This is a genomic window from Streptomyces sp. NPDC002835 (assembly GCF_053591995.1).
Window position 1 is genome coordinate 1 of sequence record NZ_JBSFUW010000010.1, and the last position, 56,718, is coordinate 56,718.

General features: G+C 71.8%; 48 protein-coding genes, 1 tRNA gene and 1 riboswitch (1 of these 50 only partly in view). Of the genes, 17 read left to right on the forward strand and 32 right to left on the reverse strand.

The window, feature by feature from the left end; translation table 11 throughout:
• The first annotated feature begins 298 nt into the window (after nucleotides 1–298).
• Both ACWD01_RS13250 and ACWD01_RS13255 read left to right on the forward strand, forming a co-directional pair.
• Nucleotides 299–1,519, forward strand: a complete 1,221-nt coding sequence (locus tag ACWD01_RS13250) for an acetyl-CoA C-acetyltransferase (protein ID WP_451161130.1) — start codon at nucleotides 299–301, stop codon at nucleotides 1,517–1,519.
• A 382-nt stretch (nucleotides 1,520–1,901) separates the two neighbouring features.
• Nucleotides 1,902–2,756 (forward strand): hypothetical protein, encoded by an 855-nt coding sequence (locus tag ACWD01_RS13255; protein WP_451161512.1) that lies wholly within the window; start codon nucleotides 1,902–1,904, stop codon nucleotides 2,754–2,756.
• Between the two features lie 74 nt (nucleotides 2,757–2,830).
• On the opposite strand, the gene ACWD01_RS13260 is transcribed toward ACWD01_RS13255, so the two are convergent.
• On the reverse strand, nucleotides 2,831–3,154 hold the full coding sequence (locus ACWD01_RS13260; RefSeq protein ID WP_451161132.1) for a hypothetical protein: 324 nt from the start codon (nucleotides 3,152–3,154) through the stop codon (nucleotides 2,831–2,833).
• Between the two features lie 98 nt (nucleotides 3,155–3,252).
• Here ACWD01_RS13260 and ACWD01_RS13265 point away from each other — a divergent pair, with 98 nt between their 5' ends.
• Nucleotides 3,253–3,483: a DUF4287 domain-containing protein gene (locus tag ACWD01_RS13265; protein WP_356894250.1), complete on the forward strand. Its 231-nt coding sequence runs from the start codon at nucleotides 3,253–3,255 to the stop codon at nucleotides 3,481–3,483.
• Nucleotides 3,484–3,603: 120 nt separating this feature from the next.
• Here the strand turns inward: ACWD01_RS13265 and ACWD01_RS13270 are convergent, their stop codons facing one another.
• Entirely contained in the window at nucleotides 3,604–4,476 is an 873-nt protein-coding gene (locus ACWD01_RS13270) for a Bax inhibitor-1/YccA family protein (RefSeq protein WP_451161135.1), read from the reverse strand.
• A gap of 152 nt (nucleotides 4,477–4,628) precedes the next feature.
• Nucleotides 4,629–4,710: transfer RNA gene (locus ACWD01_RS13275), tRNA-Leu, on the reverse strand.
• A gap of 364 nt (nucleotides 4,711–5,074) precedes the next feature.
• On the opposite strand from ACWD01_RS13275, the gene ACWD01_RS13280 reads away from it, so the two are divergent.
• On the forward strand, nucleotides 5,075–5,845 hold the full coding sequence (locus tag ACWD01_RS13280) for an ABC transporter ATP-binding protein (protein ID WP_356894254.1): 771 nt from the start codon (nucleotides 5,075–5,077) through the stop codon (nucleotides 5,843–5,845).
• A 311-nt stretch (nucleotides 5,846–6,156) separates the two neighbouring features.
• Nucleotides 6,157–8,694 (forward strand): ABC transporter permease, encoded by a 2,538-nt coding sequence (locus ACWD01_RS13285; protein WP_451161137.1) that lies wholly within the window; start codon nucleotides 6,157–6,159, stop codon nucleotides 8,692–8,694.
• A gap of 74 nt (nucleotides 8,695–8,768) precedes the next feature.
• On the opposite strand, the gene ACWD01_RS13290 is transcribed toward ACWD01_RS13285, so the two are convergent.
• Both ACWD01_RS13290 and ACWD01_RS13295 read right to left on the reverse strand, forming a co-directional pair.
• Nucleotides 8,769–10,058, reverse strand: coding sequence for a class I SAM-dependent methyltransferase (locus ACWD01_RS13290; protein ID WP_451161139.1), 1,290 nt, complete (start codon nucleotides 10,056–10,058; stop codon nucleotides 8,769–8,771).
• A gap of 603 nt (nucleotides 10,059–10,661) precedes the next feature.
• Nucleotides 10,662–12,041, reverse strand: a complete 1,380-nt coding sequence (locus ACWD01_RS13295) for an NAD(P)/FAD-dependent oxidoreductase (RefSeq protein ID WP_451161141.1) — start codon at nucleotides 12,039–12,041, stop codon at nucleotides 10,662–10,664.
• Between the two features lie 496 nt (nucleotides 12,042–12,537).
• Between ACWD01_RS13295 and ACWD01_RS13300 the strand changes: the two genes are divergently transcribed.
• Nucleotides 12,538–13,338: a VOC family protein gene (locus ACWD01_RS13300; RefSeq protein WP_451161143.1), complete on the forward strand. Its 801-nt coding sequence runs from the start codon at nucleotides 12,538–12,540 to the stop codon at nucleotides 13,336–13,338.
• A 36-nt stretch (nucleotides 13,339–13,374) separates the two neighbouring features.
• Here ACWD01_RS13300 and ACWD01_RS13305 read toward each other — a convergent pair whose 3' ends face one another.
• From ACWD01_RS13305 to ACWD01_RS13350, 10 genes are all read right to left on the reverse strand, one after another.
• Nucleotides 13,375–14,316 (reverse strand): Ppx/GppA phosphatase family protein, encoded by a 942-nt coding sequence (locus ACWD01_RS13305; protein WP_451161145.1) that lies wholly within the window; start codon nucleotides 14,314–14,316, stop codon nucleotides 13,375–13,377.
• Entirely contained in the window at nucleotides 14,313–14,864 is a 552-nt protein-coding gene (locus tag ACWD01_RS13310; protein ID WP_451161147.1) for a DUF501 domain-containing protein, read from the reverse strand. Before ACWD01_RS13310 ends, ACWD01_RS13305 begins: the two co-directional genes overlap by 4 nt.
• A 40-nt stretch (nucleotides 14,865–14,904) precedes the next feature.
• On the reverse strand, nucleotides 14,905–15,384 hold the full coding sequence (locus ACWD01_RS13315) for an FtsB family cell division protein (RefSeq protein ID WP_451161149.1): 480 nt from the start codon (nucleotides 15,382–15,384) through the stop codon (nucleotides 14,905–14,907).
• A 144-nt stretch (nucleotides 15,385–15,528) separates the two neighbouring features.
• The gene (eno, locus tag ACWD01_RS13320) at nucleotides 15,529–16,821 is read right to left on the reverse strand and encodes a phosphopyruvate hydratase (protein ID WP_451161151.1); all 1,293 of its coding nucleotides are present in this window, start codon (nucleotides 16,819–16,821) and stop codon (nucleotides 15,529–15,531) included.
• A 316-nt stretch (nucleotides 16,822–17,137) separates the two neighbouring features.
• Nucleotides 17,138–17,824, reverse strand: a complete 687-nt coding sequence (locus tag ACWD01_RS13325) for a transglycosylase family protein (RefSeq protein WP_451161514.1) — start codon at nucleotides 17,822–17,824, stop codon at nucleotides 17,138–17,140.
• A gap of 6 nt (nucleotides 17,825–17,830) precedes the next feature.
• A riboswitch (cyclic di-AMP (ydaO/yuaA leader) is annotated at nucleotides 17,831–18,017 on the reverse strand.
• 270 nt (nucleotides 18,018–18,287) lie between these two features.
• A complete protein-coding gene (locus ACWD01_RS13330; protein WP_451161153.1) occupies nucleotides 18,288–19,277 on the reverse strand; it encodes a transglycosylase family protein in 990 nt (329 codons plus the stop codon).
• 149 nt (nucleotides 19,278–19,426) lie between these two features.
• Complete coding sequence (locus ACWD01_RS13335; protein ID WP_451161155.1) at nucleotides 19,427–20,680, reverse strand: cytochrome P450 family protein; 1,254 nt, start codon at nucleotides 20,678–20,680, stop codon at nucleotides 19,427–19,429.
• Complete coding sequence (locus ACWD01_RS13340; protein ID WP_451161157.1) at nucleotides 20,677–21,663, reverse strand: nucleoside triphosphate pyrophosphohydrolase; 987 nt, start codon at nucleotides 21,661–21,663, stop codon at nucleotides 20,677–20,679. Before ACWD01_RS13340 ends, ACWD01_RS13335 begins: the two co-directional genes overlap by 4 nt.
• A 23-nt stretch (nucleotides 21,664–21,686) precedes the next feature.
• Complete coding sequence (locus ACWD01_RS13345) at nucleotides 21,687–22,337, reverse strand: SurA N-terminal domain-containing protein (protein ID WP_451161159.1); 651 nt, start codon at nucleotides 22,335–22,337, stop codon at nucleotides 21,687–21,689.
• Nucleotides 22,338–22,531: 194 nt separating this feature from the next.
• Entirely contained in the window at nucleotides 22,532–22,960 is a 429-nt protein-coding gene (locus ACWD01_RS13350; RefSeq protein ID WP_451161161.1) for a GtrA family protein, read from the reverse strand.
• 228 nt (nucleotides 22,961–23,188) lie between these two features.
• On the opposite strand from ACWD01_RS13350, the gene ACWD01_RS13355 reads away from it, so the two are divergent.
• On the forward strand, nucleotides 23,189–24,088 hold the full coding sequence (locus tag ACWD01_RS13355; RefSeq protein ID WP_451161163.1) for a class I SAM-dependent methyltransferase: 900 nt from the start codon (nucleotides 23,189–23,191) through the stop codon (nucleotides 24,086–24,088).
• Between the two features lie 22 nt (nucleotides 24,089–24,110).
• Here the strand turns inward: ACWD01_RS13355 and ACWD01_RS13360 are convergent, their stop codons facing one another.
• From ACWD01_RS13360 to ACWD01_RS13370, 3 genes are all read right to left on the reverse strand, one after another.
• On the reverse strand, nucleotides 24,111–25,622 hold the full coding sequence (locus tag ACWD01_RS13360; protein WP_451161165.1) for a protein kinase domain-containing protein: 1,512 nt from the start codon (nucleotides 25,620–25,622) through the stop codon (nucleotides 24,111–24,113).
• On the reverse strand, nucleotides 25,619–26,332 hold the full coding sequence (locus tag ACWD01_RS13365) for a hypothetical protein (RefSeq protein WP_451161167.1): 714 nt from the start codon (nucleotides 26,330–26,332) through the stop codon (nucleotides 25,619–25,621). Before ACWD01_RS13365 ends, ACWD01_RS13360 begins: the two co-directional genes overlap by 4 nt.
• A gap of 164 nt (nucleotides 26,333–26,496) precedes the next feature.
• Nucleotides 26,497–28,548, reverse strand: coding sequence for an N-6 DNA methylase (locus ACWD01_RS13370; RefSeq protein WP_451161169.1), 2,052 nt, complete (start codon nucleotides 28,546–28,548; stop codon nucleotides 26,497–26,499).
• 192 nt (nucleotides 28,549–28,740) lie between these two features.
• On the opposite strand from ACWD01_RS13370, the gene ACWD01_RS13375 reads away from it, so the two are divergent.
• Nucleotides 28,741–29,568, forward strand: a complete 828-nt coding sequence (locus tag ACWD01_RS13375; RefSeq protein WP_451161171.1) for a DUF4190 domain-containing protein — start codon at nucleotides 28,741–28,743, stop codon at nucleotides 29,566–29,568.
• Nucleotides 29,569–29,659: 91 nt separating this feature from the next.
• Here ACWD01_RS13375 and ACWD01_RS13380 read toward each other — a convergent pair whose 3' ends face one another.
• From ACWD01_RS13380 to ACWD01_RS13395, 4 genes are all read right to left on the reverse strand, one after another.
• Nucleotides 29,660–30,406, reverse strand: a complete 747-nt coding sequence (locus tag ACWD01_RS13380; RefSeq protein WP_451161173.1) for an N-acetyltransferase — start codon at nucleotides 30,404–30,406, stop codon at nucleotides 29,660–29,662.
• Nucleotides 30,407–30,534: 128 nt separating this feature from the next.
• A complete protein-coding gene (locus ACWD01_RS13385; protein WP_451161174.1) occupies nucleotides 30,535–31,719 on the reverse strand; it encodes an acyltransferase family protein in 1,185 nt (394 codons plus the stop codon).
• A gap of 206 nt (nucleotides 31,720–31,925) precedes the next feature.
• Nucleotides 31,926–32,693 carry an HNH endonuclease family protein gene (locus tag ACWD01_RS13390; RefSeq protein ID WP_451161176.1) on the reverse strand — a complete coding sequence of 256 codons (768 nt, stop codon included), beginning with the start codon at nucleotides 32,691–32,693 and terminating at the stop codon, nucleotides 31,926–31,928.
• A 22-nt stretch (nucleotides 32,694–32,715) separates the two neighbouring features.
• The gene (locus ACWD01_RS13395; protein WP_451161178.1) at nucleotides 32,716–33,582 is read right to left on the reverse strand and encodes an SCO6745 family protein; all 867 of its coding nucleotides are present in this window, start codon (nucleotides 33,580–33,582) and stop codon (nucleotides 32,716–32,718) included.
• A gap of 89 nt (nucleotides 33,583–33,671) precedes the next feature.
• Between ACWD01_RS13395 and ACWD01_RS13400 the strand changes: the two genes are divergently transcribed.
• Nucleotides 33,672–34,250, forward strand: coding sequence for a TetR/AcrR family transcriptional regulator (locus ACWD01_RS13400; RefSeq protein ID WP_451161180.1), 579 nt, complete (start codon nucleotides 33,672–33,674; stop codon nucleotides 34,248–34,250).
• 23 nt (nucleotides 34,251–34,273) lie between these two features.
• On the opposite strand, the gene mfd is transcribed toward ACWD01_RS13400, so the two are convergent.
• The 3 genes from mfd to ACWD01_RS13415 form a co-directional block, all read right to left on the reverse strand.
• The gene (gene mfd, locus ACWD01_RS13405; RefSeq protein ID WP_451161182.1) at nucleotides 34,274–37,807 is read right to left on the reverse strand and encodes a transcription-repair coupling factor; all 3,534 of its coding nucleotides are present in this window, start codon (nucleotides 37,805–37,807) and stop codon (nucleotides 34,274–34,276) included.
• Between the two features lie 325 nt (nucleotides 37,808–38,132).
• Complete coding sequence (locus ACWD01_RS13410; RefSeq protein WP_451161184.1) at nucleotides 38,133–40,709, reverse strand: ABC transporter permease; 2,577 nt, start codon at nucleotides 40,707–40,709, stop codon at nucleotides 38,133–38,135.
• Nucleotides 40,706–41,494 carry an ABC transporter ATP-binding protein gene (locus ACWD01_RS13415; RefSeq protein WP_451161186.1) on the reverse strand — a complete coding sequence of 263 codons (789 nt, stop codon included), beginning with the start codon at nucleotides 41,492–41,494 and terminating at the stop codon, nucleotides 40,706–40,708. The genes ACWD01_RS13410 and ACWD01_RS13415 overlap by 4 nt, the downstream gene beginning before the upstream one ends.
• Before the next feature lie 477 nt (nucleotides 41,495–41,971).
• Here ACWD01_RS13415 and ACWD01_RS13420 point away from each other — a divergent pair, with 477 nt between their 5' ends.
• The gene (locus tag ACWD01_RS13420) at nucleotides 41,972–43,498 is read left to right on the forward strand and encodes an MFS transporter (RefSeq protein ID WP_451161188.1); all 1,527 of its coding nucleotides are present in this window, start codon (nucleotides 41,972–41,974) and stop codon (nucleotides 43,496–43,498) included.
• A gap of 58 nt (nucleotides 43,499–43,556) precedes the next feature.
• Here the strand turns inward: ACWD01_RS13420 and ACWD01_RS13425 are convergent, their stop codons facing one another.
• Nucleotides 43,557–44,045, reverse strand: a complete 489-nt coding sequence (locus ACWD01_RS13425; protein ID WP_451161190.1) for a hypothetical protein — start codon at nucleotides 44,043–44,045, stop codon at nucleotides 43,557–43,559.
• Between the two features lie 341 nt (nucleotides 44,046–44,386).
• Here ACWD01_RS13425 and ACWD01_RS13430 point away from each other — a divergent pair, with 341 nt between their 5' ends.
• Nucleotides 44,387–44,932, forward strand: coding sequence for a peptidoglycan-binding domain-containing protein (locus ACWD01_RS13430; protein WP_451161192.1), 546 nt, complete (start codon nucleotides 44,387–44,389; stop codon nucleotides 44,930–44,932).
• Nucleotides 44,933–45,057: 125 nt separating this feature from the next.
• Here the strand turns inward: ACWD01_RS13430 and ACWD01_RS13435 are convergent, their stop codons facing one another.
• Both ACWD01_RS13435 and ACWD01_RS13440 read right to left on the reverse strand, forming a co-directional pair.
• Nucleotides 45,058–45,249: a DUF397 domain-containing protein gene (locus ACWD01_RS13435; RefSeq protein ID WP_451161194.1), complete on the reverse strand. Its 192-nt coding sequence runs from the start codon at nucleotides 45,247–45,249 to the stop codon at nucleotides 45,058–45,060.
• A 13-nt stretch (nucleotides 45,250–45,262) separates the two neighbouring features.
• Complete coding sequence (locus ACWD01_RS13440) at nucleotides 45,263–46,114, reverse strand: helix-turn-helix domain-containing protein (protein WP_451161196.1); 852 nt, start codon at nucleotides 46,112–46,114, stop codon at nucleotides 45,263–45,265.
• A 226-nt stretch (nucleotides 46,115–46,340) separates the two neighbouring features.
• On the opposite strand from ACWD01_RS13440, the gene ACWD01_RS13445 reads away from it, so the two are divergent.
• Nucleotides 46,341–46,919 carry an ATP-binding protein gene (locus tag ACWD01_RS13445; RefSeq protein ID WP_451161198.1) on the forward strand — a complete coding sequence of 193 codons (579 nt, stop codon included), beginning with the start codon at nucleotides 46,341–46,343 and terminating at the stop codon, nucleotides 46,917–46,919.
• Here ACWD01_RS13445 and ACWD01_RS13450 read toward each other — a convergent pair.
• Complete coding sequence (locus tag ACWD01_RS13450) at nucleotides 46,809–47,219, reverse strand: RidA family protein (protein WP_451161200.1); 411 nt, start codon at nucleotides 47,217–47,219, stop codon at nucleotides 46,809–46,811. The genes ACWD01_RS13445 and ACWD01_RS13450 overlap by 111 nt on opposite strands.
• A 269-nt stretch (nucleotides 47,220–47,488) precedes the next feature.
• Here ACWD01_RS13450 and ACWD01_RS13455 point away from each other — a divergent pair, with 269 nt between their 5' ends.
• Complete coding sequence (locus ACWD01_RS13455) at nucleotides 47,489–47,962, forward strand: DUF485 domain-containing protein (RefSeq protein ID WP_451161202.1); 474 nt, start codon at nucleotides 47,489–47,491, stop codon at nucleotides 47,960–47,962.
• Nucleotides 47,959–49,560: a sodium/solute symporter gene (locus ACWD01_RS13460; protein WP_451161204.1), complete on the forward strand. Its 1,602-nt coding sequence runs from the start codon at nucleotides 47,959–47,961 to the stop codon at nucleotides 49,558–49,560. Before ACWD01_RS13455 ends, ACWD01_RS13460 begins: the two co-directional genes overlap by 4 nt.
• A 64-nt stretch (nucleotides 49,561–49,624) precedes the next feature.
• Here ACWD01_RS13460 and ACWD01_RS13465 read toward each other — a convergent pair whose 3' ends face one another.
• Complete coding sequence (locus ACWD01_RS13465; protein ID WP_451161206.1) at nucleotides 49,625–52,315, reverse strand: SUKH-4 family immunity protein; 2,691 nt, start codon at nucleotides 52,313–52,315, stop codon at nucleotides 49,625–49,627.
• Between the two features lie 7 nt (nucleotides 52,316–52,322).
• On the reverse strand, nucleotides 52,323–53,336 hold the full coding sequence (locus ACWD01_RS13470) for an SMI1/KNR4 family protein (protein WP_451161208.1): 1,014 nt from the start codon (nucleotides 53,334–53,336) through the stop codon (nucleotides 52,323–52,325).
• Between the two features lie 230 nt (nucleotides 53,337–53,566).
• On the opposite strand from ACWD01_RS13470, the gene ACWD01_RS13475 reads away from it, so the two are divergent.
• Both ACWD01_RS13475 and ACWD01_RS13480 read left to right on the forward strand, forming a co-directional pair.
• Entirely contained in the window at nucleotides 53,567–54,067 is a 501-nt protein-coding gene (locus ACWD01_RS13475; RefSeq protein WP_451161210.1) for a YwqJ-related putative deaminase, read from the forward strand.
• 10 nt (nucleotides 54,068–54,077) lie between these two features.
• Nucleotides 54,078–54,572, forward strand: coding sequence for an SUKH-3 domain-containing protein (locus tag ACWD01_RS13480; protein ID WP_451161212.1), 495 nt, complete (start codon nucleotides 54,078–54,080; stop codon nucleotides 54,570–54,572).
• Here the strand turns inward: ACWD01_RS13480 and ACWD01_RS13485 are convergent.
• Entirely contained in the window at nucleotides 54,559–55,881 is a 1,323-nt protein-coding gene (locus ACWD01_RS13485) for a sensor histidine kinase (RefSeq protein ID WP_451161214.1), read from the reverse strand. The genes ACWD01_RS13480 and ACWD01_RS13485 overlap by 14 nt on opposite strands.
• A 156-nt stretch (nucleotides 55,882–56,037) precedes the next feature.
• Between ACWD01_RS13485 and ACWD01_RS13490 the strand changes: the two genes are divergently transcribed.
• Nucleotides 56,038–56,718, forward strand: partial view of a hypothetical protein gene (locus ACWD01_RS13490; RefSeq protein WP_451161216.1) — the 5' portion only. 168 nt of this gene lie beyond the right edge of the window; only the first 681 of its 849 coding nucleotides appear in the window; its start codon is at nucleotides 56,038–56,040; its stop codon lies off the right edge, out of view.

The window sequence follows — 56,718 nt, forward strand, 5'->3', positions numbered from 1 at the left end:
CGGCGTGGGAGGTGCCCCCACCCACGGCCGCCAGGCCGTAGGGGGAGATTGAGGCCACCGCGCGAAGCGCGGTACCGGGCCCGGGCGGAGCCCGGGCCGCCGCCCGGAGGGCGGTGCGGGGTCCGGGGCCTGCCCCGGTTCGGGAAGGGGCGGGGTGGGGAAAAAGCCCCAGGGCAAAGGAATAAGCAAGCGCCCGCTTAGAAAAGAGGCCCGCATCACACCTCGCGCACAGTGACCCACGCCGTACGTCCGGGTAACTTCCCAACCAGCCCTTCCGTCTTACCCTCATGGAGCCGTGATGCCTGAAGCCGTGATCGTCTCAGCAGCCCGTTCCCCGATCGGCCGGGCCTTCAAGGGCTCGCTCAAGGACGTTCGTCCCGACGACCTGACCGCCGAGATCATCCAGGCCGCGCTCGCCAAGGTGCCCGAGCTGGACCCGCGCGACATCGACGACCTGATGCTCGGCTGCGGCCTGCCCGGCGGTGAGCAGGGCAACAACCTGGGCCGCATCGTGGCCGTGCAGATGGGGATGGACCACCTCCCCGGCTGCACCGTCACCCGCTACTGCTCCTCCTCGGTCCAGACGTCCCGCATGGCGCTGCACGCCATCAAGGCCGGCGAGGGCGACGTCTTCATCTCCGCCGGTGTGGAGACGGTGTCCCGGTTCGTGAAGGGCAACTCCGACAGCCTGCCGGACACGCGCAACCCGTTCTTCGCCGACGCGGAGGCCCGCACCGCCGCCGTCGCCGAGTCCGAGGGCTCGACCTGGAGCGACCCTCGCGAGGACGGCCTCGTCCCGGACGCGTACATCGCCATGGGGCAGACCGCGGAGAACCTGGCACGCAGCAAGGGCATCACCCGCCAGGACATGGACGAGTTCGGCGTCCGGTCGCAGAACCTCGCAGAGGAAGCCATCAAGAACGGCTTCTGGGAGCGCGAGATCACCCCGGTCACGACGCCCGACGGCACTGTCGTCAGCAAGGACGACGGCCCGCGCGCCGGCGTCACCCTCGAGGGCGTGCAGGGCCTCAAGCCCGTGTTCCGCCCCGACGGGCTCGTCACGGCCGCCAACTGCTGCCCGCTGAACGACGGCGCCGCCGCGCTCGTCATCATGAGCGACACGAAGGCCCGGGAGCTGGGCCTGACGCCGCTCGCCCGGATCGTGTCGACCGGTGTCTCCGGCCTCTCCCCCGAGATCATGGGCCTCGGCCCGGTCGAGGCGTCCAAGCAGGCCCTGCAGCGTGCCGGCCTGACCACCTCGGACATCGACCTGGTCGAGATCAACGAGGCGTTCGCCGCGCAGGTCATCCCGTCCTACCGCGACCTCGGCTTCGACCTGGACAAGGTCAACGTCAACGGCGGCGCCATCGCGGTCGGCCACCCCTTCGGCATGACGGGCGCGCGGATCACCACCACGCTCATCAACAGCCTCCAGTTCCACGACAAGCAGTTCGGTCTGGAGACCATGTGCGTGGGCGGCGGCCAGGGCATGGCCATGGTGATCGAGCGGCTGAGCTGAGCCGGAGCGGAGGGTAGGGGGCACCCGACCCACTCGACATGCGTCTCCGCCGCGCGGCGAGGGTGGCACCTGCCCACAGCGGTGGCGAAGCGAACGCGACCGACAGATCGAGCGCCTCAGCTGAACCGCCCCCGGGCAAAGCCGAGGCCGAACCGGACCCCCGGGCCCGGATCTCAGTTCGTGACTGAATCTCCCCCAGGATGTGACCTATCTCCTGGGGGAGACCCTTTTCCCAGGTCACAGGGGTCACACCAGTCAACCCCGGACACAAAGACCTGTCCAATTCGTGACGTAATGCACTGACAGGGGGCGCGGGTCCATCGCAAGCTGATGTAGAAGTCGAGGGGATCCGATTGAAACCGGGAGTAAGTCAGTGAGCGCCATGTCTCTTGCCCTGCTGCTGACCACGGCCGCCGCCACGGCCGTGGGCGCCGCTGCCCTGCACGCCGCCCACGGGCTCCGTAAGCAGGTAGCCGCCCTGAGGTCAGAGTTCGCCGCGTCGTCCGTGCCCGCCCCGATCGCCGCCGTGCCCCAGGCCCGCACCAGTGAGGCCGCCGAGATACGCGCGGCCGTCGCCGAGGCGCTCGCCGAGGAGCGGGAGCGTGAGCTCGCCGAGGCGCGGGCCTTCTGGGCCGCGCAGGAGGCCCGCGACGCCGCGGACGCCTCCGCGCGCTACTCGGGCGAGGGCTCCACGTCCGCGCTCGGCGGCCTGTCCGGCATCGGCGACGAGATCCCGCCGTTCTACGTCCCGCGCCAGGCCGACTTCGTGGGCCTGGAGTCGATGGACCTGGACGCGGCCGAGGGCTTCGACGCGCTCGACGACATGGCGGACCTGCCCGAGGTGACCGAGTTCGCCGAGGACTCCCCCGAGCTGGCCGCGGCCCGCCGCCGCCACCCCTCGCACCCCGACTTCGTGCCGGTGCAGACGCCGGTCGTCACCGACCACGAGCGCACCGTGTCCAAGCTCGAGGAGCTGGCCGACACGGGCACCGAGCTGGCGGACGTCCGCCCCGGCCCGCTGGGCACGCTGGACGTGTACGTGTTCGCCGACGGCACGACCCTGTGCATGACGCCGGGCCACCGCGAGACCGCGGAGCGCCTCGCCGACTCGCTGCGCGCGGGCGACGCCCCGGTGCTGCTGGGCGGGTCCGGAGTGTCCGGCGCGTACGCGCTGACCTTCTCCTGCGGCGAGGAGAGCGTGTACATCCTCGCGGACCGCGTGATCGCGTCCCACTGACCGCCCCGGGCCGACGGACCACGTCCCACCGACCGCCCCCGGCCCCACCGCCCCGAGCCGCCGCGGCGGCAGGTCTACAGGCCCGACCGCCGCGCCGCCGACCGCACCAGCTCGGCGGCCTCGTCAACCGCGGCTGACCCCGCCGGGACCGAACGAAGCGCCTCGGCCAAATCGTTCGCGGCCACCAGCACCTGGTCCGCGACCGCGAAGACCCCGGCGTCCGGCATGGTCCTCGGCTCCCGCCCCGGCTCCTCGATCCGCTGGGCCCGCACGGACAGTTCCCTGGCCAGAGCCAGTGCCTCCGCCGCCGCGCCCCGCTGCAGCCGGCTCTGCGGCGCGGCCCGCAGACGGTCCGCGAAGCGCTCCGCCACACCGGTCAGTTCCGTCGTATCAAGCACGCCGCGACCCTACGCGCCCGCGCGGGACTGTTGCCAATACGCGGCCACTCAGGCACGGTGGCGTGAAGAGCACACGCGCAATGCGTCCGGAGGCGCCGATGTCCCAAGTCTTCTCCGAAGAGACCCACCGTAATCTGCTCTCCAGAATCCCCGAGTGCACCGGTCGTGCCGTCTCCGACTGGCTCCGCACCGTCGAGGAAGGACCGTCTCTCTTCAACTTCGAGGAGAAGGTCAGCTGGCTCCGGGGCGAACACAACCTCGCCTACGGCCACGCCAAAGCGATCATCCACGAGTACGACCTGAGGCGCGCCGCGCGCAAGCTGCTCTGACGCTTCAGGTGCCGCACACGACGGAAGGGCCCGCAGGCAGTGCCTGCGGGCCCTTCGTGCGGCTGTCACCCGGCGAAGAAGCCGGACGGCCGCCCGGCGCGGAGCCGGGCGGCCGGCCGACTAGTCGTCGCCGCTGAAGATCGCCACCAGGCGCAGCATCTCCAGGTAGATCCAGACCAGCGTCACCGTGAGGCCGAAGGCCGCGAGCCAGGACTCCTGACGCGGGGCGCCGTAGGCGATGCCGTCCTCGACCTCCTTGAAGTTCAGGGTCAGGAAGAAGCAGCCGATCAGGATGGCCAGGATGCTCACGATCGCGCCGAGCGGGCCGAAGTCGCGCAGGCCGCCGTTCTCGGCGACGCCGAAGACCACGAGCAGCAGGTTGACCGCCAGCACGGCGATGAAGGCCAGTGCGATGGTCATACCGATCCGGGCGTACCGTGCGGTGACCCGGATCCAGCGCTGCTTGTAGACGAACAGCATCGCGCCGGTGACGGCCATGGTGCCGACCACCGCCTGGAACGGGGCGCCGTCCCAGCGGCTGTTGAACATCTCGCTGATCACGCCGAGGAAGATGCCCTCGAAGGCCGCGTAGGTCAGGATCAGCGCGGGCGACGGCGTCCGCTTGAAGGACTGGACGATCGCGAGGACGAAGGCCACGAGGGCCGAGCCGATGGCGATCCCGTAACTCGTGGGCGACACCGGCAGCAGGGCCCATGCGAGGACCGCGCCGAGAACCACGGTGCCCAGCGTCATGCCCGTGCGCGTGACGACGTCGTCCATCGTCATGGCGTCCGTACGGACCGGTGCGGGGGCGCCGGGCTGCGTGCCCGCCGGGGCGTAGGGGTTGGTCGCGTACGGGGTGCCGGCGCCCTGGGCGTAGGGATTCGTTCCTACGGCGGGGCCCCCGGCCTGCGGCTGCTGCGCGTTGAAGCCGGCGTAGCCGCTGTCACGGCTGAACCCCCGTCGCGAGAAGACCGGGTTGCTGCTCCTCATCTCACTCCTCCTTGGCCACCGTGCGCGGCCTAGAAGTCAAGAGTAATGGGCGAGCAAAGAGAACGCCCTAGTGCTCGGGGAGGATCTTTCCGAGATCGTGACACAGAGCGCCCCGAAAGGGGGCGGCGCGGCGGGGGCGGTGGGGCGTCGGGTGCCCGGAGCCGGACTTGAACCGGCACGCCCCGAGGGGCAGCGAGGTTTAAGCTCGCCGTGTCTGCATTCCACCACCCGGGCATGGCGCGAGGGCTCCGCGTCTGATCACGAGCCTATCGGTGCGGACCGCTCCGACTTATGGCCGTTGGCCCGATCTTGACTGGTTCCAGGGGCTCCTGAGGGAGCGTCAGGCCAGGTAAGAGGGTATTCGAGCCCCCCTCGCGACGCCCGGAAGCAGGGCCTGGGACACCCGGGATTGACGGAAAAGCGCCGTCCGCTCCCCGACGGCCCCTCAGGGAGCCCGTCATCCCAAAGGAGGAGGAACGTGCCGCCCGGTCCGACCCAAGGCGGCCACGGGAACGGGTACCGGGACTGACGATTCGCGGCGCCGGCGCGGACAGGATGGTGATGTCCCCGACAGTCCGCCCCGACAGGAGCTCCTCTCGTGACCACCACCCCCATCGCTCAGCGCGCCACCGCAGTGGCGGCCCGCGCCACGGACCTGTCCAAGGTGTACGGACAGGGCGAGACTCAGGTGGTCGCGCTGGACCATGTGAGCGTCGACTTCCGGCAGGCCGAGTTCACCGCGATCATGGGCCCGTCCGGCTCCGGCAAGTCGACGCTGATGCACTGCGTCGCCGGCCTGGACTCCTTCAGCTCCGGTTCCGTGCGCATCGGCGAGACCGAGCTCGGCAGCCTGAAGGACAAGCAGCTGACCCAGCTGCGCCGCGACAAGATCGGCTTCATCTTCCAGGCGTTCAACCTGCTGCCGACGCTGACCGCGCGGGAGAACATCACGCTCCCCATGGACATCGCGGGCCGCAAGCCCGACCAGGAGTGGCTGCAGCGGGTCATCGACATGGTGGGCCTGCGGGACCGGCTCGGTCACCGGCCCACCCAGCTCTCCGGCGGCCAGCAGCAGCGCGTCGCCGTCGCCCGCGCCCTGGCGTCCCGGCCGGAGATCATCTTCGGTGACGAGCCGACCGGCAACCTCGACTCACGCTCCGGCGCGGAGGTGCTCGGCTTCCTGCGCAACTCGGTGCGCGAACTCGGCCAAACCGTGGTCATGGTGACGCACGACCCGGTGGCCGCCTCCTACGCCGACCGGGTGATCTTCCTGGCGGACGGCGCGATCGTCGACGAGATGCACGGCCCCACCGCCGACGGCGTCCTCGACCGGATGAAGGCGTTCGACGCCAAGGGCCGCACGAGCTGACGCCCGCCGGGGCCGTAGCGCCCCGCCCCCCGGGCCTCTCGTTCGGATCTTGCCGGGCTCGCGTGCCCTGGCACCGCACCTCGCTGCGTTGTCGTCAGTCGCCGACTCGCCCGTAGCCCTTCGGGCACGGGAGGTGCCCCCACCGCGTGGACTCCTTCCTCCGCCTTGCGACGTACGGCACCAGACCCCGCTCACTGATCCGGCCTGATCCAAACGAAAGACCCCAGACCTCCCTCTCGTCACTGTCCGGCCCCGCGGCCGGCCCGCCGGGCCGGCCGTCGTGCCCCGACGCCCACTTCCAGGACACCCACATGTTCCGTACCGCCTTGCGCAATGTGCTTGCGCACAAGGCCAGGCTGCTGATGACCGTGCTCGCCGTGATGCTCGGCGTGGCCTTCGTCTCCGGCACCCTGGTCTTCACCGACACCCTCGGCAACGCCTACCGCAACCAGTCCGCCAAGAGCTACGACAACGTCGCGGTCGCCGTGACGACCTACGTCGACCCGAGCGACGCCGAGAAGGACTCCGGCGTCGACGAGAAGACCCTGGAGAAGATCCGGGGCATCGACGGCGTCGCCTCGGCCACCGGCCGGGTCTCCGGTTTCGCCGGCGTCGCCGACCAGGACGGCAAGCTCATCGGCAACGGCTGGTCCAACACCGGGGCCAACTACTCCCCCGGCAAGGACGGCAAGGACCCCGCGTACACCTTCACCGACGGCACCGGGCCGGCTGAGGCGGACGAGATCGCCCTCGACAAGGACTCCGCCGCCAAGGGCGGGTACCAGGTCGGCGACGCCGTACGGGTGGCCACCAACGGGCCGGTGAAGGAGTACGCCCTCGCCGGTGTCTTCACCACCGACGACGGCGCGGTCAACGCGGGCGGCAGCCTGGTCCTCTTCGACACCGCCGTGGCGCAGCAGCTGTATCTGCAGCCCGGGTACTTCGCGGACGTCACCGTGACCGCGGAGCCCGGCGCCTCCGACGCGTCGATCCTCACCGCCGTGAAGCCGCTGCTGCCCAAGGACTCCGATGTGCAGACCGGCAAGGAGCTGGCCGACGAGCAGGCGAAGCAGATCGAGAGCGGCCTGTCGAACCTGAACACGATGCTGCTCGCCTTCGCGGCCATCGCCCTCTTCGTCGGCGTCTTCCTGATCGCCAACACCTTCACCATGCTGGTCGCCCAGCGCACCAAGGAGCTGGCGCTGCTGCGCGCCGTCGGCGCCTCCCGCCGGCAGGTCAAGCGCTCCGTGATCCTGGAGGCGCTGGTCGTCGGGGCGATCGCGTCCGTGGTCGGCTTCCTGCTGGGCCTCGGTCTCGCGACGGGGCTGCGGTCGGCGATGAGCACCTTCGGCGCGAAGGTGCCCGCGGGACCGCTGATCGTCTCGCCCACCGCGGTGGCCGCCGCCCTGGCCGTCGGTGTGCTGATCACGGTGCTCGCGGCATGGCTGCCCGCCCGCCGGGCCGCCAAGATCCCGCCGGTGGCGGCGATGAGCAGCGTGCACGGCGTGGCCACCACCAAGTCGCTGGTGCTGCGGAACACCATCGGCGGCGTCCTCACCCTGCTCGGCGCCGCCGCGATCGTCGCCGGTGCGGCGGCCGGCTCCGACGGGCGCATGATCATCGCCGGCGGCGCGTTCCTGGCGCTGGTCGGCATCATCGTCCTGATCCCGCTGCTGTCCCGCCCGGTGATCGCACTGGTGCGGCCGCTGCTCAAGGGCGTCTTCGGAGTCTCGGGCAAGCTCGCCGGGCAGAACGCGGTGCGCAACCCGCGCCGCACCGGCGCCACCGCCTCCGCGCTGGCCATCGGTCTCACCCTGGTCACCGGGATCTCGGTGCTCGGGGCCACGCTGGGCCAGGCCGTGGACAAGATGACCACGGACAACATCAGGGCCGACTACATGGTCACGATGGCGAGCGGCGGCGCGCTGGACAAGTCGGCGCTCGACGCGATCGAGAAGGCGAAGGGCGTCAGCGCCGTCTCGCCGCAGCAGGCGTCCTCGATGGAGATCAAGGGCGAGTGGCACTCGGCGTCCGCGGTCACCCCCGGCGACGTGGAGAAGGTCTTCGACCTGGAGACCGTCTCCGGCTCGCTCGCCACACTGGCCAAGGGCCAGATCGCGGTCGCCGAGGACACCGCCAAGTCGAACGGCTGGAAGACCGGCGACACCCTGCCCGCCGAGTTCGGCGAGGAGGGCAAGAAGGAGACGAAGAACCTGACGGTCGGCGCCGTCTACAAGGGCAACGAGTTCCTCTCCCCGGTCCTGGTCGCCACCGACGTCGTCGCGCCGTACGAGACCAGGCCGTACATCCCCGAGATCTGGGTGGCGATGGACGGCGGCGCGAGTGCGGCGAACGAGCAGGCGCTGGTCGACGCGCTGGGCGACAACCCGGCGATGAGCGTCATGGACCAGCAGGACATCCGCAACATGTTCGGCGGCTTCATCAACACGGCGCTGAACATCATGTACGGGCTGCTGGCGATGGCGCTGATCATCGCCGTGCTCGGTGTCATCAACACCCTGGCGATGTCCGTCTTCGAACGTCAGCAGGAGATCGGCATGCTGCGGGCGATCGGGCTCGACCGCGGCAAGGTGAAGCGGATGATCCGGCTGGAGGCCGTGGTGATCTCGGTCTTCGGCGCGGTCGTCGGCATCGGCCTCGGCTCCTTCCTCGCCTGGGCGATCGGCGAGACGATCCGCAAGGAGATCCCCGGCTATGTGCTCGTCATGCCGTGGGACCGGATCGGGATCTTCCTGCTGCTGGCCGGAGTGGTCGGTGTGCTGGCCGCGATGTGGCCGGCGCGCAGCGCGGCGAAGCTGAACATGCTCACCGCGATCAAGACGGAGTAGCGGCTCCCGCTGACGGGCCGAAGGCCCCGTGGTGTGTGCTGGACGCACACCACGGGGCCTTCGGCATTGTGAGGTCAGCGCCAGTCGCCGGTCCGCAGCGGCACTCCCGAGCTGCCGCTGTCGGGGGTGCGCACGGCGAGGATCTGGTTGACGCCGATCCTGTTGCGTTCGAACGACACCGCGGAGGCGGCCATGTAGAGCCGCCACACCCGGGCACGGCCGGGCGAGGTGAGCTCGGCCGCCTGCGGCCAGGCGCTCTCCAGGTTCGTGACCCAGGCGCGCAGGGTGCGGGCGTAGTGCTCGCGGATGGACTGCACGTCGCGGACCTCGAAGCCCGCGTCCTCCAGTGTGGCGACGGTACGGCCCAGGGGCGCGAGTTCGCCGTCGGGGAAGACGTACCGGTCGATGAACTCGTCGATGCGGTACGCCGCTTCGTCCTTCTCGGGGCGGCGGGCGATCTGGTGGTTGAGCAGCCGGCCGCCGGGCACGAGCAGCGAGAACAACTGGTCGGCGTACTCGCGGTAGCGGACCCGGCCGACGTGCTCGGCCATCCCGATGGACGAAATCGCGTCGTACGGCCCGTCCCTGACGTCCCGGTAGTCCTGTACCCGGATCTCGACGCGGTCGGTGAGCCCCTCGTCCGCGATGCGCTTGCGGGCGTGGACGGCCTGCTCGCGGGAGAGCGTCACGCCGGTGACATGGGTGCCGTACTCGCGGGCCGCGTGGACGGCCATCGAGCCCCAGCCGCAGCCCACGTCGAGCAGCCGGTCGTCCTCCTTCAGCCCGAGCTTGCGGCAGACCAGGTCCAGCTTGTCGCGCTGGGCGTCCTCGAGGGTGCCCGCGTCGTCCCAGTAGGCGCACGAGTAGACCATGGACGGCCCGAGCACCAGCCGGTAGAAGTCGTTGCCGACGTCGTAGTGGTGGCTGATGGCCTCCTTGTCCCGCCGCCTGGTGTGCAGCGGACCGGTACGGCGCCGGACCTCCTCCGGCGGCGGGGGCGGGGGCGGCAGGACGCCGCCGAGTTTCAGCAGGGCGCGGGCGCCGGCCCGCAGCCGCGGGTCGCGCACCGGGTGGACCGCGGTCTTCTGGTCGGCCCCGCGGTCCCACAGGAGGCCTGCGAGCACGTCCAGCGCCTCGTACAGATCGCCCTCGATGTCGATCTCCCCGGCGACCCAGGCCCGCGCGAGCCCCAGCTCGCCCGGCCGCCACAACAGCCGCCGCAGGGCGCGCCGATGGCGCACGACCAGGGTGGGCGCGCCCGGCGGCCCGGATTCACTGCCGTCCCAGGCGCGGATGCGGACGGGGAGCGGGGCGCCCGACAGCTCCTCGGCAAGAGTGGTCAGCCGCAGCGCGGCATCGGCCATGGCACACACCTCCGTGACGGTGGTTCCCACGAACGCCCGGCAGACTCGCGGCGGGCGGGCCTGCACGGTGCACTTCCCTCAACAATGCGACCACCGTGTGTGCTTCCCCACCCTACGCGCCGCGACGCCCGCCACGGCGGACGTGTTCCCCTAGCCGCCCCCTGCGGCCTGGCGGCCGCGGGGGCCCCGCCTTCCCGAACCGGGACAGGCCCCGGATCCCGATGCGCCCTGCGGGCGGCGGGCGGGCCGGGCTCCGCCCGGACCCGGTACCGCGCTTCGCGCGATGGCCTCAATCTCCCCCACGGCCTGGCGGCCGTGGGTGGGGGCACCTGCCACGCCGCCAGGCGTAGGGGGAGCACCCCCAGGCCGGGCTGGACATGCCGCTGCGCGGCAACCCTGCCCGGCCGGGCAGGCCTGATTTCGCTGCGCGAAACAGGGACGCCCACGGGGCGACTCAAGCCCCGTCGGCGTTTGAGGCGCGGGGCTCGGGGCGGCGCCCCGACAAGACCGGCACACCCGGCCGGGGCGGCGCCCCCGGGAACGCGAAAGGGCCGCCCGCACCACGGATGGCGGGCGGCCCCTTCACAAGGGCAAGCGGTACCGCTAGGACGCCTTGGCCTTCTCGGACTCCGGCTTCGCCGCAACCGGCGCCGGCTTGGCCGCCTCGTAGAACTCCTCGCGCGGCGTCTCCATCGCACCGAGGGAGACGACCTCGCGCTTGAGGAACATCGCCAGCGTCCAGTCGGCGAACACACGGATCTTGCGGTTCCAGGTCGGCATCGCCATGCCGTGGTAGCCACGGTGCATGTACCAGGCCAGCCGGCCCTTGAGCTTGATCTTGACCTTGCCCATGACGATCATCGCGACGCCCTTGTGCAGGCCGAGACCGGCGACCGCACCCTTGTTCGCGTGCTCGTAGGACTTCTGCGGGAAGCCGCGCATCCCGGAGATGACGTTGTCGCCGAGGACCTTCGCCTGGCGCAGCGCGTGCTGGGCGTTCGGCGGGCACCAGGCGTTCTCGACGCCGGCCTTGCGGGCGGCCATGTCGGGGATCTGGGCGTTGTCGCCGGCGGCCCAGATGTAGTCGGTGCCGTTGACCTGGAGGGTCTCGTTGCAGTCGACGTGGCCGCGGGGGCCGAGCGGCAGACCGTAGCGGGCCAGCGCCGGGTTCGGCTTCACGCCGGCCGTCCACACGATGGTGTTGGAGTCGACCTCGAGGCCGTTCTTCAGCACCACGTGGCCGTCGACGCAGGAGTCCATGGAGGTGGAGAGGTAGACCTCGACCCCACGGCCCTCGAGGTGCTCCTTGCCGTACTTGCCGAGCTTCGGGCCGACCTCGGGAAGGATCTTGTCCGCGGCGTCGACCAGGATGAAGCGCATGTCCTCACGCTTCACGTTGTTGTAGTACTTGGCCGCGTCCCGGGCCAGGTCCTCGACCTCGCCTATGGTCTCGGCGCCGGCGAAGCCACCGCCGACGAAGACGAAGGTGAGCGCCTTGCGGCGGACGTCCTCGTCGGTCGTCGAGTCGGCCTTGTCGAGCTGCTCGAGGACGTGGTTGCGCAGGCCGATGGCCTCTTCGATGCCCTTCATGCCGATGCCCTGCTCGGCGAGGCCGGGGATCGGGAAGGTGCGCGAGATCGCGCCGAGCGCGACGACCAGGTAGTCGAAGGGCAGCTCGTACGCCTCGCCGACGAGCGGCGAGATCGTGGCGACCTTGCGGTCCTGATCGATGGTCGTGACCCGGCCGGTGAGAACCTCTGCCTTGGGCAGCACGCGTCGCAGCGGGACGACGACATGCCGAGGCGAGATGCTGCCTGCGGCAGCTTCGGGGAGGAAGGGCTGGTACGTCATGTACGACCGCGGGTCGACGACCGTGACGGTCGCCTCGCCGTAGCGCATCTTCTTGAGAATGCGCCGAGCTGCGTACAGGCCTACGTACCCACCGCCTACAACGAGGATCCTGGGACGCTCCGTGGTGCTCATGCCATCGAGTATCCACCCCCCTCGGAGGGGGTGCTCGTGAGCCCCTTCACAAGCTCTTCCCCCCACTCTGCTACACTGCCCCGCCCACGTGACCGAGGTCATGACCTCCACGGGGAACCGGGGTGCTGCCGGAAACGTTGACCACCCCTCTGAGCTGGCCCCCAGGGCGTGCGGGCGAGTAGACCAGCGCCCCTTGCACGCTGGGGGCGCAAGCATCCATGCACCTTCGAATGTGCTGTCTGGATCCCAACAGGCGGGCACCGGAGGGCTTTCGGGCCTCCGACGGGCCCATCGGCGCGGTTTTCCTTGTGAAGAAGTTCACGAACTTTCTCGCGAGGGCCGCCGGGGCGGCCGGAAAAGCGGCCGCGAACCCCCTCCGCGGGTCAACGGGCGAGGGTCCGGACGCGGTGCCAGGCTGACTCCAGGATGTGGCCAGGATGCGGCACATCCACAGAACCCGGTCAGTACCGGCTGAATCACGGAGAAAGGGAATCGAGTGATCACCACTGACTTCGTCCCCGGCTCGCCCGCCTGGCTCGACCTGGGCGCGCCCGACATCGACGCGGCCGCCGCCTTCTACGGCGCCGTGTTCGGCTGGCAGGCCCAGGCCTTCGACGAGGAGATGACCAGCTACAAGGCGTTCCGCCTCGACGGCAAGGCGGTGGGCGCGGTCGGGCAGCTCACCGAGGAGGGCGCCCGGTCGGCCTGGATGGTCTACTTCCACACGCCGGACATCGAAGCCACCGTCAAGGCGGTCGAGGAGGCCGGGGGCGCCGTCCGCACCCCGCCGTCCGAGGTGGCGGACGAGGGCCGGTTCGCTCAGGTCACCGACCCGCAGGGCGCCCAGTTCGCAGTCTGGCAGCCCGGCAGCTACCCCGGCATCGAGGCCGTGGACGGCCCCGGCAGTCTCGGCTGGATCGAGCTCTACACCACCGACTCGAAGGCCGCGCAGGACTTCTACGGCCGCGTCTTCGGCTGGACCGGCCAGGACATGGAACTCCCCGGCGGCGGCGGGACGTACACGATGGTGACGCCCAAGGACTGCCCCCCGGAACGGATGTTCGGCGGCATCATGGCGGTCCCGGACATGTTCGCGTCCGGGGACGCGCGGCCGTACTGGCACCCCGTCTTCGGCACCGCCGACTGCGACGCCACGGTCGCCCTCGTACGCGAGAAGGGCGGCTCGGTCTCGATGGGCCCCGAGGACGCGGAGGGCGTCGGCCGGCTGGCGGTGTGCAGCGACCCGGCGGGGGCCGAGTTCGTGGTCCTCACCCCGGAGCCGGCCCCCGCGACCTGAGGTCTCACTGATCCGGCCTGATCCGAACGGCAGACCCTAACCGCGGTCCTCGTTCGCGACGCTGTAGGCGATGCCGTCGAGGATGTCGTGTTCGCTCACGACCACCTCGCGGGCGCCGATGCGCCGCATGACCGTGCGCAGCACCAGCGCCCCGGCCGCGATGACGTCGACGCGGCCGGGGTGCATCACGCCGATCGCCGCGCGCTCGTCGTGCGTGGAGTTCAGCAGCATGGTGGTGACCTCCTCGACCTGCTCGCAGGAGATCCGCGAGTGATGGATGGCCGCGGAGTCGTACGCGTCGAGGCCGAGCGCGATCCCGGCGACCGTGGTCACCGAGCCGGCGAGCCCGACGAGCGTGTGGGCCTCGCGGATGGGCACGGTCTTCTCGACCTCGTCGAGCGCCGCCTCGATGTCCGCGGTGATCGCGGCGACCTGCTCCGGCGTCGCCGGGCTGTCCGGCGCGTGCCGCTCGGTCATCCGTACGCAGCCGATGTCGACGGACCGGGCGGCGCCGGCGTGCTCCTCGCCGACGACGAACTCGGTGGAGCCGCCGCCGATGTCGACCACCAGATAGGGCTTGGCGATGTCGGAGCGGCCGTCGAGGGACTTCGTGGCACCGGTGAAGGAGAACTCGGCCTCCTGGTCGCCGCTGATCACCTCCGGCTCCACACCGAGGATGCCGAGCACACCGGCGACGAACTCGTCCCGGTTCTCGGCGTCCCGGGACGCGGACGTGGCGACGAAGCGCAGGCGCCGCGCGCCGTGCTCCTTGATCACGGCGGCGTACTCGCGGCAGGCGGCGAAGGTGCGCTCCAGCGCCTCGGGAGCGAGCCGGCCGGTGCGGTCGACGTCCTGGCCGAGGCGGACGATCGTCATCCGGCGGTCGAGGTCGACGAGAGCGCCGGTGGCGGTGTCGACGTCCGCGACGAGCAGGCGGATGGAGTTGGTGCCGCAGTCGACGGCGGCGACGCGGGTCATTCGGCGGCGTCCTCTCCCTGTCCGCCCGACGTCCCGCACGGGGTCACGCAGGGGCCCTTCGCCCACCACTCGGGCAGCATCGCGATCGCCTCGTCGCCCAGCGGGTTCACCCCGGGGCCGGCCGCCAGCGAGTGGCCGACCAGGACGTGCAGGCACTTCACCCGGTCCGGCATGCCGCCCGCGCTGGGGAAGCCCTCCAGGACCTCGATGGCATCACGGCGGGCGATGTAGTCCTCGTGGGCGGCCCGGTACGCGGCGGCCAGTTCCGGGTCGGCCGCCAGGCGTTCGGTCATCTCCTTCATGACGCCGTTCGCCTCGAGCGTGCCGATCGCGGAGGCGGCCCGCGGACACGTCAGGTAGTACAGCGTCGGGAAGGGGGTGCCGTCGGGAAGCCGCGGCGCGGTCTCGACGACGTCGGGCTGCCCGCAGGGGCAGCGGTGCGCGATCGAGCGCAGACCTCGCGGCGGCCGGCCGAGCTGCTCCTTGAACGCGGCGACGTCCGCGTCCGTGGGCTCGGTGGGTTCGGTGGTGGGAGGAGGGGTTTCCATGCCTGCCTTGTTCGGTGACTGCTACTGCTGCCGGGTGCTGCTACTGCTGCGGACCGTCGGCGCTGTCCACGCCGTTCCATACGTTCGAGTACCACGGCCGGTCGGCCGCGCCGCTCTCTTCGCGCTCCCGCTCCGCGGCCTCGGGGTCGATCATGGTGAATCCGGTCTCCCCCGGGAGCACGTAGTGCAGATGCTCGCGGGCTAGCCGCCGGATGTACATGTCGTCCTGGAGGCGCGCCTTCTCGTCCTTGAGCTGCTCGACCTGTGCGCGCGCCTCGTCCATGAGGCGTTCCTGCTCGGCGATGTCCGCCCGCTGGGAGACGTACTGGCGCATCGGGTAGGCGAGCGCCACGACGAGCGAGCAGACGACGAGGGCGAGGAAGGCCGCGCGGCCGGTGAGCCGGGAGCGGCGGGCCTGGCGGCGGTTCTGGGAGCGGTAGACGCGGGCGGCGGTCTGCTCGCCGAGCAGCCGCAGCCTGGTCGCGGTGGAGAACCTGTCCGCTTCCGGCCTGCGCGCCATCCCACTCGCCTCCCCTTCACACGCCGACGTCCCCGGACACGGTACGGGACCGCGGCCGGGGACGTACGTACGACAGGGCGTCAGCCGGTGATCAGCCGGTGATCACCGGTGGCCCGGCGACGCTCGGCGTCGCTCGTGCGGTGCTCAGTCCTCGTACTTGAACCGCGGGAACGCGCTGCGGCCCGCGTACACCGCCGCGTCGTCGAGGATCTCCTCGATGCGCAGCAGCTGGTTGTACTTGGCGACGCGCTCGGAGCGGGCCGGGGCGCCGGTCTTGATCTGGCCGCAGTTGGTGGCGACGGCCAGGTCGGCGATGGTGACGTCCTCGGTCTCGCCGGAGCGGTGGGACATCATGCACTTGAAGCCGCTGCGCTGGGCGAGCTCGACGGCGTCGAGGGTCTCGGTCAGCGAGCCGATCTGGTTGACCTTGACGAGCAGCGCGTTCGCGGCGTTCTCGTCGATGCCGCGGGCCAGGCGCTCCGGGTTGGTGACGAAGAGGTCGTCGCCGACGATCTGGACCTTGGTGCCCAGCTTCTCGGTGAGGACCTTCCAGCCGTCCCAGTCGTCCTCGAACAGCGGGTCCTCGATGGAGACCAGCGGGTACGAGGCGGCGAGCTCCTCGTAGTACTCGGTCATCTCGGCGGCCGAGCGGGACTTGCCCTCGAACTCGTACGAGCCGTCCTTGTAGAACTCGGACGCGGCGACGTCGAGCGCGAGCGCGATGTCCTTGCCCGGGGTGTAGCCGGCCTCCTTGATGGCCTCGAGGATGAGGTCGAGGGCGGCGCGGTTGGAGTCGAGGTTCGGCGCGAAGCCGCCCTCGTCGCCGAGGCCGGTGGACAGGCCCTTCTGCTTCAGGACCTTCTTGAGGGTGTGGTAGACCTCGGTGCCCCAGCGCAGCGCCTCGGAGAACGACTCGGCGCCGATCGGCGCGATCATGAACTCCTGGATGTCCACGTTGGAGTCGGCGTGCGAGCCGCCGTTCAGGATGTTCATCATCGGAACGGGCAGCAGGTGCGCGTTCGGGCCGCCCAGGTAGCGGAAGAGCGGCAGGTCGGAGGCCTCAGAGGCGGCGTGCGCGACGGCGAGGGAGACGCCGAGGATGGCGTTGGCGCCGAGCGAGGACTTGTCCGGGGTGGCGTCCAGGTCGAACATCGCCTGGTCGATCAGGCGCTGCTCGGTGGCGTCGTAGCCGACGAGCTCCGGGCCGATCTGCTCGATGACGGCGAGGACGGCCTTCTCGACGCCCTTGCCCTGGTAGCGGTTCTGGTCACCGTCGCGGAGCTCGAGAGCCTCGAACGCACCGGTGGAGGCGCCGGACGGAACTGCAGCACGACCCGTGCTGCCGTCGTCGAGGCCAACCTCGACCTCGACCGTGGGGTTGCCTCGGGAGTCCAGGATTTCCCGGGCTACGACGACGTCGATGGACGGCACGAGCATCTCCTTCTGGGATGTGACGCGAGAAAAGTGCAGAGGTCTGCTTGGCCTTGCGGCAAGAGCCTAACCGCCCCGGCGGCAAAGGCCCGGCCGATGCCCGCCCCCTGGGACGAAAAAGGGCATCAAGCCCCTTGCGACCGGACAAACGGGACGGTTCCTACCTGCGGGTAACCGGCGCCCCGGGGCGGACTCGCCCCAGCAACGGACCGAGCCCCGGCCCGGCGCGTACGGGGGAAGGCGCGCCGGACCGGGGTGCTCGGGTCCCGTCCGACGGACGGGTGCCTCCCACGACCGCCGGACCGTGGGAGGCAGGTGCGGGTCAGCGCAGGTGGAGCTGCTGGCCCGGGTGGATCACGTCGGCGTCCTCGACGATGTCCTTGTTCAGCTCGAACAGCTTCTCCCAGCCGCCCTCGACCTTCTCGGCCTGCGCGATCTTGCTGAGGGTGTCGCCGGCCTCGACCTTGTACTCGCCGTCGCCCTTCTTGAAGCCCTTGGCCTGCGGAGCGGCGGCGGGCTTCTCGGCCTTCGGGGCCGGGGCGGGGGCCTCGGTGCGCTCGGAGCGCGTGGTGGGCGCCTCGGAGCGCTCCTGGGACGGCTGCGCGGGCGCGGCCTCGGCGGAGCCGCCGCCGTAGGAGGCACCGGACAGGCCGACGCCGCAGCTCGGCCAGGCGCCCTTGCCCTGGCCGGCCAGGACCTTCTCGGCTATCTCGATCTGCTGGGCCTTGGACGCCTGGTCGGCGGTCGAGGCGTACGCGGTGCCGCCGTACGCGGCCCAGGTGGAGGCGGAGAACTGCAGGCCGCCGTAGTAGCCGTTGCCCGTGTTGATGGACCAGTTGCCGCCGGACTCGCACTGGGCGACGGCGTCCCACTCGGAGGCGGTGGCGGCGGAGGCGGAGGTCGCGCCGAGAACCGGGGCGGCGATGGCGGCGCCGGCGACACCGGCGAGCGCGACGAGACGGGTGACCTTCGACGGGCGGCGGTGCTTGGCCTTGTCGGAAGAACGCAGCATGGAACTTCTCCTCACCGACGCCTACGAGGTGAGCTGTCGGGTTCGGGCCTGTGAGTTGCCCGGCCGCACGTCCGTGGGACGTGCGGGCTTCACCCCCAGCCGGCTCCGGTCCGCCGGATCTCTCGATCCGGGCGAACGGCCCCGGCGCTTACCTTGGGTCCCCCGCTCCTGCCTTCGGCGCTCTGAGCGACGACTGTTCCCCTCGACCGACGGCAGGATTCGGCGTATCGGTCGACGGGGCCCGCGGTGGCGAGCGGTTCAGACCGTAGACACAGGACTCCCCGATGTTCAAAGTCGAACATCGGGGAGAAAACGCCCGAACCGACCACCCGAAGATGTCCGTTTTCGCAGGTGAGGGGCGGAGTGGCCGAGTTCATGGGGCGTTGCGCCCTAGTTGGGACAAAGAGACCCTTGTCTCACCGGAACGAAGCGGACAGAAGCCCATGAACCGTCGTGTGAACTAGCGCTGACCCAGGCTCAGGTCGAGGCTCTGACCGGGCAGGATGAGGTCCGGGTCGGACCCGACCGTCTCCTCGTTCGCCTCGTAGAGGGCCGGCCACCCGCCGGGCACCTCCTCCGCGGCGGCGATGTCGCACAGATTGTCGCCGGGCTGAACGGTGTACGAGCCCGGGGCGGTTGCCCCGACGTCGCCCTTGCGGCCCGCGCTGTCGCCCCGTGAGGCGTGGCGGCCGTCCTCGCGGGCGCCGTCCGAACCGCCGGTGGCGGACTCGTCGCCCGGCGCACCGCGGTGCTTGCCGGTGCCGGTCGACGCCTCGCCGGACGGGGCCGCCTCTGTGGCGTCGTCCGTGGGCACCGTGCGGGTGTCGTCGTCCCCGGTCGCCGGCCGGTCGGTCGCGTCGCCGGAGGGCGTGCCCGCGTCACGGGTGTCCGGCGCGCCGGATTCGCCCGTGGCGTCCGAGTCGTCCGCCGAGCCCTCGGCGGGCTTGTCGCCCGCCGGGTCGGTCGGCTCGAGGACGTCGAGGGAACCGGACGTGTCGGGCGACGGCTCACCGTCCGGCGCGTCGCTCTGCTTCGGCAGCGGCAGGATGCCCGGGTCGACGCCGGTGTCCGCGCCGTCGTCCTGGAGCCCGGCGAGCGGACCGCAGGCGGGCCAGGCGCCAGGGCCCTGGGCGGCGAGGACCTTCTCCGCGACCGCTATCTGCTGCGAGCGGCTCGCGAGGTCGGCGCTCGGCGCGTAGGCGGTGCCGCCGTACGCGGCCCAGGTCTCCTGCGAGAACTGCAGCCCGCCGTAGTAGCCGTTGCCGAAGTCGGCGCTCCACGCCCCGCCGCTCTCGCACTCCGCGACGCGGTCCCAGGTGTTCGCGTCGGCCGCGGACGCCGAGCCCGCGCCGAGCAGCGGGATCGCGATGGCCGAACCGGTCACCCCTGCCGCGACGATGAGGGCCGGAGCCTGGCGGGGTCGGCGGTGTCGTCCGTTCCCGGAGAGCATGCGGTTGCCTTTCGCGTGACAGCTGTGAATCCTGCGGCCTGCTGATGCCTGCCGAGTGACGGTGAACGTAGTCGCATTCGAACGTGAGTCACAAGTCGATGCAGCAGAGATCACGTGAAAGTCACAGACTTGACGTAGCGTCAGCTTGTTTACACCGTGAACTCAACGGGCAGAGTGCGCAATCCGCGCATGATGAGACCCCCACGCCACCGCAAATCGGCCGGATCTCCCGCAAGCCGCAAGTCCGGCATTCTGCGGAGCAGGGTGGCCAGCGCGGTCTGCCCCTCGAGCCGGGCGAGCGGGGCGCCGAGGCAGTAGTGGATGCCGTGGCCGTACCCCAGATGCTGGTTGTCGGTCCGGGACAGATCGAGGGTGTCCGGGGCGTCGAAGCGTGCCGGGTCGCGGTCGGCGGCCGCGAGGACGACGAGTACGGGGTCGCCCGCCGCGATCCGCTGCCCGCCGACGGTGAGCGGCTCCGTGGCGAACCGCCAGGTCGCCAGCTCCACCGGCCCGTCGTAGCGCAGCAGTTCCTCCACGCCGGTCGCCAGCAGGCCGCTGTCCCCGGACGCCAGCGACGCCTGGAGGCGCTCACGCTGCTCGGGGTGGCGCAGCAGCGCGTAGACGCCGTTGCCGATGAGATTGACGGTGGTCTCGAAGCCCGCGAAGAGGAGGATGAAGGCCATCGCCGCGGCCTCGTTCTCGGTGAGGTGCTCGCCGTGGTCGGACGCCTTGATGAGCCCCGAGATGAGGTCGTCCCCCGGCTCCTCCCTTTTACGGTGGATCAGTTCGGCCAGGTAGCCGCGCATCTTCTTCACCGAGCGGGCGACGCCGCCGCGCGGGCCGCCGCCGTGCCGGATCATCATTCCGGCCCAGTCGCGGAAGTCGTCCTGGTCCTCGGGCGGGACGCCGAGCATGTCGCAGATGGCGTAGATGGGCAGCGGGAACGCGAACTCGTGGATGAGGTCCGCCTCACCCTTCTCCGCGCTGTGCTGTTTTTCAAAGATGTCGTCGATGAGCCGGTCCGTCAGCTCCTGCACCCGCGGCGCGAACTCGGCCACCCGGCGCGGCGTGAACGCCTTGGAGACCAGCCGGCGCAGCCGGGTGTGGTCCGGCGGGTCGATGTTCAGCAGATGCGTCATCAACTCGGCCTTGCGTTCGCCCGGGATGCCCGTCTTGCCCTTGGCGTGCTCGGGCTCGGCGTGATGCGCCGGGTTCTTCGACAGCCGCTGGTCGGCGAGCGCCTGCCGGGCGTCCGCGTAACGGGTGACCAGCCATGCCTCGACCCCGCTGGGCAGCCGGGTCCGGTGCACGGGCGAGTGCTCGCGCAGCCAGGCGTAGGCGGGGTACGGGTCGGTGGCGAACTCCCAGGTGAAGAGCTCGGGCGCGGTGTTCGGGTCGTTCACCCCTCGACGTTACCGGGCCGGCCCTCCGCCGCCCGGATCGCGTCCCGGTAGGCCCGGGCCGCCGCCCGCAGCGCCGCCTCCGGGTCGACGCCGTCCGCCTCCGCGCGTACGGCCAGCGCCAGCAGCTCGTAGCCCACGCCCGCTCCGGCCGGGAGCTCCACGTCGAGGCCGGCCGTACGGACCCGGGACGCGAGCTTCGCCGCCAGCGCGAGACCCGGCTGACCGAGCGGCACGCCGTCGGTCACCGATTCGCGCTGCTTCTCGACCGCCTTGGTCCGCAGCCAGTGCGCCTTGACCTCCTCGGTCGTCGAGGCGGTCTCCTCGCCGAAGACGTGCGGGTGCCGGTGGATCAGCTTCTCCACGATCGTGCCGGCGACGTCGTCCACCGAGAACGGCTCGTCCGCGTGCTCCTCGGCGATGCGCGCGTGGAAGACGACCTGGAGCAGTACGTCCCCCAGTTCCTCGCGCAGCTCGTCCCGGTCGCCGTCCTCGATGGCCTCGACGAGCTCGTACGCCTCCTCGATGCCGTACTTGGCCAGGCCCTTGTGGGTCTGCCTCGAGGACCAGGGGCACTCGCGGCGGATCCGGTCCATGACCTCCACGAGGTCCAGCAGCCGCGCGCCGGGCAGGTCGTACGCGCCGGGCAGCAGCTCCAGGTCGGGCATCGTCAGGCGGCCGGAGCCGCCGAGGCGGGCCAGGCCGTCGGTCAGGGCCGTCTCCCCCTCGCCGGACGCCAGCACGACGACGGTGCGGCCGCCGGCCGCGCAGTACTCCACCAGCTCCTCCGCGGCCGGCGCGGCGTACTCGACGGTGACGCCCGCCTCCCGCAGATACGCCAGCTGCCGGTGCGCCGGGTCGGCGCACAGCACCCGGTCCGCGGCGTGCAGCGTCTGCCACGCCGGCCAGGACAGCAGCCCCGGCGCGACGCGGTGGCTGGCGGTGAGCAGGACGATACGGCCGGCGGCGGATGCTTCGGTGGTCACACCCCCGAACCTACCGCCCGGCCCTACGCGCCCGTCTCGACGGGCTCCTGGGCCCCGGACACCTCGGTGATCCAGGGCGCCCGGTACGTGCCGAGCTCGAGCTTCTTGTCGTCCCAGGTGCCGTAACGCGGGTTCACGTCGATGTCCAGGGACTTCGCCGCGGCGGAGAACGTCTCGTTCAGCTTCTGCTGGCCCTCGGGGCTGTTCGCCGCGCCGAGGGCCGTGGCGATCTTGCCGACCAGAACGTCGCGGCGCACGGCGTCGTCGACCTGGTCCGGGGCGACACCGCGCTGCTGCAGATACATGGCGACGAGCTGGTCCTCGCCCCCGGCCTGCCGCACGAGCGCCTCCCGCCCGTCCTGGATCTCCTTGCGGCTGACGCTCACCCCGGCGTCGTCGGCGGCGCGCTGCACGACCCGGTCGACGATCAGGTCGTACAGCTTGGCGCGGCCGAGCTGCCCGGTGTCCTTGATCATCTGCTCCGCCTGCGGCGAGTCCTGCTGCGCCTCACGCACGTCCCGGACCTTCGCCTGGACTGCGGACACCTCGATCCGCTGCCCGCCGACCACGGCGGCGGCGCCGGGGTGTGACTGATCGCCGCAGGCGGCGAGAAGCGGCACGCCGGCGACGAGCGCGGCGGAGAGAATGAGCGCGGTACGACGACGGCGGTGCAAAGGAGCCTCCCGTGGCGAGATTGTGCATCGGTGCACAAGCCTTGCGGTGATCGATGTTAGGCAGTCCACGTGGCGTGGGCCACTGATTCGCCGAACGATTCGCCAAACGGTCGGGATGCGGCGCTCTGCGGGGGGTCTCCCCCGGAGCGGTGGCCTCAGCAGACCCTCGAACGAGTCGGGTCCTGATGCCCGCGTCAGCCGGTCGAAGCCCGCTCCGGTTTCGGTTCCGGTTCCGGAGCGGGTGCGGTGGCGCGGTCGGGGCGGAGCATGATCGTGCGGGAGACGACGAAGGTGACCGGGATCGCGGCGGCTGCCGCGACGAGCGGCGCGTACGTGCTGTCGAAGCCGCCCATGCCCACCAGCAGGTACACCCCGGTCGTGGTCACCACGAAGTTCGCCGCGTTGGTCAGCGGGAACAGCAGGAACTTCCGCAGCGTCGGCCGGGTGCGGTACGTGAAGTACGACGTCAGGAAAAACGATCCGACCATGCTGAGCAGGAAGGCGGCCACGTGCGCCGCCACGTACGGCAGCACGGTCAGCAGCGCCAGATAGAGGCCGTAGTACGTCCCGGTGTTCACCACCCCGACCAGGGCGAATCTGACGATCTGGCCGCGTACCGTCATTGCCCTGCCCGTCCCCCGCGCACCAGTTCCGCTCGCCGACGTCCGCGACGGCCGCCCTGAACAGGGTGACACACCCGGGCCGTCCGCCCGTTCGGCCGGGCCGCGAGGGCGGCGGTCACGGACGCGAGCACTGTCACCGTTCCCGTCACCGTCGCGACACCAAGACTTCATCTGCCCAGCATTGGCACTTGGTGGGCTGCCGGGTTGTTCCCGCGTACGTTCCCGGGCATGGCCATTCTCCGCAACCGTCTGACCAAGCGCGCTCTGCGTCCCGCCCTCACCGTGTTCGAGCAGCGCGTCAGGAGAGGTGTGCAGCGGGACCTCGACGCCCTGCGGCAGGAGGTGGCCGAGATGCGGAAGCAGCAGTACGCGGCCGGGCTGCTGCTCGACAGCACCGGCCGGGGAACCAGCCGGGCGCCGGCCGCCCACCAGGTCGACCGGCTGGTGAAGGAGGTCAAGGACGTCAGCGGCAGCGCCCACTCCCGCCGCAGCGTCGTCGTCGCCTTCCGTACGGTCGTCGCGCTGGAGGCGCTCGGCGTGGGCCGGCTGGCCGGTTCGACGTCCAATATCTGCGGCAAGCTCGCCACCGTTCCGCTGCTGTCCCCGCCGAATGGTGCCATCCTCGAGATCGGCACCCTGTACGGGCTGTTCGCCTCCGCGCTGGTGCGCATGGTGCACCGTGCGGGCATCGAGCCCGACCTGACGATCGTCGACCCACTGGCCGGCTCCCAGCTCCAGCCGGGCACGGCCCAGGCCGCCGACCCGACGGGCACGCCGGTGCGGGAGGACGTCGTCCGGGCCAACCTGGCGCTGGGCGGCAGCCCCGGGGCGTACACCGCGCGGATCCAGCAGGGCTTCTCCTCGGATCCCGAGGTGCGGGAAGCCGTCTCCGACCGGAAGTACGGCGTGATCATCGTCGACGGCGACCACTCGGAGGACGGGGTCCGCGCCGACCTGGAGTGGGTCGAGGACATCGCCGCCCCGGGCGGGATCGTGGTCCTGGACGACTACGGCGACGACAAGTGGCCGGGCGTGCAGGACGCGCTGGACAAGCACCTGGCCGGCGGCACGTCCCGGCTGCGGATGCTGGGACGGGTGTCCACCTCCGCGTTCCTGCGGGCGGACTGAGCCGACGGCCGCGTTCGCCGGGTCAGCCCGGGCGGAGCTGCTGCTGGCGCTCCAGGGCGCGGCGCAGTTCCACCGGGAGCTGGTGATAGGGGCCGTACGCGCGCTCCGCGTCGTACAGCAGCGACTGGAACTGCTGCTTCGCCGCCGTGTGGTCGCCGACCGCGAGCAGCAGATGGCCGATGCGGTGGCGGATCTGGAGCGCGCGGTCGTGGTCGGAGCTCTCGTAGTACGGCAGGACCGCGCGGTACTCGGCGAGTGCCGCGGCGGGCCGGCCGAGCTGTTCCAGGCAGAGGGCCGCGTCGTGGCGGAACTGCAGGGACTGCGGGTCGGCCGGGCCGGCCTCCGCGGTGCGGTCGTCGGCGAGGCGGCGCAGTTCGGGCAGGGCGCGGCGGTACTGGCCGTCGTCCATCAGGGTCGCCGCGTACTGCTTGCGCAGGATGCGCACGACGGGCGAGTGCTCGCCGTGCTCGGACGCCGCGGCCGGGAGGATGCCGCCGAGGACGTCCACGGCCTGGGTGATGCTGCCCTCGCCGAGCAGGCGCTTGACCTCGTCGACGGCGCCGGCGACGTCCGGCTTCGGCGCCGTCGCGGCCGGCGGTGCGAGCGGTGGGGCCGGCGTGGTGGACACCCGGTCGGGCCAGGGCGCGTGCGGACGCAGAAAGGGACGCGTCGGGTCGAGCGGCCCGGTCGGCGCGCCGCGCGCGGGCAGCAGCGGCGCCAGCGCCTCGTACACCTCCTGCGCGCCGGACGGCCGGTGCTCCGGGTCCTTGGCGAGCAGCCGCAGGACGAGGGCCTCCAGCGGCTCGGGGACCTCGGGGCGCAGCTGTCGGACCGGCAGCGGCGGCTCGTAGAGGTGGCGGTGGAGGACGCCGAGCGCGGTGGAGCCCGCGAAGGGGACGTTGCCGCTGAGGAGTTCGTGCAGCAGGACGCCGAGGGCGTACAAATCCGTGTACGGGCCGACCGCGCCGCCCATCGCCTGCTCGGGGGCCATGTAGGCGGGGCTGCCGATGGGTGAACCGGTGTGGGTGAGCCGGGTGGTGTCCATGTCGATGACGGACGCGACACCGAGGTCGAGGACGGTGACCGTGCCGTCGGGCTTGACCATCACATTGCGCGGCTTCAGGTCGCGGTGGACGATCGGCACGGCGTGCACCGCGCCGAGCACCGCGCACAGTTGCGCGGCGACGCTGACGGCCCACTCCCACGGATAGGGCTCATGCTCCGCGAGGTGGTCGGCGAGGTCGGCGCCCTCGACGTACTGCATGACGAGATACAGGTCGTCGTCGTCGCTGCCGGCGTCGTGGACCGTGACCAGGCCGGGGTGGCAGACCTGGGCGGTCACCCGGCACTCGCGTACGAAGCGGCGGCGCATCTCGTCCGCGGCGGTGGCGGCGGCCATGTGGTCGGGCCGCAGCAGCTTGACGGCGACGCGCCGGTCGAGACGCCCGTCGTACGCCGTCCAGACCTGGCCCATGCCGCCCTGGCCGATGAGCGCGGCCAGCTCGTAACGGTTCGCGATGACGCGGCCGTTCACTTGCCCTCTTCCTTGCGGAGCAGGTCGCTGAGCTCGTCGAGCTCGGCGCGGACCTGGTCGATCCGCCCGGTGGCGGGGGCGCCGGCCGGCCGCGTGGGCGGGGCGGGCGCGGGTATCGGCTGCGCCGGGGGCTGTACGGGCATGCCGTGGGCCGGGGTCGGCGGCTGTACGGGCGGGGCCGGGGCCTGCGCGGGCGGTTGGGCCGGGGCCTGCGCGGGCGGGTAGCCGTAGCCCTGCGGCGGCTGCGTCTGCTGGGGCTGCGGCATCCCGTACGGGCTTCCGGCCGGCGTCACCGGACCGTACGGCGACCCCGTCGGCAGCGGCGGCGGCCAGCCCGCGGCCGGGCGCGCGTCCTGGTAGTGGCGGATGTCCGCGACCAGGTAGTGCGTCGGCACACCGAGCGCGAGCCCCAGCAGGGCCACCATGCACACATAGTCCAGCGGCTCCGGCGGCGGCTCCTCCCCCGGGGTCTCCCCGACGGTGGAGAACTCCCCGATCGCGACGATGCAGGCCAGGACGACCGCGAGCGAGAGCCAGAACAGCAGCCAGTCCGACCGCCGTCCCCGCATGATCGCGATGCGCAGCATCGTGCCCCAGGCGAGCAGTCCGAAGCTGAGCAGCGCGAGCGCCACGAAGACGACGCGCACGACGACGAGCAGCGCCGTGGAAGGGCGCCGGGGCTGCGGCGGCGCGAAGCCGTGGCCGTGCATTCCTGCTCCTGGGATGGCCTGGACGGGGGACGAGGAGTCGAGTGGACTGAAGCGTATACACCGACACCCACAAGCGGTTGCCGGATGTACCGAACCGTTGTCCGGTACACCGCTTTGTAAGCGACGCGTGCGCGCCTCGACGGCCTCCGCCGCTTCCGTGCGGGTCAGTCCGGCAACAGGCTGCCGTCCGTGAGCCCGTCGTGCAGTCCCCGCACCAGCCGTTCGCCCAGCCGGCCGGCCAGCCGCAGCGCCTCCTCGAATTCGCCCAGCGCGCGGAAGTGGTCGCCGTAGCGCCGCTGTTCGGCGAGGGGCAGCCGGGGCAGCTGGAGGCGGCGGACGTCGAGCCGGGTCGCGGTGGACGCGTAGCTGCTGGCCTGGCGCTGGTTGGCGCTGCCGCGCAGGAAACCGGCGAGGAACCAGGGGTCGAGCGCGGCCGGGTCGGGCCGCAGCAGCTGGAGGTTGCGGCCGAGCGCGGCGCCGGCCAGCTCCTCGTCCGCGACGCGCACGGCCGCGCCGGCCCCGAGTACGGGCACGACGACGTCGCCCGCCTCGATCAGCACCGGCTCCTCCTCGGCGCCTGCGGGGAGCGTGCCGGAGGGGCTCCGGCCGGCGAGGACGTCCTGTTCGGTGAGGACGGCGACGGGCCCGTCCGCCGGTGCGGAGCCGGCGCCGCCGGCGCACAGGACGAGGGCGCCGGCGCGGGCGAGTTCACCGACGGTGGTGGAGGGCCAGTGCGGGGGTGCGGCGAGTGCGGGGGGCAGCGCGGGCGGCCGGGGGGTGAGTTCGGTGGTCCGGCCGAGCGTGTGCGTCAGCCGTTCGCGTACGCGGGCCAGTTCGGCGGCCCCGCCGCCCGCCGCGGGGGGCGGCAGATGGCGGGCGGGGGCCAGGTCGACGTCGTCGTCGAGGAGTTCGATGACCGGGACGCACCGGCTGACGCCGGGGGTCTCCGCCACGGTCCCGTGCCGCTCGAAGGGCTGCCAGGCGTCGAGCACCGCGGTGCGGATGGCCTGCCAGTCGAGTCTGTCGCGGCCCGCCGCGGCGTGCTCCGCCGTGGCGGTGTCGACGACCAGCAGCTCCGGCGACGGGCGTTCGGTGGCGCCGGGCCTGCGCAGCACCCACAGGTGGAGCGGGATGCCGTACGGGGGCGCGGCGCCGGCGGGGAGGGCGACGACCGCCCGCAGCGCGCCGCGGCGCAGCAGGCCGGCGCGGACGCGCCGTCCGGAGCGGCGGGACGCGGCGGCGGGCGGCATCAGCAGCACGGCGGTGCCGCCGGGGCGCAGCCGGGCGAGCGCGTGCTGGACCCAGGCGAGCTCGGACTCGGTGCGGGCCGGGAAGCCGTACTCCCACCGCGGGTCGTAGGCGAGCTCCTCGTGGCCCCAGTTGCGCTCGTTGAACGGCGGGTGGCACAGGACGGCGTCGGCGGCGAGCGCGGGGAACGCGTCCGCGCGCAGGGCGTCGCCGGCCGCCGCCCGTACCTCGGCCTCGGTGTGCAGGGCGAGGCGCAGCGCGGTGAGCGCGGCCAGGTCGGGGTCGGCCTCCTGGGCGTGGAGCGCGGTGGGGCGGTCGACGGCGCGCAGCAGGGTGCCGGTCCCGGAGGCGGGGTCGAGCACGGTTCCGGCCGGTCCCACGAGGGCGGCCATCAGGGCGGCGGGCTCGGCCGGTGTGGGCGTGCAGTGGCGCGGGCCGGCGTCGAGATGGCGCCCGAGCAGGAACTCGAACGCCTGGCGGGCCCCGGTCTCCGCGGCGAGCGCGGCGGCCCCCCGCATCAACGGCACGGACGGCGCCAACTCGCCCTCGTGAGGCGTTCTTACGGCTCGGGGCGCATCGAAGCGCAGGGTCAGCACCTCCTCGAACGCGGCGGGCAGCAGCTCGGCCATGCGGATGTCGGAGACGGCGCTCAGGGCGGGCCAGCCGGACGGCCGGTGGTGGACGAGGAGGAGCGCGCAGCCGGCGTGGAGGAGGGCGGTGGCGGCTCCGGCCGGGTGGCCGGCCAGTTGCTGCCAGACCCGTTCACGCAGCGGCACCTCGGCCAGCTTCCCCTGGTCGCGCAGCCAGCGCTCGACCGCGGCGAGGGCGAAGGAGGGACTGGTCTCCGTGCCGCCGACGGGCTTGGGGAAGTCCCCGTGCCGGCGCCGCCAGTTGCTGACGGCGGCACGGCCCACGCCCGCGAGGCGGGCGATCTCCGCGGCGGTCACTTCTGGTTCGTTGTCCGGCACCCGAATGTCCCCCGTCCGCTTCCACGTGTTCGGCACTGTACCCCGGTTCACGGACCGTGAGCGATTCACAGGCGTGAAGCGATACTCAACAAGCTTTCATGTTGACTCGGTTCACACGCTCTGCTCTGATTGACCCCGGAACAGCACGTCGGGTCACGACAACGGGCCCGCCACAACCATTGGGGGGGACCCATGTCTCAGTACACACAGCCGCAGCCAGGCCCGCAGCAGCCGCACGGCGGAGCGCCCGGTCAGTTCACAGCGCCGGGCCCGGCGCGCAACGGCCTCGGCACGGCCGCCCTGGTGCTCGGCATCATCGGCATCCTCTTCGGCGTGATCCCGTTCCTCTTCTGGATCGGCACCGTCCTCGGGCTGCTCGCCCTGATCCTCGGCATCGTCGGTCTGGGCCGCGCCAAGCGCGGCGAGGCCACCAACAAGGGCACGGCGACGGCCGGTACGGTGCTGGGCCTGCTGGCGCTGATCGTGAGCGTCATCATCGGCATCGTCACGGTGATGGCGGTGGACGAGGCGGTCGACGAGCTCAACAAGGCCGTCGAGAACACCGCGCCCAAGGACGCCTCCGCGGGCGGCGCCGACGGCTCGGGCGACGAGCCGGCCGCGGACAAGGGCAAGGCCCTCGGCGCGGACGAGACGTCCGTCTACGACGACGACGTGCAGGTCACCGTCTCCGCGCCCAAGCCGTACTCGCCCACCGAGTTCGCCATCGGCCACACCGAGGGCAACAAGGCCTACCAGGTCACGGTCACCATCGAGAACGGCGGCAAGGAGAAGTACGACGCGAGCCTCGTCACCGTCGACGCGCGCGCCGGCAAGGACGGCGTGACCGCCGAGCAGATCTTCGACGGTGACACGGGCGGCGGCTTCGAGGGCACGATCCTGCCGGGCAAGAAGGCCACGGTCACGGTCGCCTTCGACGCCCCGGCCGACGCGAAGAACCTGACCGTGGAGGTCTCCCCCGGCTTCGAGTACGACGCCTCGCAGTGGGAGCTGACGGTCTGACCGTCCGACTCGGGCCAGTCAGCCGGCCGGGGACGCCGCCGAACAGGGCGGCGTCCCCGGCCGCGTCCCCGTACGTCGGCCACACCCCGTGTCACAACCGGTGGCGCACCCATACGTTCGGCTCGACGTAGACCGCGTAGCCCCGTTCCGCCTCGCAGTGCACCGGCACCAGCGCGCCCGGGACCTCGACCTCGCCCGTGGTGTCGAACGGCAGCCCGGTCCACGCGCGCCACTGCTCCAGGGAGCCGGAGACCGTCATCGAGGTGTGCGCCACCTTCTCGATGACGCCGCCGGCCCGTACGTGCACCCGCAGCCAGGGGTCGTGCGGAAGGCCGTCCGCCTCGCGGGTGCGGTACGCGTACTCGTCGATCCGCGTCCTCGGTTCGGCGCTCTTCGCGCTCGGCCGCACCGGTGCGACGAACCTGCCGAAGCCGAGGCGGCGGACGTTGTCCCGCATCGCGGCGAGCATCCGCCCCGATATCCCCCGGCCCTGCCGGTCCGTCGCCACCGTGATCTCGATCGCGCTCACGGTGTCCGGCTTCCGGCCGTGCCTCAGGTCGGAGAAGGCCCACAGCATCACCTGGTCCCAGCCGCCGGCGGGCAGTTCCCGGCGGCCGTCCACGTCCATGGCCAGCGGCACGCTGAACGCCCGGGCCACGACCTTCCCCTCGGGATCCGTCGCCACCAGCACGTACTCGGGCAGCTCGCCGACGATCCGCCCGATGTACGCCCAGCCGACCGGGTCGTTGACGATGAACTCGTCCCAGGTGTCGAGCATCTGCCACATCGGGTCGTGCAGTTCGGGGCGCTCGGCGAGGGTGGTGATCTCAAGTTCCATGGCGGCAGGCTAACCAGTGCCGATCATGGTCCCCCACCGAATTTTCCCGTGCCACCGGCGGCTCGGGCCCACGCGGAACCCGCCCCTCGGACTCTCAGGCCCGCGCGGAACCCGGCCCCCTCGGACTCTCAGGTCCGCGCGGAACCCCGCGCCGCCTCCGGGGCCGCCGCCAGCCGGGCCGCCTGCTTCTCCATGGCCCGGCGCATCCTCGGCCCGAAGGGCTTCTCCACGAGCCGGTGGATGAACCACGCGAGCAGCAGCATCGAGGCCACCGCCGCCACCAGCGCCGGCCAGGCCCCGAGCTCGAACTTCCGGTGCAGCACGGCGATGGCGAACCAGCCCACATGCTCGTGCACCAGATAGAACGGGTAGGTCAGGGCTCCCGCCACGGTGAGCCAGCGCCAGTTCGCCCACCGCAGCCACCCGAGCGCCACGGCGGCGACCAGCCCGAAGGCGACGGTCACGATCGCGGTGATGACGTACGGGCTGCGCTCGATGTAGACGTTCGCCGAGTCGGGCCGCCACAGCTCGACGATCGAGTAGCGCTGGCCGAGCGCCCAGCTGACGGCGACGATGCCCCACAGCAGCAGATCGCTGCCGTACCGGTGGATCAGGTAGAGCGCGAGCCCGCCGATGAAGAAGGGGGCGTGGTCGCGCATCACGATCTCGTCGGCGAGGGGGTGGTCGGCGACCCGTGCGAGCCCCCCGGCGACCGTCCACAGGCAGCAGAAGACGACCACCCGCCGGTAGGTGACGCCCTTCCACACCACGAACAGCGCGAACAGCAGGTAGAACCGGGCCTCCACCCACAGCGTCCAGCACACGCCGAGCACCCGCTCCACGCCCATCGGCTGCTGGAGCATCGTCAGATTGACCAGGACCTCGTCGAACCGCAGCGGCTCGATCACCGACGGCAGTACCACGCACGCGGCCGTGGTCAGCGCGATCGCCACCCAGTACGCGGGGTAGAGGCGCGAGACCCGGGAGCGGAAGAAGTGGCCGAGCGACTTGCCCCAGCTGCTCATGCAGATGACGAAGCCGCTGATGACAAAGAACAGCTGGACGCCCAGGCAGCCGTAGACGGCCGCGGAGGACAGGCCGGGGAAGAGCTCCCTGGGAGAGTCGCCCCAGGCATGGCCCACCGACGACTTGCCCGCGTAGTGGTACAGGCACACGGCCAGGGCCGCGAGGATACGCAGACCGTCGAGGGCCCGCATCCGGTTGTGGGAGGGCAGCGGTGCGATCTCCACCTTGGCCTGCCGTGCCTCCGGCGCCTTCGTCCTGGGCGCTTCGGCCACGGCACCACTGCTCATCGACGTGTCTCCTGATCGGTCCGGCGTCGATGCACCCTAGACGGAGAAAAGGCCGGAAGGACGGCCCCGGCAACCGCCTTTCACCACTGTTCATTTCGTGCTCATCCACCCGTCGGCGAACCGGCACACATGCGGGCACAACCCGCCCGACCGCCACGCACAACCGCGTCACAGCCGCCGGGCCGCCGCCTCCCGGGACAGAACAGTCAGCCGCCGCACTGGGCGAGCATGATCCGCTTGTCGGCGGTCGTCACCGGCAGTTCGTACTTCACCGCGACCTGCGCGAAGCGCACCGCGTACGAGCAGCGGACCGCCTTGTTCGGCGGCAGCCACGACGCCGGGCCGGAGTCGCTCTTGGCGCCGTTGGCCCGGCCCTCGACCGGCAGCAGGTTCAGCGGGTCGTTGGCCAGTTGCCGGCGCTTGGCCTCGTTCCAGCGGGCCGCGCCCATCTGCCAGCTGTACGACAGCGGCACCACATGGTCTATCTGCACCTCGGCGGCCTTCTTCTTGCGCCACTCGATGGTCCGGCCGGTGTACGGGTCGTACACGGTCATCTCGACGACGACGCAGTCGGAGCCGGCGCGGTAGGCGAGGCCCCGGCCGTCGCGGGCGAGCATGTCGTTGCGGGTGTCGCAGCCGTTGCGGGCCAGGGGGACGCCGTCGGCCGTGTCCATCCAGGCGTAGCCGTACTCGTCCCGGTCGTAACCGGTCTTCGGGCCGCGGCCCTTGGTGGCCACCTTCGCTATCAGGGCGCGGGCGTCGGTCCGCTCCTGCTCGGTGGCGAGGGCGGCCAGACCCGGCCGGGTGCCCTGCGGGTTGGCGAGCGGACTCGTGCCGCCGCCGGCCGGGGCGGCCCGCGACGGGCCACCGTCACCGTCGCCGCCGCCGTCGATGCCGACACCGTCGCAACCGGTCACCAGCACCGCCGCGAGCAGCGCCGCCGCCCCTCCCCGGACCACCCCACGTCTGTTCACGGTCCGTACGGTACTGCCGGGCTCAGACCTTGCCGATACCCAGGGTGTTCTGGGCGGGCAGCAGTCCGGAGCCGACAACCGCGACCCAGTACGGGCCGAGCAGCTCGGACAGGCGTGCCGTGTCGTCCGGGCCGAGCGCCGCCCACGGTGCGGCGGCCATCTCGTCCGTACGCCGCTCGACCTCGGCGCGCAGGGCGCGCCCGTCGGCGGTGGCGGTGCCGTCCGCCGCCAGCAGGCCGCGGGCCATGAGCCGTTCGCGGCCCGCCGTCCACTCCGCATCGCTCCAGCCGCGGCTCGCGAAGGTCTCGACCGGGGCGGCCCCGACGCCGGCGAAGGAGACCAGTGACTCGGCGGGGCCGAGACCGGCCGTCAGCAGTGCGGCGAGGTGGCCGTCGCCGCGGTGCTCGCGCAGGCGGGTGGCGGCCTGCCACAGCACGAGGTGCGGCGCGCCGGCCCAGGGGAGGGCGGCGTTGGCGGCGGCGAGCGGACGCCCCGCGCAGTCCGCGGCCTCAGCGGCACGCCGGGCGAGCTCGGCGGCCTCCGCGAGCTCCTTCGACGCGACGGCGTCGCCGAGCAGGTCCCGGTACGCCCGGTCGACGGCGCGCAGCCGGGCGGCGAGGACCTGCGCGGGGGACGCCGCGCGCCAGACGGCGGGGACGTACTCCCGGACCATCGCCGGGCTGAAGCTGTAGAACGCCGAGCCCACCTGCGCCGCGCCCGCCTCTCCCAGCGGCGCCGCGCGCCAGGCGAAGTAGCTGGGCCAGCGCTCGTCGGTCCGGTGGCCGAGGGCCGCGGCCTCCTCGAAGGCCTGCGGCGCGTAGTAGAGCACGGCGTGCAGGGGCTCGAGCAGATGCCACATCTGCCGCACGCGTCCGAGTTCGTCGGTCATGGTTGCGCCTCCATACCATCTAGACATCGACAAGATTGCCCGGCCGCCGCAAACTTGTCAATGCCTAGATTCCGCGTAGCCTGGGGATCATGAGCAGCGAGCGCACCTACCACCACGGCGACCTGCGGCGGGCCGTCCTGACCGCGGCCCTCGACGTCATCGGCTCCGAGGGCCCGTCCGCCGTGAGCCTGCGCGACCTCGCCCGCCGCGCGGGCGTCTCCCACGCGGCCCCCGCGCACCACTTCAAGGACCGGACCGGGCTGCTGACGGCCATCGCGGCGGAGGGCTACGACCTGCTGGCCCACGCCCTGTCCGAGGCCCCGGACCTGCGGGAACGCGGCGTCGCGTACGTGCGCTTCGCGCTCGGCCACCCGGCGCACTTCCAGGTCATGTTCCGGCCCGACCTGTACCGCGGCGACGACCCCGGGCTGCTGGCGGCCCAGGAGCGGGCCTCGGCCGAACTGCGCGCGGGGGTCGCCGGCCTGGACGCGGCCGGCGACCCCCGCACCGCCGGCATCGCGGCCTGGTCCCTGGCCCACGGCTACGCCAACCTGCTGCTGACCCGCAACCTGGACGACGCGGTGGGCGACCGGGACCCCGCCGACGCGTTCCGCTCGCTCGCGGACCTGCTCTTCGCCGACGACGCCGGCCGGCCGGCCGCGCAATAACAGGCCGGCGGCAGCCCTGAGTCCTACGAACCCAGGATCGTCGTCAGGAACTCGCCCGTCCACGACAGCAGTTCACGGCCCACCACCGGCTTGCCGCCGATCTTGCCCGCCGTCGGGCGCGGGACCATGATCTGGTGGGCCGCCGGCTTGATGACCGTACGCGGGTACAGGCGCCCCAGCCGCAGCTCCTGCGACTCGCGCAACTCCACCGGCGCGAAGCGGATGTTCGCGCCCTGGAGCACGATCTCGCCGACGCCGCAGGCCCGCGCCAGCATCCGCAGGCCCGCCACCAGCAGCAGGTTCTCCACGGGCTCCGGCAGCTTGCCGTAGCGGTCGGTGAGCTCCTCGCGGACCGCCTTGATGTCCTCCTCCGTGTTGGCGGAGGCGATCGACCGGTACGCCTGGAGCCGCAGCCGCTCGCCGGGGGCGTAGTCGTGCGGGACGTGCGCGTCGACGGGCAGCTCGATCTTGACCTCGAGCGGTGCCTCCTCCTCCACACCGCCCTCCAGCGACGCCCGGTAGTCGGCGACCGCCTCGCCCACCATGCGGACGTACAGGTCGAAGCCGACGCCCGCGATGTGGCCCGACTGCTCGCCGCCGAGGAGGTTGCCCGCGCCGCGGATCTCCAGGTCCTTCATGGCGACGTACATGCCCGCGCCCATCTCGGTGTGCTGGGCGATCGTGGCGAGGCGCTCGTGCGCGGTCTCGGTGAGGGGCTTCTCCGGCGGGTAGAGGAAGTACGCGTAACCGCGGTCCCGCCCGCGCCCGACCCGGCCGCGCAGCTGGTGCAGCTGGGAGAGGCCGAAGTTGTCGCCGCGCTCCACGATGAGGGTGTTGGCGTTGGAGATGTCGATGCCCGACTCGACGATCGTCGTGGAGACCAGTACGTCGAACTTCTTCTCCCAGAAGTCCACGACCACCTGCTCCAGGGCGCTCTCGCCCATCTGGCCGTGGGCCGTGGCGATCCGGGCCTCCGGCACGATCTCCCGCAGCCGGGCCGCCGCCCGGTCGATCGACTCGACACGGTTGTGGATGTAGAAGACCTGGCCCTCGCGCAGCAGTTCGCGCCGCACGGCCGCGCCGATCTGCTTCTCCTCGTACGGACCGACGAAGGTCAGCACCGGGTGGCGCTCCTCCGGCGGGGTGGTGATCGTCGACATCTCGCGGATGCCGGTCACCGCCATCTCCAGCGTCCTCGGAATGGGCGTCGCGGACATGGTGAGCACGTCCACGTTGGCCCGCAGCTTCTTCAGCTGCTCCTTGTGCTCGACGCCGAAGCGCTGCTCCTCGTCGACGACGACCAGGCCCAGGTCCTTGAACCTGGTCTCGGACGAGAACAGCCGGTGGGTGCCGATCACGATGTCGACCGAGCCGTCCCGCAGCCCCTCCAGCGTCGCCTTGGCCTCGGTCTCCGACTGGAAGCGGGACAGGGCGCGGGTGACGACCGGGAACTGCGAGTACCGCTCGGTGAACGTGCCGAAGTGCTGCTGGACGAGGAGGGTAGTCGGGACGAGGACCGCGACCTGCTTGCCGTCCTGGACCGCCTTGAAAGCCGCCCGGACCGCGATCTCCGTCTTGCCGTAGCCGACGTCACCGCAGATCAGCCGGTCCATCGGGACCGTCTTCTCCATGTCCTCCTTGACCTCGGCGATCGTGGACAGCTGGTCGGGCGTCTCGACGTACACGAACGCGTCCTCGAGCTCCCGCTGCCAGGGGGTGTCCGGGCCGAAGGCGTGGCCGGGGGCCGCCATCCGGGCCGAGTACAGCTTGATCAGGTCCGCGGCGATCTCCTTGACCGCCTTCTTCGCGCGCGCCTTCGTCTTCGTCCAGTCCGCGCCGCCGAGCCGGTGCAGCGTCGGCGCCTCCCCGCCCACGTACTTGGTGACCTGCTCGAGCTGGTCGGTGGGGATGTACAGCCGGTCGCCGGGCTGGCCGCGCTTGGCGGGGGCGTACTCCACGAGCAGGTACTCGCGGGTCGCGCCCTGGACGGTGCGCTGCACCATCTCGACGTACCGTCCCACGCCGTGCTGCTCGTGGACGATGTAGTCGCCGGCCTCGAGGGTCAGCGGGTCGATGGTCTTGCGGCGCCGGGTCGGCATCCGCTGGCCGTCCTTGCCGGCCGCCTTCTGGCCGGTCAGGTCGGTCTCGGTGAGGACCGCCAGCTTGAGCGCCGGGTCGATGAAGCCGTAGTCGATCGAGCCGCAGGCGACGTGGACGACGGACGGCGAGATCTCCGGGAGGTCCGCGTCCAGCCGCGCCGCGATGCCCTCGCCGCCGAGCACCTCGACCGTACGCGCCGCGGGGCCGTGCGCCTCGGTCACGAACACGGTCCGCCAGCCGTCGGCCAGCCACCCCTTGGTGTCGGCGAGCGCCCGCGCGGTGTCACCCCGGTACGTGTCCGGGGCGTGCATGCCCAGCTTGAGCGTGTCGTCCTCCGCGTCGGCGGCGTCCGCCGCGAACGGGGACACGGACCACCACATCATGCCCAGCTCGCGCGCCCGGTCCCGTACGTCCGCGATGCCCCACAGCGAGGCCGCGCCGACGTCGATCGGGGCCTCTCCTCCGCCGGCGGTCGCCGCCCAGGACGCCTGGAGGAACTCCTGGCTGGTGGCGACGAGGTCCGCCGCCCGCGTACGCACCCGCTCCGGGTCGCACACCACGGCCATCGCGCCCTCGGGGAGCACGTCCAGCAGCAGTTCCATCTCGTCGACGAGGACGGGGGCCAGCGACTCCATGCCCTCGACGGCGATGCCCTCGGCGATCTTGCCGAGCAGTTCGCCCAGCTCGGGATGGGCCTCCGCGAGCGCGGCGGCCCGCCGGCGCACCTCGTCCGTCAGCAGCAGCTCACGGCACGGCGCCGCCCACAGCCCGTGCTCCGCGACCTCCAGGGAACGCTGGTCGGCGACCTTGAAGTAACGGATCTCCTCGACGTCGTCACCCCAGAACTCCACCCGAAGGGGGTGCTCCTCGGTGGGCGGGAAGACGTCCAGGATGCCGCCGCGCACCGCGAACTCGCCGCGCTTCTCGACCAGTTCCACCCGCGCGTAGGCGGCGGCCGCCAGCCCCGCCACGACCTCCTCGAGGTCGGCCTGCTGCCCGGTGCGGAGCGCCACGGGCTCCAGGTCGCCGAGGCCCTTGACCTGCGGCTGGAGCACCGACCGCACGGGCGCGACCACGACCTGCACCGGGCCCGCGGACGGGTCGTCGGGCGACGGGTGTGCCAGGCGGCGCAGCACGGCGAGACGGCGGCCGACGGTGTCGGAGCGGGGCGAGAGCCGCTCGTGCGGCAGCGTCTCCCACGACGGGTACTCGACGACGCCCTCGCCGGGCAGCAGCGACCGCAGCGCCGCGGCCAGGTCCTCGGCCTCCCGCCCGGTGGCGGTGACGGCCAGCACCGTGCGGCGGGCCTCGCGGGCCAGCGCCGCCACGGCGAAGGGCCGCGCGGCGGGCGGCCCCACCAGGTCGACATGCGTCCGGCGGCCGTCGCCGGCCGCCCTGACGGCTTCGGCGAGCGCCGGGTCGCGTACGACGGCATCGAGCAGACCGTGCAGGCTCATGAAGGGCTTCCGTCCAGGAGGAGCGAGGGGGGTGGCACCGCGCCGCACCCGCCATGACGGGACAACGCGAAGGACCCGACACGTCGAACGGGCCGGGGGGCTCCCAGCGTACGACGCGGGTGTGACAGCCGCGCCCCGATCCCCCACGCGCCCGATACGTCCCGCGCGCCGGGCGACGCACGCCGAACCCCGCGCGCCCCGGCCGTGCCCCGTCCCCGCCGCCCGCGACGCGCCGGGCCCCGGGTGTCCGTGTCGGACACCCGGGGCCCCGGGGGCTGTGCCTGCGGGCGGGCCGGGACCCCCGTACCGGGCCCGCCCGGGCGAGCTACTCGGTGGCGATCGCGTTCAGTACGTTCATCCGGCCCGCCCGGAACGCCGGCACCAGGGCCGCGAACAGGCCCACGAAGGCCGACCCGACGAAGACCGTGATGATCGTCGCCCACGGGATCTCCAGGACGCCCAGGCCCTCCAACGCCAGCAGCTGCTGGGCCGAGGTGCCCCAGCCCATGCCCAGGCCGAGGCCGAGCAGCGCGCCGAAGAGGGCGATGACGACCGACTCCAGGCGGATCATGCGGCGCAGCTGGCGGCGCGAGAGGCCGATGGCGCGCATCAGACCGATCTCACGGGTCCGCTCCACCACCGACAGCGCGAGGGTGTTCACCACACCCAGGATCGCGACGATGATCGCGAGCGCCAGCAGACCGTAGACGATGTTGAGCAGCTGCCCGATCTGGTCCTTCAGGTCCTGCTTGAAGTCGGTCTGGTTCTGCACCTTGTACTGCGGGTACTCGGCGAGCGACGTCTTCAGCGCCGCGTACGCCTCCTTCTCCTGGCCGTCGACCGCCTTGGCGAACATGATCATGTTCTGGGGCATCTTCTCGGCCGGGAGGTACCGTTCGGCGGTCGTGATGTTCAGATACATCGCGCCCTTGTCGACGTTCGAGTCGTCGGAGGTGATCGCGGCGACCTTCAGCTCGGCCGGCCGGCCGTTCTTGAAGTCGACCTTGATCGTGTCGCCGACCTTCACGCCGTGCTTGTCCGCGTAGTCGCTGCCGACGGACATCGCGTCCTTGCCGTACGCGGCGGACAGCTCGCCCGCCACCGTCTCGCGGCGCAGGTCCTGCGCGTACGTCGGGTCCGCGGCGACCAGCTGCAGGTCCTCCTTCTTGCCGTTCGGGGCGGTGATCTTCGCGTCGACGCCCTTGTACTCGGTGACGTGCTCGATGCCCGGGGCCTTCGCCAGCGCCTCCTGGGCCTGCGGCACGATCGGGCGGCCGTCGTTGCCCGCGGACTGCACGATGAAGTCGGCGCCCACCGACTTGTCGAGCTCCTGCGTCGCGGAGGCCACCATCGAGGAGCCGACCACCGACAGGCAGGCCACCAGAGCGAGGCCGATCATCAGCGCGGCGCCGGTCGCTCCGGTACGGCGCGGGTTGCGCAGCGCGTTGCGCTCCGCCATCCGGCCGACCGGGCCGAACATCCGCAGCACCACGGCGCTGATCACCCGTACGACACCGCCGGCCAGCAGCGGGCCGATCACGACGAAACCGATCAGGGACAGCACCACACCGAGGCCGAGGAACATCGACCCCTCGCTCGCCTTGTCCGCCTGTGTGGCGAGCAGCAGGGCCGCCGCGCCGATCCCGGTGAGGACGAGGCCGATGCCGCCGCGGATCCAGCCGGCCTTGCCGTCGGCCGGCATGCCCGAGTCGCGCAGGGCCGCCATGGGCGACACCTTGCCGGCGCGGCGCGCCGGGACGTACGCGGCGAGGACGGTGACGACGATGCCGAGCACCATGCCGACGACCGGGGTCGTCCACTTCACGGTCAGGTCGTCGGTGGAGAGGTTCATGCCGACCGCGGACATCATCTTCATCAGCCCGACGGCCAGCCCCACACCGGCGGCCACACCGGCGATCGAGCCGACCAGGCCGAGCAGCAGCGCCTCCACGAGCACGGACCGGTTGACCTGCTTGCGGCTCGACCCGATGGCGCGCATCAGGCCGATCTCCCGGGTGCGCTGGGCGACGAGCATCGAAAAGGTGTTGACGATCAGGAAGATGCCGACGAGGAAGGCGATCCCGGCGAAGCCGAGCATCGCGTACTTCATCACGTCGAGGAACGAGCCGATCTCCTCACGGCCCGAGTCCGCCGACTCCTTGGCGGTCTGCAGCTTGTACGGCTGCTCCAGCGCGGCGGCCAGGTTCTTCTTCAGCGCCTCGTCGCTGACACCGTCGTCGGCGGCCACTAGGACCTGGGTGAACACACCTTCCTTGCCGAGCAGTTCACGCTGGGCGGTGGCGGTGTCGTAGTAGACGACGGTCGCCCCGGGGTTGGTGACCTTGAAGGCGGCGATGCCGGAGATCTTCGCGGTGAAGTCACCGGTGACCGCGATGGTCCGCAGCTCGTCGCCCAGCTTCAGGCCGTGCTTGTCGGCCGTGTCGCCGTCGACCATGACCTCGGCGGGGCCGCGCGGGGCGTGACCCGAGGCGATCTCCATGGACTTGAGTTCGTTCTTCGTCCAGTTGGCCGCGATCGTCGGGGCTCCGGAGGTGGAGCCCATGTTCTTGTTCTCGGAGTCGACGACGGTGACGCTCATGCTGAACACGGCGCCCTCGGCGGACTCCACGCCGTCGACCCTGCCGACCTGGTCGACGACGGAGGCGGGCAGCGTCTCCGGCCGGCCGGTCGCCGGGGCCTCGGTGTCCGTGGCCCCCTTGGGGCTGACGCTCACGTCCGCCGAGGAGGTGGCGAACAGCTTGTCGAACGTGGCGTTCATGGTGTCGGTGAACACGAGCGTGCCCGACACGAACGCCACTGACAGCAGCACCGCGACGGCCGAGAGGGCCATCCGGCCCTTGTGCGCGAAGAAGTTGCGCAGCGATGTCTTGAGCATGGTCATGACGTCCGCCCGCGCGCGTCGAAGTCCTTCATACGGTCGAGGACGGCCTCCGCGGTCGGCCGGAGCATCTCGTCGACGATCCGCCCGTCGGCCAGATACAGGACACGGTCCGCGTAGGAGGCGGCGACCGGGTCGTGCGTGACCATGACGATGGTCTGGCCCAGCTCGTCGACCGAGGTGCGCAGGAAGCCGAGCACTTCGGCGCCCGCCCGCGAGTCCAGGTTCCCGGTCGGCTCGTCACCGAAGATGATCTCCGGACGGGCGGCGAGGGCACGCGCCACGGCCACCCGCTGCTGCTGACCGCCGGAGAGCTGGGTCGGCCGGTGCTTCAGGCGGTCCGCGAGGCCGACCGTCTCGACGACCCGGTTCAGCCACGCGGCGTCCGGCTTGCGGCCGGCGATGTCCATGGGGAGCGTGATGTTCTCCAGGGCGTTCAGCGTCGGCAGCAGGTTGAACGCCTGGAAGATGAAGCCGATCCGGTCCCGGCGCAGCTGCGTGAGCTTCTTGTCCTTCAGGCCCGTGATCTCCGTGTCGTCGAGGAAGATCTGCCCCGAGGTGACGGTGTCCAGGCCGGCCAGACAGTGCATCAGGGTCGACTTGCCGGAGCCGGACGGCCCCATGATCGCGGTGAACTGCCCGCGGGCGATGTCCACGTCGACGTGATCGAGTGCGACGACACGCGTCTCGCCGGTGCCGTACGCCTTGACGACCTGCCGCCCCCGTGCGGCGACGGCCGTGCGCCCTCCGGTCTCCCCGAATGCGGGGGTGGTTACAGCCGTAGTCACGGTAGGTCTCCTAGCTCTGGGAATCTGTGGGAACTGCGGTCCGGTGCGGTGCTCCGGGACCAGTGCGGGTGCGTCGCCGCAGGTACGGGTCAAGTCTCTCGGCGGAAGCCGTCCGGCGCGCTGGTGCGCAGCGCAGTCTTGGTGCGGGGGTTTTCCCCACCCCCGTCCGGTGCTGCCGGTGGCCTCCGTCCGACGCCCCCGTGACCTCCGTCCGGTGCTGCGGTGACTTCTGTCCGGTGCTGCTGGTGTCCGGGGGCCTCGGCTGCGGCCGTAAGTACAAGCTAAGGAACGCAACCCGCCCTTCTCGTCGTCCGCCGGGACGAACGTCCCCTGGACAGAAGTAAGGAGGAGCCCCTAGGGGACTCCACCCGAAGGTGGACGTGCCAGGGTCGAGACTGCACCCTCCCCCTGCGTCAGCCTCAAGTGAGAAGGTGTCCCCCGGAATTAGATGCATGACGAACGGACCTGGGGGACGCCATGGGAAGCACCGGCCGCACCAAACGCCTGCCCGGCTCCGCCGCGCACCCGGCGGCGCCCCGCGGCCGGGGCCCGGTCGTCGCCGCGCTCATGCTCGGCATGGCACTCGCCGCGCTCGACGGGACCATCGTGTCGACCGCCGTGCCGCAGATCGTCGGCGACCTGGGCGGCTTCGCCGTCTTCTCCTGGCTGTTCTCGGGCTACCTGCTCGCTGTGACCGTCACCCTCCCCGTGTACGGCAAGCTGTCCGACACCTTCGGCCGCAAGCCGGTACTCGTCGCCGGGATCATCCTGTTCCTCGTGGGCTCCCTGCTGTGCGCGCTCGCCTGGAACATGGCCGCGCTCATCGCGTTCCGCGTCGTCCAGGGTCTCGGCGGCGGGGCGCTCCAGGGCACGGTGCAGACCATCGCCGCCGACCTCTACCCCCTCGCCGAGCGCCCCCGCATCCAGGCCAGGCTCTCCACCGTGTGGGCGACTTCGGCGGTCGCCGGCCCCGCCGTCGGCGGGCTGCTCGCCGGATACGCGGACTGGCGCTGGATCTTCCTCATCAACCTGCCCGTCGGCGCGGTCGCGCTCTTCCTCGTCCTGCGCTACTTCACCGAACCGGCCCGCCCCGCACGCACCACCCGGCCGCGCGTCGACTGGGCCGGCGCCCTGTGCGTCTTCGCCGCCGGCACACTGCTGCTGACCGCGCTCGTCCAGGGCGGCATCGCCTGGCCGTGGCTGTCGGCCCCGTCGCTGGCCCTGCTGGGCGGCAGCGCGGCCCTCGTCGCCGTCACGGTCGTCGTCGAACGCCGTGCAGCGGAGCCGATCATCCCCGGCTGGGTCTGGCGCCGCCGCACCATCGCGGCGGTCAACCTGGCCCTGGGCGCGCTGGGCCTGCTGATGGTCGCCCCGACCGTCTTCCTGCCCACCTACGCGCAGTCCGTCCTCGGCCTCGGCCCGATCGCCGCGGGCTTCGTCCTCTCCGTCATGACCCTGAGCTGGCCGGTCAGCGCCGCCCTGTCCGACCGCGTCTACACCCGCATCGGCTTCCGGCGGTGCGCGATGCTCGGCGCGGGCCTCGCGATGCTGATCCTGCTGGCCTTCCCGCTGCTGCCGTTCCCCGGCGAACCGTGGCAGCCGGCCCTGATCATGCTGCTGCTCGGCGCGGCGCTCGGCCTCTTCCAACTCCCCCTGATCGTCGGCGTGCAGTCCACCGTCGGCTGGTCGGAACGCGGCACCACCACGGCCTCCGTCCTCTTCTGCCGCCAGGTCGGCCAGTCCCTGGGCGCGGCCCTCTTCGGCGCGGTCGCCAACGCCGTCCTGCTCTCCCGCCTCGGCGGCGGCAGCCTCGACTCGGTGTCCCACGCCCTGGAGAACCCGGCCACGCTGACGGCCTCCGCCACCGACGGCCTGCGCCGCGCGGTCGACGCGGCCGTCGACCACGTCTACGTGGGCGCGGCGGCCGCGGCGGGCGTGGCGCTGCTGGTGCTGCTGTTCGTGGCGCCGAAGCGGTTCCCGGTCCGGACGGAGCCGACGGACTGACGCCCGCGAGTCAGGGTCCCGGGCCGGGCTGCGGCGGCCGGCTGGCCGGGCCGGTGCGCTATCCCCGGCCGCCCCCTGCCCGGCCCCCTCCCCGGCCCCGTCCCTGGGGGAACTGTCCGAGGTGGACGGCCTGATGGAGGACCGTCGCCAGCTCCCGGAGGTCCTCCGTGAAGTTGTCGACACGGATCCGGCGTCCGCTGTGCAGCCGTATCTCGCACGTGGAACCCATCCCCCGGGCATCGGCCAGCGGCCGGCCGTCACCGCCCCTGGCGCCCACCTGCGCGACGTCCTCCCACGGGATCACGGTGGCGGCTCCCGCGACACGGTGGGTGAACCCCCGCTCATGGATGTCGAAGCACTGCTCCCTGGTACGGAACGCGTGCACCAGGCCCCAGGTCCCGAGGCCCAGCCCCATCAGACCGACCCCGAGAAGCAGTCCCGCCAGCTCCGGGGCCCCGTCGGTGGTACCCACGGAAGCGATCGCGACCGGCAGGCCGACGGCCGTGCCCGCCACCCCGACCACCAGCCAGATGCCTGCCTGCCGCATGCGTCTCGCACCGTCGGTACGGTGCTCCCGCACGAATCCCCCGAGCTGCCGGGCCACATCCGTACGCCTCATCACGCCGCCTCCCCCAGGTCATTGACATGCTGCCCTGCCACCCAAGGATTCACCCTCGGTCTGACATCCCACCGAAGCGGCGGCGAACACCGGTCATCGAGGGGTCCCCCCGCCCTGCCCGGAATATCAGGATCCCGGTCTCGTCGTCACGGGCGCCTCCCGCTTGGTCGCGGGACAGCAACACCCGTACCCCTGGCGCCACTTCGGCCACTACGGTCCCCGAAGTACCGCCCAGGGCCCAACCGCCTACGACACCTCACGGAGACCCCTTGTCCCAGCAGAACGACCGCCGCCGTATCCGCAGAGCCGCCACCACGCTCGCCGCGGCCGCCCTCACTCTCGGGATCAGCGCCACCATCACCACGCCCGCCACCGCGAGCGGCTCCTACACCGGCCGCGCCTACGTGCACGGCACCAGCTATCTCACCGGCGACTTGAACGACGAGGGCGTCGTCACCGTCCGGACGCACCGCTCCTCCAACGTCACCTGCCTGTGGCAGATGATCCTCCACTCCGACAACTACCTGCCCGCCTCCGGCGTCGACGGCATCTTCGGCGACCAGACCCACGCGGCCACGGTGAAGTGGCAGCGCGACCGCGGGCTGACCCCTGACGGTTCGGTCGGCAGGCTCACCTTCGCCAAGGTGAACCAGAAGATCCGCGACACCGGCCCCGACGGCGACTTCCGGTACGGGCACTACGACGGAACCCACCACAACTACGCCGTCCGCCGCGCCCGCAGCGGCGGCAACTGGCAGTTCGCCTCCCCGGGCCGCGGCTTCCTGCCCGCCGCGTACAACTACCGGTCCTGCTGACGCCACAGGTGAGGCCGGCCGGTTGGACCTGACCCCGCGGCACACGCCCGGTGGCATGTCGTCCAGCTGCTCGTATACCGGTGTCCCGGGGCACCGGTATGCAGGAGGTCCTCGACGGGCCCGCGTCAGGAGGCCTCGAAGCGCCCGTCGGCGGCCGCGCGGATGAAGCGGCCCAGTACCTCGGGACGCGTCGCCACAAGGACGTCCGGCACCTTGCTGTCGCGCAGGCGAACGGTGCCGTCGGGGGCGACGGCGACACAGACGCAGTTGGATCCGTCGCCGCTGTAGGAGGACTTCCGCCACTGGTACGTGGACACGTCGCGCCTCTTCTCAGATTTCTCGGGTGAGCCGATGGATGAAGTCACGGGACTCGGCCGGCTCGAGAGCTGCGGCCTTCATGCGGTCCAGGACAGAACGGAACTTGACCAACTGGGCTTCGGCATCGAGGTACTCGCAGCCGAAGTGAGTGTCGACCTGCACGGTGTCCAGCTTGGGCACCGGCCCTGATACGTAATCGACAGACTGCCCCGTTCCGGGAAACGCTCCGCTGCCGAAGGGCAGTACCCGGACAGTGATGTTGTCGCGCTGACTCATGTTGACGATGTGCCGGAGCTGGGCGCGGGCGGCTTTCGGACCGCCGAAGCCCATCCGCAGCGCCGCCTCATGGATCAGGGCCGTATAGGCAATGGGATCAGGCCGGAACAGGACTTCCTGGCGCTTGATCCGGTGGGTGAGCCGGTGTTCCGCCTCATACGGCAGCAGTGGCGGCGCGACCTCCTTGAACAGCGCCCGGGCATGGTCGGTCGTCTGCAACAGGGCCGGGATGTGAATGACCAAAGCCACATGCAACTCACGGGCGTGGTACTCCAGCTCGGCGAGATCGACGAGGGCTGCCGGGAGGTAGTCGCGGTACTCGTCCCACCATCCGCGGGTGCGTCCCCCGGTCATCGCGCAGAGGGCCTCGATCAGCGCCTCGTCGGCGCAGTCGTAGCTGCGGGCGAAGGTGCGCACGCGCTCGGCACTCACGGGGTAACGGCCGGATTCGATGCTGCTGATGCGCGCCTGACTGATGCCGAGGAGTGCAGCCGCGCCGACCGATGTCAGGCCGGCGCATTCCCGCAGCTTGCGCAGCTCGATCCCGAGCCGCTGCTGGCGCAGGGTGGGCGTGGTACTGGGTGGCACGGCTCCCCGATCCCCCGCACGTCCGTACAGGCAGGTCACTCACACGACGTAATTCAGGAAGGTTTCCGGTAAATCCGTAGCAAGTATTCCACCACCCTGTTCTACGGTGCAGCCACGCCACTCAGACCACCGCCGACAAGCCGGAAGCGCACCGCACCCCGCGGCACTGCCACCGCGCGGCCACGCCGTCGAGTGATCCAACTCCACCTCCCCGCAGGAGACTTCCGTGGACACCGTATCGCCGCCCACCCCCTGGTCGTACGTACTCCAACTCCCCCACCACCCCTTCGCCGCACGCGTCGCCCGTCACACCCTCCGCACCGTGCTGGGCGGCCACGACATGGCGCGGTTACTCGACACCGCCGAGCTGCTGACCTCCGAGCTGGTCACCAACGCGTACCGCCACTCCGACGGACCAGCGCCCCTCCGCCTGCGGCACATGGACGGCGGACGGCTCCGGATCAGCGTCTGGGACTCGAACCCGGCGATCCCCGCCCCCTTCGACCGCCCGGCAGGGGCGCTGCCGCCCCACGCGCCCGCCTGCGCCGACGGTGGGCGGGGCCTGCGGATCGTCGCGCACTGCGCCGTCAACTGGGGCGGCTACCCGCTCAGGGACGACCTCTTCGGCCGGAGCGGCAAGCTGCTGTGGTGCGAGCTCGACGCCGCGCCCGGACAACCGCGCCAAGAAGACGGCTCAGCCGGACAACGCCACCGTGAGATCCACCTCGACGAGCTGTCCCGGGTACCCGAGCTGCGCGACGCCCAAGAGCGTGGCGGCCGTGGTGAACGCCGGCCCGAGGGCTGATTCGGTGAGCCGGCGCCATGCGACCCCCAGGTCCTCCCTGTCGTCGCTGCGCACATAGATCACCGACCGCACCACCTGCTGCGGCTCGGCGCCGACCGCCGTCAGGGCGGCGAGGGAGTTCGCGACCACCTGGTCCACCTGCGCCTCGAGCGATTCGGAGCCGACGAGCGAACCGCTGCGGTCAAGGGGGCACTGCCCCGCCAGGTAGGCCGTACGACCGGCCTCCACCACGGTGATGTGGTGATAGCCGGGCGTCTCATGCAGCTGCTCGGGGTTGATACGCGTGATCTTCGCGGTCATGCACCCGAGTCTGACCGGCAGGCCACCGGTGCGCCTCGCCATTTCTTCCGCAGAGGACGCGAGTGAGCGCCGAGCATTTCCCGCCCATCCAGGGCAAGAGCGACGTTTCGCCCCCGGTTACCGCCAGTTCGTTCGCTCGTGCACAGGATTGTCACCGAACCGACATACCAGTTGGTCGGGAAGCCCTTACGTGATCGCACTACCCGTGAGTAACGTACGCGGACCACCAGCGCCACCCGCCCACCCTCGGGGCGGCAAGGAGCAAGACGATGTCGTACCACCACCAGCTCTTCCCTGATCCGCCACGCCAGCCCAGCCACCCCGGACGGCACCGTCAGGAGACGGCCGACCCGGCGTGGGACTTCGGCCGGCAGCCCTGGGACCGGCCGCAGGCCGCGTACCAGGACCAGGGCGACGACGAGCACAGCCGCGAACTGCAAAGCCTCGGCTCGGCCTACCGGAGACTGCGGCGCGTCTCGACGCTCACCGCCCTCGGCTACTTCGTCCTCTTCCTGCTCCTGTCCGCGTACGCCCCCGGATTCATGACCGGCGAGGTCAGCGGCGGTCTCACGGCCGGGCTGGTGCTGGGGCTCGTCCAACTGCCCGTGGCTCTCGCCGCGATCGCCGTGTACGAGCGCATCGCGCGCAGACGCGTCGACCCGCTCGTCACCTCCGTCAGGGAGCGCATGGAGCGGACGGCCCCGTACGGCGGCCGGCAGCCGGCCGGAGGTGCGCGCGCATGAACGGGTTCAGCTCCGAGGCACAGACCATGTCCCTCATGGCGTTCATCGCCGTCATCACCGTGACGCTGCTGCTGTGCGTGATGACCGGGCCCGACCGGGACGACCTCGGCGAGTTCTACACCGGCTACCGCTCCCTGTCCCCCATGCAGAGCGGCCTCGCCATCGCGGGCGACTACATCTCCGCCGGAACCGTCCTCGGCACCATCGGCATCATCGCGCTCCTCGGGTACGACGGGCTGACGCTCACCCTGAGCACCGTGCTGTCGCTGGTCCTGATGATGTTCCTGCTCGCCGAACCCTTGCGCAACGCGGGCCGGTTCACCATGGGCGACGTCTTCGGCCGCCGCGCCCACGGGCCCGCCGTACGGATCACCGCCGCGGCCGTCACCCTGACCGCGCTGCTGCCGCTGGTGATCTTCCAGCTCGCCGGCGCGGGCGACCTGCTCTCCGTCGTCCTCGGCTTCCACGCCGACGGGTTCAAGACCGGCGCGATCATCTTCCTCGGACTGCTGATGATCACGTACGCGGCGATCGGCGGCATGAAGGGCACCGCCTTCATCCAGATCGTCAAGACCGTCGTACTGCTCGGCGCGGCCACCGCCATCGCCGTACTGATCCTCGACCGCTTCGACTTCAGCGCGCCCGCGCTGATCGACGCCGCCAAGGCGGGCAGCGGGCTCGGAGACATGTACCTCACCCCCGGACTGCAGTTCGCCGGCGACGAACTCGACATGATCAGCACCCAGTTGACCGTCGTACTCGGCGCCGCGGTACTGCCCCACATCACCATGCGCATGTTCACCGCCCGCAACGCGAAGGCCGTGCGGCGCTCGATGTCCTGGGCCGTGTCCATCGTCGTCGTCACCTGCCTGCTCCTCGCCGTGATCGGCTTCGGCGCCGCCGCCCTCGTCGGACACCAGGAACTCGCCGCGGGCGACCCGCAGGGCAAGACCGCCTTCCTCATGGTCAGTCAGGCCGTCATGGGCCCCGACCCGAACACCGTCGAGACGCTGCTGTTCACCACCGTGGCGACGGCGATCTTCCTCACCCTGCTCGCCTCGGTCGCCGGGATCACCCTGGCCTGCGCCAACACCCTGGCCCACGACCTGATCGCGCACGGCGTCCGCGAAGGCAGGCTCACCGACCGCGCCGAGATGGCCATCGCCCGGGGCGCGGCCGCGGGCGTCGGTCTCGTCGCCATCGCGATCGCCGCCGGCGCCAGACACCTGAACCTCCAGGCGCTGCTGACCCTGTCCTTCTGCGTCGGCGCGTCCGCCGTCGCACCCGCCCTCGTCTACACCCTCTTCTGGCGCCGCTACACCCGTACGGGACTCCTCGCCACGCTCATCGTGGGCAGCGTCTCCGCACTCGTCCTGACGACCGGCAGCAACCTGGTGTCGGGCTCCCCGCAGTCGATCTTCCCCGGCCAGGACTTCAACTGGTTCCCGTACACCACGGCCGGCCTCGTCTCCATCCCGCTCGGCTTCCTCGCCGGCTGGCTCGGGTCCGTCCTGTTCGACAACGACCGGGCCGTCCAGCGCCGCGACTACGAGGACCTGGAACCCACCATCCTCGCCGGCGCACCGACGAACTCCTGAAAACGGCGAAGGGCGCCCGGTCCGCAATCCGCGGACCGGGCGCCCTTCGCCGTCGGACAGGCCCCTACAGCAGGCCGTCCCACATCTGCTCGAGGAGCACCGACCACCAGCTCTCCGGCGACGCCAGTGCCGCCGGGTCCAGGGCCGTCAACTGGGCCTGGAAGTCGACCGTCCAGCGGCCCGCCTGCTCCGGAGTGAGACCCAGGCGCAGCCGCCACATGCGGCCCAGCAGGGCCAGGCAGCGGACGAACTCCGGCAGACCCGTGTTCACGAACTGCGGGGCCACCGGCTGGCCGCCCGGGCCGGACTCGACCGGGACCGCGACGATGTGCGCCGTGCCGTACTGGACGCAGATCGCGCGGCCGAAATCGCTGCCGATCACCAGATACGAACCGGCGTCCGACGCCGGCTGCACCTGGCGCTGGGCGGCGAGCTCCGCCAGCGTCGGCACCACCGGCTGAGCCGGCTGCGCCCAGAAGAACGGGTTGAAGTCACCCGGCAGACCCGCCCACACCAGGGTCGCCGCCACGATCTCCGGCACGCCCTGACGCGACACGGCCCGCTGGTCGAACCGGCACAGACCCTGCGGTCCGAACGCCGCCGCCAGCTCCTGCGCCACACCCTCCGGCGGGACCGGCGGGACCGGCGGCACGTGCGGAAGCGGGGCCCGCACCGGCGCGGGACGGGCGGGCCCGTCCGCGACCTGGTGCAACTCACCCTGGTGGGCGAGGAGTTGCTGCATACCCTGCTGACGCGAGGCGTGGTCCCTGCCGTACGGGGCGATCGATGTGATCCGCGCCTGCGGCCACGTCTCCCGGATCATCCGCGCACAGTACGCACCCGGCAGCTCGCACGACTCCAGTTCCGTGTGCAGCTCCAGCACCTGCTGCGGCGGCACGTTCATCGCACGCAGCTCATGCAGGATCTGCCACTCCGGATGCGGAGTGCCCGGGGCGGAACGGCGGATCAGCTGGGCCTCGGAACCGTCGGCCGCGCGGTAGCGCAGCACCGCCTGGTAACCGGGCCCGACCGTCGGCACACCGGTGGGCTGCTGCGGATACCCGTACGGCGGGCTCCCGCCGCCCATCGGAGGCTGCGGCGCGTTAGGAACCGGGCCGGGAGGACCGGGCGGGCCGGGCGGCTGCGGGGCGCCCGGGCCCATCTGGGCAGGACCGGCCAGCATCGTCGCAGCATGATGCACCCCACCACCGGGCGGCGGCGTCGAACCGGGAGGCGCGGGCGGACCAGGAGGCGGCGGAGTCGAACCGGGCGGCCGCGGCGCGCCGGGAGGACCGGGCGGCTGCGGAGCCCCCGGACCCATCTGCGCGGGACCGGCCAGCATCGTCGCAGCATGATGCACCCCACCACCGGGAGGCGGCGTCGAACCGGGGGCCGGCGGCGGACCGGGCGGCCGCGGCCCCTCCGGGCCGAGCTGGGAGACCATCTGGGTGGGCAGGTGGCCGCCGGCCGGAGCTCCGGGAGCCCCCGGCGGAGGCGTCGCGCCCGGACGGGCACCCGGGGTGCCGGGAGCGCCGGGCGGCGGCGGAGGCGTCGCCCCCGTACCGCCGCGTGCGCCGCGCGGCGGCAGCACCGCCTTGCTCGTCGCCGCGTCCGCGATGTCGGCCGCACCGGCGCCCGGGCCGGGCGGCGGCGTCGAACCGGGAGGCACGGACGGCGCGGAGGTATCCGGCCCCGGCTGGGACGGGGACTGCGGCGGTTGCTGCGAGCCCAGGCCCGGCACGATCGAGGTCCTCGGCAGCTGACTGCCGCCGGACATCAGCGCCGTGGGCGCGTCCGCCGACACCGGCGGCGGAGTGCGCTCGGCGTCAGCCGGGACCGGCGGCGCGAACACGGTGGCCGGCAGCGGCACGGACGCGTCGTCCCCGCGCCCGGAACTGGTGTCCGTCCAGCCGGTGCCGCCGGACGACGAGTTGGCGGGCACCCCGTCCGACGCCGTCGGCTCGTAGTCGGCCGCCCCCGCGTTCGGCCACGCGGACCCGCCCTGCGACGCGTCCGCGCCCGAACCGGACGACGACCCGGGCTCCGGCCACACGGAACCGGAGCCCGACGAGCCCGAAGAACCGGAAGACGACCCCGCGTCCGACGCCGGAGCCGGCGAAGCGGACGAGGAAGACGACGACGTGGACGACGAAGAAGGGGACGACAGCGACGAGTACGAAGAACTCCCCGTCGCCTGCGAGGCGTTGCCGCCGATCGAACCCGACGCGTCCGGCTCCCCCGCATCCGTCGAGCGGTCGGCCCCCGCCGACGAAGCCGCGGCGGCCGGCGCACCCGGGCCCGCGCCCGGCTCCGAGGACGAAACGGCCCCCGACACATCCGACGGTCCCGGCGACGAATCCGCCGACGCCCGCCGGTCCGGAATACCCAGCCTGTCCGCCGCGTCCTGGAGCCACTCCGGCGGGCTCAACAGGAACGACGTCTGATTCAGATCCACCCGCTGCGGCGCCTCCGCGGGCGGCGCCGGCGCGGCGTCCGGGACCCCGTACTCCTCCTCGTACCGGCGGATCACCTCACCCACCGGCAGCCCCGGCCACAGCGTCGCCTCACCGCTGTCCCTGGCGATCACCAGCCGCTGCCGGCCACCGTCCGAACGGGCGCCCTGCTCACGGTCCTCCGCCCACACGACGAACCCCAGGTCGAACTCACGGACCCGCACCTCACGATGCTGGTACGCGGGCACATCGCCGTTGACCCACTCCTCGGCGCGCTCCTGCGCCTGCGCGAAAGTCACCACCGGACCATCACCCCTCGCCCGAGACGGGGACCGCGCGCGCGAAGCCGCCGTCCACCATCAGATTCGCCACGGTCTCCAGCTCCGGCGGATTGCCCGCGAGCCGCTGCAGAAACGCGTCGAAGTCCTCGCCGCAGGGCAGCAGCAGCCTCTCCACACGCTCCTGCACAGTCCACCCGTCCTGGTCGCGGGCGTCGTCGTACGCGCAGAACCACACCGAACCGATGTCCGACCCGCGCACCTTCAGCGCGAGAATCCCGCCCTGGACGAACGCCACGCCCAGATAGTCCTTCGTCAGATGGTCCCGCAGACATTTGTTCACATACACGAGGTCATTGACCGCGGCCTCGTCCCGCACCGTGAAGAACGGCTGGTCCACCAGCAGACCCAGCTCCGCGTCCAGCGCCGCGCCGACCGGCGCCGAACCACCCGCCGCCTTCAGGAACGAGCGGTACGCGCCCGGCAGCCGGTAGCCCAGGTCCTCCTCGACACCGAGCAACTGCTGCTCGGTCACCGACACCGCACCCCTCGGCAGCCCGAAATGAGCGGGCCGCGTCTCCTGCAACGGCCGCGTACCCCGCTTGACCTGGTCCACGGCCGCCGTCGCCAGCCCGCCGTGATGCCGCAGCAACGCCTTCACCTCGACCGGTACGAGCTCCAGCCGCCGCGAATCCCGCACGTGGTGCCAGGTCCAGCCGTGCGGCGTCGCCACCGGCGGGATCGTCTCCCACAGGGCGTGGCCGCCCGCGGCCAGCGCCGCGTTCGCCGAGACGTAGTCCGTGAGCCGCAGCTCATCCACGCCGAAGCCCTCCGGGGGCTCCGCGATCTCCGCGGCCGCACGCGCGTACGGCGAGAAGTCCGGGTAGCCGGCGTCGTCCATCCGCACCCCTCTGGGATGACGGGAGGCCCGGACCGGGTCCGGGAAGTGCACGACCTGCCCGGCGTAGGCCGCATTCGATGGCGCCGTACCCGCGCCGGCCCCGGGGCCCATAGCTGCCCCCAGGCCTTGCCGACCTGTCGTCATGCGTTCTGCCCCCTGCTGGCTTCTGGCTGGTTCAGCACAGCCTAAGCGGTGCGGCAAGAGTGGCCGCCGGGCCTCCGGTTCCGTAACGAAGAGTCACTTTCGAGTGACCCACAGACCAGCCGCGACACACCGGCGACCCGTTTCAGCTACCCAGCTTCCTTACCGGCCACCCCATTTGGCAGGCTGTCTATCCGCACCACGGGGGAGTGCACGGGAGGGACGGCAGCACCATGCACGCAGCGCAACCAAGCACATCGGGTGATCCACGCCTCAGCTGGAGCACCGACGAGTCCAGGCAGCCGCCCGCACTCCGGCACCGCCGCGACGGCATCCTGCCCGCGGTCGCCGCCGCACTCTCCGTACGCGGCGAAACCCTCACCTGCACCGCCGGCAAGGGCGACCAGCCACCCTCCCTCCACCCGCTCGTACAGGATTTCCTCGACACCCTCACGAGTGGCCAACGAGAACGCTTCACCGGCCGCTGCCCCGAAGCGATACTGCTCTCCCGCCACCTCACCGCGGCCGAGACGCAGCGCTCCAAACGCGCCCAGCGCAAACCCCTCACCCACAGCGAGGCCCGCCGGTCGCTCAAACACTCCAAAATCACCGCACGCCGCATCCGCGAGGACGGCGACCCGCTGCACGGCAGCTACGCCCCGCCGTGCCGGTCCTGCACCGCCCTGCTCGACCACTTCGGCGTACGCCCCGTCGCCCCCACCCAGAACGGCTGACCACCGACCGATGCCCGACCATCACCTGAGCACCACCCGGTTCCCCGTCGCCATCGACGCCGCACTGCGCGACGCGGGCTGGCAGCCCGGCCGCTGGGACATCAAGCAGGCCGAACACTGGGCCGACACCCTCCGCGCCCACGTCTCCCCCGCCGGACACCGCCACACCGTCTTCCCGGCCGTCGTCGAAGCCTGGGCCGAATTCGGCGGACTGACCGTCACCGCGCCCGGCCCCGGACGCCAGCACGCACCCACCCCGCTCCGCTTCGACCCGCTCGCCGGCCTCCACCACGCCCGCACCCTCGCCGACCTCGGCCGGGCACTCGACACCGAGATCTCACCACTCGGTATGGAAGGCGACCAGCAGGCCGTACTGGCCATGGACGCCGAAGGCCGCGTCTACAGCATCGACCACACCGGCGACTGGTACGTCGGACCCGACATCGACCAGGCCCTCACCACCCTCGTCACCGGCGTCCAGCCGACCCGCCTCACCGCCGGCTGACCTCCGCCCGGTCCGGCAGCACCGCCGACACCCGGAACCCCCCGACCTCCGTCGGCCCCGACACGAACACCCCGCCCAGCGCCGTCACCCGCTCCCGCATACCCACCAGACCGTTCCCACCACTCGGCAGCCCCGCGTCCGCCGCGCCCCCCGCCGCGTCCGGAGCACCGTTCTCCACCTGCATCGCGACCTCGTCCACGCGATGCGCCAGCCGCACCATCACCTTCGCGCCCGCCGCATGCTTGTGGACGTTCGTCAACGCCTCCTGCACCACCCGGTACGCCGTCTGCTCCACCTCCGGCGGATACAGCCGCACATCACCCTGCACCGCGAGCTCCACCACCATGCCCGCCTGCCGCGACTGCCCCACCAGCACCTCGATGTCCGCGATGCACGGCCCGTCGTCCGCCGCCGCGGCCGCAGCCGCGGCAGCCGCCGCACCCACCGCCGCCAACGGCGGCCCCTCCGCCCGCGCCGGCACCCGGTCCTCACCGGACCGCAGCACCCCGAGCATCTCCCGCAGCTCCGTCAACGCCTGCCGGCCCATGTCCCCCACCAGTGCCGCGTTCTTCACCGCCTTCTGCGGATCCTTCAACGCCACGGCCTGCAACGCCGCCGCATGCACCACCATCAGGCTCACCCGGTGCGCCACCACGTCATGCATCTCCCGCGCGATCCGCGTCCGCTCCTCCTGCCGCGCCCACTGCGCCCGCTGCTCCGCCCGGTCCGCCAGCAGCGACAACTCCTGCTCAAGACTGTCCGCCCGCTCCCGCAAGCTCTCCATCAGCCGCCGCCGCGCCCCGACGTAGAGCCCCAGCAGCACCGGCGGCGCCGTCAGCCCCAGCGACATGAACACCGCCATCAGCGGCACGTACCAGGCGCTGTAGTCCCCGGCCTCCACGTCCTGCCGCACCCGGACGAACGTCACTATGAACGTCGCCGACAGGGCCATCCCCGCCAGCGTCGCCGTGATCCGCCGCGGCACGTCGCACGCAGCGAGCGAGTACAGCCCGATGATCCCCAGCAGATAGCCCATCTCGGCCGGCGTCGTCGCGACCGACACCAGCACCACGGCGATCGGCCACCGCCGTCTCAGCGCCAGCACCGACCCGACGGCCAGTCCGAACAGCACACCGAACGCCACCGGCAGCGCGGCCCGCTCCGCGAAGCCGACCCCCTCCAGCGCACACTCGAAAGCAGAGACGACGCCGAGCCCCACGTCCAGCACGGCACTGCGCCGCCGCCCCCACCACAGCAGGCCCCGGGCGGTCGGACCCGCGGCCTCCTCCAGTTCCCCCGTTGTGGTCATGCGTCCCAGCCTACGGGCGGGCGCGAGTCATTTTCACGGGAGCACGGCGGCGCCCGGCGCACCCGTTCCGGGCCCGGAATGCTCCAGATCCGCTCGAACTGGTGAATCGACCAGAGATTCGACCCGGACGTCCGCATTCCGGACGACGATCGCCTCATGACATCCAACGTCGGCAAGTACGCCGACTTCGAGGGCCTGCGCGAACAGGCCGTGGCCCTGCGCCGCGAGGGCCTCAGCCTCCGCCAGATCCGCGACCGCCTCCGCGTCGACAACAACGACCTCCTCCACCGCCTGGTCAAGGGTGAACCCCCACCGGAGTGGACCAAGCGCCCGAGAGCCAAGGACGACCTGCGGGACAAGGCGCGCGAGCTGCGCCTCCAGGGCATGACCTACGACCGGATCCAGGCGGAACTGGGCTGCTCGAAGAGCTCGATCTCGCTGTGGGTACGGGACCTGCCGAAGCCTGCGGCCCGGTACACCGACGAGGAGCGGCAGGCCCTGATGAACGCCGGTCTCGCCCGCCGCAGGGCGGCGGAGGAACAGGAACGTGAAGACGCCAAGCAGGCGGCCCGCGACGAGATCGGCCGGCTCTCGGACCGGGAGCTCTTCATCGCCGGAGTCGCGCTCTACTGGGCCGAGGGCGCCAAGGACAAGCCGTATCGCCGGCGCGAGGTTCTCCAGTTCATCAACAGCGATCCCAAGGTGATCGGTCTGTATCTCCGGTGGCTGGAGCTGTTGGGGGTGACGCGCGACCGGATGCGCTTTCGCGTGAGCATCCACGAGAGCGCGGACGTCGCGACGGCAGAACGGTTCTGGGCCGCGCTCGCCGGTGTCGAC

What these genes read in the sequence shown, in the direction of transcription:
- eno (WP_451161151.1), bottom strand. Translation starts at nt 16,821, where the DNA reads ATGCTCGTGCCGTCCATCGACGTCGTCGTAGCCCGGGAAATCCTGGAC.
- ACWD01_RS13315 (WP_451161149.1), bottom strand. Translation starts at nt 15,384, where the DNA reads ATGGCGCGCAGGCCGGAAGCGGACAGGTTCTCCACCGCGACCAGGCTG.
- ACWD01_RS13310 (WP_451161147.1), bottom strand. Translation starts at nt 14,864, where the DNA reads ATGGAAACCCCTCCTCCCACCACCGAACCCACCGAGCCCACGGACGCG.
- ACWD01_RS13460 (WP_451161204.1), top strand. Translation starts at nt 47,959, where the DNA reads ATGAACGGGTTCAGCTCCGAGGCACAGACCATGTCCCTCATGGCGTTC.
- ACWD01_RS13475 (WP_451161210.1), top strand. Translation starts at nt 53,567, where the DNA reads ATGCACGCAGCGCAACCAAGCACATCGGGTGATCCACGCCTCAGCTGG.
- ACWD01_RS13385 (WP_451161174.1), bottom strand. Translation starts at nt 31,719, where the DNA reads ATGAGCAGTGGTGCCGTGGCCGAAGCGCCCAGGACGAAGGCGCCGGAG.
- mfd (WP_451161182.1), bottom strand. Translation starts at nt 37,807, where the DNA reads ATGAGCCTGCACGGTCTGCTCGATGCCGTCGTACGCGACCCGGCGCTC.
- ACWD01_RS13305 (WP_451161145.1), bottom strand. Translation starts at nt 14,316, where the DNA reads ATGACCCGCGTCGCCGCCGTCGACTGCGGCACCAACTCCATCCGCCTG.
- ACWD01_RS13400 (WP_451161180.1), top strand. Translation starts at nt 33,672, where the DNA reads ATGAGCAGCGAGCGCACCTACCACCACGGCGACCTGCGGCGGGCCGTC.
- ACWD01_RS13330 (WP_451161153.1), bottom strand. Translation starts at nt 19,277, where the DNA reads ATGCTCTCCGGGAACGGACGACACCGCCGACCCCGCCAGGCTCCGGCC.
- ACWD01_RS13355 (WP_451161163.1), top strand. Translation starts at nt 23,189, where the DNA reads ATGGCCATTCTCCGCAACCGTCTGACCAAGCGCGCTCTGCGTCCCGCC.
- ACWD01_RS13350 (WP_451161161.1), bottom strand. Translation starts at nt 22,960, where the DNA reads ATGACGGTACGCGGCCAGATCGTCAGATTCGCCCTGGTCGGGGTGGTG.
- ACWD01_RS13450 (WP_451161200.1), bottom strand. Translation starts at nt 47,219, where the DNA reads ATGACCGCGAAGATCACGCGTATCAACCCCGAGCAGCTGCATGAGACG.
- ACWD01_RS13420 (WP_451161188.1), top strand. Translation starts at nt 41,972, where the DNA reads ATGGGAAGCACCGGCCGCACCAAACGCCTGCCCGGCTCCGCCGCGCAC.
- ACWD01_RS13410 (WP_451161184.1), bottom strand. Translation starts at nt 40,709, where the DNA reads ATGACCATGCTCAAGACATCGCTGCGCAACTTCTTCGCGCACAAGGGC.
- ACWD01_RS13295 (WP_451161141.1), bottom strand. Translation starts at nt 12,041, where the DNA reads ATGAGCACCACGGAGCGTCCCAGGATCCTCGTTGTAGGCGGTGGGTAC.
- ACWD01_RS13285 (WP_451161137.1), top strand. Translation starts at nt 6,157, where the DNA reads ATGTTCCGTACCGCCTTGCGCAATGTGCTTGCGCACAAGGCCAGGCTG.
- ACWD01_RS13365 (WP_451161167.1), bottom strand. Translation starts at nt 26,332, where the DNA reads ATGCACGGCCACGGCTTCGCGCCGCCGCAGCCCCGGCGCCCTTCCACG.
- ACWD01_RS13255 (WP_451161512.1), top strand. Translation starts at nt 1,902, where the DNA reads ATGTCTCTTGCCCTGCTGCTGACCACGGCCGCCGCCACGGCCGTGGGC.
- ACWD01_RS13455 (WP_451161202.1), top strand. Translation starts at nt 47,489, where the DNA reads ATGTCGTACCACCACCAGCTCTTCCCTGATCCGCCACGCCAGCCCAGC.
- ACWD01_RS13290 (WP_451161139.1), bottom strand. Translation starts at nt 10,058, where the DNA reads ATGGCCGATGCCGCGCTGCGGCTGACCACTCTTGCCGAGGAGCTGTCG.
- ACWD01_RS13250 (WP_451161130.1), top strand. Translation starts at nt 299, where the DNA reads ATGCCTGAAGCCGTGATCGTCTCAGCAGCCCGTTCCCCGATCGGCCGG.
- ACWD01_RS13470 (WP_451161208.1), bottom strand. Translation starts at nt 53,336, where the DNA reads ATGACGACAGGTCGGCAAGGCCTGGGGGCAGCTATGGGCCCCGGGGCC.
- ACWD01_RS13485 (WP_451161214.1), bottom strand. Translation starts at nt 55,881, where the DNA reads ATGACCACAACGGGGGAACTGGAGGAGGCCGCGGGTCCGACCGCCCGG.
- ACWD01_RS13480 (WP_451161212.1), top strand. Translation starts at nt 54,078, where the DNA reads ATGCCCGACCATCACCTGAGCACCACCCGGTTCCCCGTCGCCATCGAC.
- ACWD01_RS13375 (WP_451161171.1), top strand. Translation starts at nt 28,741, where the DNA reads ATGTCTCAGTACACACAGCCGCAGCCAGGCCCGCAGCAGCCGCACGGC.
- ACWD01_RS13270 (WP_451161135.1), bottom strand. Translation starts at nt 4,476, where the DNA reads ATGAGGAGCAGCAACCCGGTCTTCTCGCGACGGGGGTTCAGCCGTGAC.
- ACWD01_RS13265 (WP_356894250.1), top strand. Translation starts at nt 3,253, where the DNA reads ATGTCCCAAGTCTTCTCCGAAGAGACCCACCGTAATCTGCTCTCCAGA.
- ACWD01_RS13395 (WP_451161178.1), bottom strand. Translation starts at nt 33,582, where the DNA reads ATGACCGACGAACTCGGACGCGTGCGGCAGATGTGGCATCTGCTCGAG.
- ACWD01_RS13425 (WP_451161190.1), bottom strand. Translation starts at nt 44,045, where the DNA reads ATGCGGCAGGCAGGCATCTGGCTGGTGGTCGGGGTGGCGGGCACGGCC.
- ACWD01_RS13380 (WP_451161173.1), bottom strand. Translation starts at nt 30,406, where the DNA reads ATGGAACTTGAGATCACCACCCTCGCCGAGCGCCCCGAACTGCACGAC.